The sequence below is a fragment of the Burkholderia sp. Bp8963 genome (genome assembly GCF_003854275.1).
In the GTDB taxonomy this organism is placed as follows: domain Bacteria; phylum Pseudomonadota; class Gammaproteobacteria; order Burkholderiales; family Burkholderiaceae; genus Burkholderia.
On sequence record NZ_QTQP01000019.1, the window covers coordinates 1 to 57,671 of the forward strand.

Here is a 57,671-nt window from a genome sequence, read left to right on the forward strand (position 1 = left end):
TCCGCGAACGCTAGTTGCTGCTCTTTGGAGTGCTTCGTTCTCGGCTGATCGGGCGACGTCGCGGCGCATTCAGTTCCCCGTCAAGCAATCAAGCACACTTGATTCCGGTTTATGCAGAGCATCCTTAACGGCCCTTGGCGCCAGTTAATCCTTGATCTATACGACCGCGCCTACCAAAAGGTATATCGAAACTGTTGAACGTCGGGGCACCATGTATCGACGTGGCACTCATCGACCGGCAGACTCAGTCGCAACGAAAATTTTCCATTATGAAAAAAAGAATCAACAAAACAACATTCCAAAATATCCATAAATAGGGATCGTTGCATTTACATGCACGGCCATCTATTATGGTAAAAGTACCTTCCCACATTTAACCCTTTCTGCCAGTCCTTCCCGATCAACCGCACTAGCGATACGATCGAGTTGAATTTCCGGGAGAATCTCCCATGGAGCTTCTGCACCTTGCGATTATCATTAGCACTATTATCGGAATTGCCAAAGGCATCCAACTATTCAACCGGCAATGCCGGCGCCGCTTCCGCTACAGTTTTTTCACTGCACAAGGATTCTGGCTTGCGTCCATCGGCATCAGTTTTCTTTGGTGGGGCTTTGTCGCGTGGGGCTCAGAATTTCTGCATCATGAACCGACGTCGGGTGGCCTGATTCTCATGACGATGGGACTTGCGGCGGTCATCTGCTTGATCTACAAAAACGTCCGGGACACGAACCTGCCGTATGGCGCGGCTGGATCGGCGCTCCAACTCGTACTGTTTTTTCCGGCGGGAATCTACATCTTCCCGTTTCTCGCAATGATCCTGCTGCTTCTGCTCTACGCGACATTTAAGGCCGGGCCAGCGTGGTTTATCAATCGTGAATGAACCCGACAGACCGAAACTGCAGCCTCGTTTCGCCTCAAAACCAGCAGTCTCCTCACCATCCGATCAAGGCCACCGCCAAATAGCCCTGCCGGGTCATCCACCCTGATCCAACTGTAGAAGATCAGCTTCCCACGTGGTGCAAAAGACGCTGCGCCACCGACCTTGTGCTGGATTTCCATATGCTCAAAATCCAGCCCCGCTGGTGCACTTGCCATCGGTCCACGGCGCGATAGTCATGGCCATCACGTCCTCTCGGCATCAACGCTCCAAGTCCGGCCTGGCGTCGTCTGAGCGATCTATTGCATCCGGCACGTTACGATCCGGCTGCTCGCGCCGCATGTCCTGCTCACGCCCCTGCACAGGCCGGTCTCGTTGCACGGGCATGGCCCCAACGAAGTACGCCATTTCAACGGCCATCGCACGATCCTCACGCGCACACGAGCTCGCCATCGCATGGGCCATCGCTCGCCAAGCTGTGAATACGCCGCCCTGCGCTACCCATCGAGCATCGCGCTGGGTGTCAGTGGGCAGCGGTTTCCAGTACCTCGGCGCTTCGCCCCGCGCGATCATATATGCGACGGCCGACTTCGGATAGCGCTGCGTCACGCCACGCGCACGCCGGGGCGTTGCATTGGCCTCGACACCGCGCTCACGCAGTTTCTGCGCAAAGCGCTCGCGCCAGCGCTGGAGATCCTTGTGGCGCGGATTCAGGCGACGAGCGTGCGGACCACGCACCTGCACGCTCAGATGCACGTGTGGGTGCGCTTCGTCCTCGTGCGCCGCAAAGACATATGCGCGGCCGTCGCCAAACTCGAGTGCCGCGAAGTCCCGCGCCGCATCGCGCACCGCCTGTCGGTCCGTTCCCGGCGGCATCGATAGCAGAATATTAAAGACCTCGCGTCGCGTGCTGGTCTCCGGGATGCCCCACCCGCCGAGTTGCCAGGCTTTCGTGAGATCGTGCAACGCATCCTTGCCGGCAATACGGTCGCCGTTCTGGTCTTCCAGTTCGATTCTGCCGTTACGGGAGATATAGCGCAGGTGCCGACGCACCGCACCCATGCCCTGCGCGCTGCCCGCTTTGTTGGTGATCTTGACCATGACCTCAGGGGTGCGCCTGAGCGTGCGGGCGAGCTGGGCACGCATGCGGGCGGCCTCGTCCCGAATACCGACACGGGAAAGCTGCGATGCGCGTGCATGCCGCAAGGGCTCCTGAAACAATCGATCGCCCCAATTCACGAGCATCGCGTCGATGTAGACTTTCGGATAAGGCATGTCAGCGGCTCCAACGATCGAGGTTTGCGCGAATGACGCCCGCCGTCGCACGCAGATGGTCATCAATCTGTCTTCGCATTTCTGCCCAATCGAGCGTCAGATCCCGACGCACGAGCGCCATCCCGTCGGCACGCACAACGTGAGCCAGCAAGCGGCGGATCTCGGCAAGCCGCTGATTAGATACGGACAGCGCATGCATCTCGTGCTCGCCCAACTGAGGCTCCCGTGTCAATTGCGCACGCACCAGCGACGCGATCCAGCGATTTCCGCTCAGACCCAACGCAGCAGCACGCTGTTCGACAGCGTTCAGTTCCGCGACGGTCAGTCGAATTTCGATGCGACTGCGCGGCTCCCCGACGACCGGCCTGGGCAAGCCCGAAGTGATCGCACCGGATTCCCCATGCGCATCGTCACGGATGGCGATCGCGACCAACTGGCGAACGCCCTCGCCGGAGGTCAAACCGCGGCGTGCGCACCAGTCGTCCCAGCGCAATCTGACTGGCCCGAGTTCGACACACAAACGCTCGCGCACCACCACGATTCACCTCAACGAGACGGGGAACTGGGTGATGGTTCGGCGGGCGCTCGGTCGATCTCTTGGGCCCACGTGCGTTCCGCAGCGGGACGCTTGCGACGCTCCCGGCCCGATGGCGCTTTCGGATCGAATATTTTCGGTGTCGGCACCGGAATGCCCTCTTGCTGGAACGCAACCAGCATGCGTTCAGCACGCTGCTGCACGCGGGCCACTGAGCGCTCACTGAAACCCTGCTCGCGCATGGCTGCCGCCAGCACGGCCAAATGCAATGTCCGTTCGATTTCCGAATCCTGCGCGTCACGCCGGCCATGTGGCTCCTGTTTCGTGACGTGCACAGCGTGCGAATCGGCGCAGCGGGCAATGCTATCCATCGAATTGTTGGGTTGTGGCGACGAGACGCAGGCTGTCCGGTCCCGCTGCACGACCTCCACCTGCCAGGTATTGCGATAACCGTCATTCTCCTCTTCGCCGATTACCCTTCCTTCATCATCCAGGATCGGCACCCGCGCGGTGACGAAGCGCTTGCCGAGATTTTCGAGCGTCACCTGCTGCCCGACTCCAGCATTCGCCTCACGCACCGCTCGCTCGAGATCCACACCCCACACCACCTGATCGGTTCCTGCCTCGTCGCGAAACACGACGTAATACGAGTCGCTGCGCGCCGGATTGTGTTGGTATGGGGCGCCACCGTGCTCACGCAGTTCGCCGGCATACCGTCGAGGGGCGTCGGTCTCGTCAATTGCGGCGCTCCCATTCGCTTCCGGGATAGGCGGTTCCGGTGCGGGCCCATGCACTGACGCGGATGGAGAAGTTCCGCTGACGGTCGCGCCTGCGTCGACGCGCGGCGCGCACGAGGCCCGAGCCCGATCGTCTGCGTGACCGCGTGCGCCTGCAGCATCGCTCGCCCTGACCTGCGCCGCGATCTCGATGCGATTATCCAGCCGTGCCTGCCGGGCATCCGCCAGACGGGCCAGGTCCGCGGCTTTCGGCTCGTAGCCATTCACCTCGATGCCGAGCAGCGTGCCCTGCAGCCACGCCTCGCTGCGAAATGCCTCGTGGCCCGATACGCGAATGCGCCGCCACGATTTCGCATGCACCATGTCAATCATCGACTCGACCACGTCCAGCCGGTTGTGCTCCGTGACGAGGTACGGCCCCAGATCCTCGAACGCAAGCTGATACGGCGCATCCTTCAGGAAATACTGATTGCCCGCGCGCAGATAGCGCTTGCGCACGCGTTCGGGCGGCTGGTCAAGCGGCGCACTTCCCCGGTCCACCTCGGCCGTTGTCCCGATCGGGGAGCGGGGATCGGCCTGCCGCGGTGTGGTGGCGTCGTCACGCATCGCCTGATCCCGCAATCTCGCCCGGGCCGCATCGAACTCGCGTCGGCGCTGGGCGGACACGGCGTCCATCGCGGCCGATTCCAGCCTGTCCCGACGAGCGTGCGACGGAGCCGAGCCGCCACTGCTGCCCAGCTCATCCTGTTCGATCACATTGACGGCCGGATCGGCCTCGTGAGCGGAAGTTCTCTGAGCCATGTCGCCACCTCGCATCCTCAAGTCCGGCTTTGCACGTGGGTACGACGCTGCCGTGCCCTATCGGTCAGGTGCCGAACCCGCTTCGCGCGATGCATCCTGCTGCCTGGATTTCTCCAGCTCAGCCGAGCGCGCCTCCCGGATACGTGTCCAGGATCTCGCCTGCAACTGGTCGAGCATTCCCTCCAGATTGGGGCTGAAATTCAGCTCACGTGCGGACTTCTTCAGCGAACCAACCGTGCGCTCCAGCTGGTCGCGCGCACGGTCCCACGGATAGACCTTTGCCAGCTGGCCGTCATAACCCACCTGCAACTCGGAACCGTTCAGTCGCGCGTTTTCGTCCATCCACTTCAGACGCTCGGACACAAACGTCATCTGATCCTTGCGGTGAAACACGACGCTGCGCGTCGAGACCTCCTGGATCAGGTAGTGTTCGGTGTTGAACACCTCACCGCGATACGGCCCGCCGCTCTCGCGTGGCGTGCCCATCCTCAGTGGCGAGCCGAAGCGGTGTTCCGCCAGCGCTCTGACCTCGCTCGGAACGTCACGCACGCCAAACAGGGGCTCGCCGACTGGCGGGCGCACCGACGCAGACCGCGGCGGATCAGCAACCGGCGGCGCCGCAGCCGGCGACACAGCGGGAGAATCCACCGATGGTTGCGCTGAGCCGGATGCATCGTCCGTTGCCGGCACATCCGGCGCGCCCGGTTTCGGTGTGCTGCGCTTCGAGGACCGGCGACCCGACATGCCGTCGTCGTCGGCCAGCAGCTTTTCATTGACGTTGCCCATTTTTCTGTCCTCCTCACGCTGATCCACCTCAATCACGGTCATGCCGGATACGGTGGAGACATCCGGTTGACTATCTGCCTTCACTACAGAACGGGCTACGGCGTGCAGGTGCTCGCCGACGGCATCAAAGCCCGATAACACCGCCATATCGCTGAAATCGTTCGGCACCTTTCCGTCAATACGCGCATCTGCGGCAAACCGTGGCCAGGCCAGTAACGCCTTCGCGCCTTGCGCGGCGCGCCGAGCCTGCGCCTCGCCATTGCCCAATTCGCCGAGTACCATCAGCTTTGCATCGGGATACCGTTCACGCAGGTTCTGCGCCACCAGACCCAGATTCCCGCTCGAGAGCGCCGCCACGGCGAACCAGTGCGTCGCGCGTGAGGCGGACAATGCCGTCGCCATGCCCTCAGCGATCAGGATCAGCGAAAATTCGTCGGCCGGAACCAGCATCGGCGGCGTCATCCAGTAGCCGCCCTTCTTCACGCCGCCGGCCAGAGACGATTTCCGCCCATGTTCGTCGATCAACTCCAGGGTCGAGATCGGTCCGCTCCAGACAGGCACGATCAGCACGCGCCCCGTCAGCGGCTCTTCCTCGCTGGCCGGTGTATAGCCAAGCAGCGCACGCAGCTCCAGTGCATCCAGCTCGCGTAGCGTACCCACCGGCTCAAGGTGCTTGCGCACGAGATACGGATGCGCTGGCCCGACCGGCCTCGCCCACTGCCAGATCGAGGTGGCCTCGCGGGCAACCGCCGCGTGGCGCGCCTGCCGCTGCGCTTCCTCGCGCGCTCGCTGCGCCAGCACCTCGGGAGACGGTGCGAGTGCGGCGCTCATTCGGTCCGGATAATTCGTTCGCGTCAGGTCAAAGCCATGCTGGCGCGCATGCCAGAACAGCGTGGCAAGCGTCTTGCTGCCCGACGCGCTGGCCGAGCGCCACGTGGTCCGGGCCGCGCGCTCGTTATAGTTGGCGGCCGTGCGGCTCCACGCGTCCCAGATTTCAAAGCCCTCGTCGCCGAAGCCCTGCTTGAGCGCGAACGCCATGTCGACCCAGGTCTCGTAGTCGTCAGCCGGAATCACGGCAAGCGCGGCACGCGCACGGTCCGCCTCATCCACGTAGGGTGTCGTCATTGCAGGGCTCCCGTGACTGGTGGACCACTTGCGGCAGCACGTCGCGGCGGCCGAACAAAATCAAGTTCCGCCACGTCAAGATCGTCCACGCTCAGGCGGCGTCTCGCCTGCACAACCTCGCTGGCCGGCACCCCCAGCAGCATGAAATGCCGTTCCACGTAGGCCACAGCTTCCGCCTCGCTGATGTCGGCAAGATTCGGCGGAAGCTCACGCGGATCCCACGCCTGCAGCACTTCCAGATACTCGGGCGGAAAATGGGTTAGCCCCACACCGTGCGGATCGACCTCCTCGGGATGCACATCGCGCAGCCGGCGCTCGACCACCGCGCAGAACTGGGGCAGGTCCATGACAGGCACGGATGGCGCGGCCACGACACGCGACGCAAACTCGGGATCGCGCCAATAGCAGATTTTGTCGGCCAGGATCGGCTTGGTGTTTTCGAGTACGATAATTTCCTTGTCGCGACCGAGTTCCTTCAGCTCCTGCGGCAGCAGCAGCGGTCGGCGCTGCTCCGATACGCTTTCGCTCGAGCCACCCCGGCCGCCGAAGAACGCATTGGAGCGGCTCACGCTGCGCGATTGGTCGGTGAACGTGCCGAGCATTTCCGAGTAGTCATTCGCATCCTTTTGCTCGCGCGGCGCGTAGAGGATTTGCATCGCGTGGTTCGTCATGAAGGTGCGCGCATCAGCGCGCCCGTAGACGGACTCGAGTTGCGCGATCGACTGGACGATCGACAGCAGGCGCAGGTTGTAGCCCGCCATATAGGCAACCGCGCGCGCGATGATGTGGATCTTCCCGATCGAAGTCATCTCGTCGAGCAGCACAAGGCACTGGAATTTCAGCGTCGGATCGGCTTCGGGCAACTGCTTGGTGTTCAGATTGACAAGCTGCGAGAACACGAGATTGACGAGCAGCGCCGCCTCCGTCAGATGGTCCGGCGTGATGCCGATATAAACCGACATGCGGCGTCGGCGCACATCGCGCAGATCGAAATCGTTCGCGCTCGTCGCTGCGTCGACGATCGGATTGGCCCAGATCGTGAGCGGCGCGTTGAACGTCGCGAGAATGCTCGCTAGCACCTTGTCGTCATTCGAGAGGAAACGGTTCAACGCGTCGACGCATTGCCCAGAGAGCAGGTCACGATGCTGGGTCAATGCGCGCTGCAGCCAGGTTTTGACGGGCATGCCATTGCCGGATGACTGCCTCAACACCTCGCCCATCGTGACCGGATAATCGGGAATGGATGTTCCCTCGCCGGCCCGGCGCGCATCACGCCATTCGCACAACAGCAGGACGATGCCGAGGAACAGGTTTCTCGCCTGGTCCTTCCAGAAATCGTCGTGGCCGCCTGGCGGATAGAGGGCGTAGCCGATCGCAAGGATGTCGCCCACCCGGAACACGCCATCCGAGATCGCCGACAGCGGGTTGTAGCGATGCGTGCGGCCGTCTTCGGCAAACGGGTTGAACAGGTACACATCCTGCCCGTGCGCTCGCCGGAAGCCCGCCGTGGCAGCATAGTTTTCTTGCTTGACGTCGAGCACCACGACCGAATCGGGGAAACTGAGCAGATTCGGAATCACGATGCCGACGCCTTTGCCCGAGCGGGCGGGCGCGGCCAGCAGCACGAACTGCTGACCGGCGAAGCGCAGGTAGCGCCCGCGCCATACGCCCACGACAATCGCGGGCGACGTATCGAGGTGCGTGTGCGTCGTCATAACAGCCCCGCCCGACGGATTTCCGCCTCGTTCGCAAAACGCGCGCTGCCATAGAGACGACGTCGGTTCGAGCTCGCCCATAGCGCATGCAGGCCAAAGACCGGGCCCCCAAAGGACAGGAGTACGCCCAAGAGCGCGGCACCCGCGAGCTTGCGCCCGACGCTCGGCATCGTCCCGTTCCGCCAGGCCAGCGCCGCGTCGAGCCAGCCCCACAGTCCCGCGTGCAGCGGATTGATCCGCAAGCTTGCATACAGGAAGAACGACGCGAGCCAGAGCGACGCTGCCAGTCCAGCCATCAGGCAAGCCAGCACGGCCAACGTCATTGCGGCCGTCCGAGTATGCTGAAGCAGAGGGGAAGACGGTTGCTTCATGACCGGTCCCTATACGAACGCAGTGCGCGCCTTGCGCACCGGATCGAACCACACTTGCGTCATGCTCCAACGCTTGCCAGTCTGCTCGCCCGCTGCATTAAAGACCGGGCGCGCGTCCATATGCGCCACGACATCGATGGTCAGGAACAGCAGGCGCTTGAGCGCGACATCGTCCCAGGCTGCGGCCTCGGGGTGTTCCTTCGCCATCAGCGCGAAGCGTTCGATCGCGACGCTCGCATTGGGCGCGTGGTAGCTCGTGATCGAACCCGCGTGCCCGGTCGTCAGGAGCTTCAGAAAGTCATAGGCCTCGGCACCGCGCAGCTCGGCGAGCAGCACCCGATCCGGACGCATGCGCATCGCGCTTGCGATCAGATCTGCGGGCGTCACGCGCGCCTGACCGTGCCCGCCCTTGCTGTATAACAAATGCACGCAGTTCTCGATGTGCCGCAGGAACAGTTCGCGGACATCCTCGATTGTCACGATCCGCTCGGTGGCTGGAATCGAGCGACATAGGGTTTTCATGAAACTGGTCTTGCCGGAACCCGTATTGCCGACGACCGCGATGTTAAGCCGCCCCGTGACCGCGCCCTTGAAAAAGGTGCCCCAGTCTCCGACTTCCAGGCACCGCACGAGCTTGCGGTCTTCAGCGCGCAACGCCGACAACCCTGCGTCGAGTCCATCCGGGCGTCGCCATACCGTATCGTCGAACAGTCCCTCGTCACGACATGCATCGAGGACCTTCTCTTGTGCGCACGGACGGCGGATCGTAACTGACACCGTTCGCGGCGGCACGACCGGCGGCACCACGATCTGGATGCGCGCATCGCCGGGCAGCAATGCCGATAGAACAGGATGCTGGGCCGATATTTCCTGATTGGTCAGCGTGGCCACCGCCACGGCGAACGACATCAGTCGGTCGAAATCAAGATCATGGCAATCGTGGCCGTGCCAGCCGAGTGCATTCTCGGTCAGCACACGCTGCGGCCGGTTGATCACCAGCTCCGTCACGTCGGGATCGTCGAGAAGCCGCGCAAACGGTCGCATCAGTTCGCGTACCGATGCGTCGTCGGGTAGCCGCGCCAGCACCGGGTCACGCAACGCATCCGACAGGTGTGCATGAGGCGTCATCGCGTGCCCTCCGGCTGCAGCGCATACACCGAACCAAAATCCAGATCACGCGCAATCACAATCGTGAACTCCGCGCCCTGGTTTTGCGTCAGCGTCGGCGGGATGTTGATCGTGCTGTCGAGAACGCGCGTGGCCATGTCGTTGCCCTGCTGCTGCGTGCTCTCGAACACCACCGGCCCGTTGGCGTTGCCGCCGCGCGTCGACAGATAGCCAATCGCGTCCTGGGTGATGCCGAGCAGCATCGCCGCACCGATACGCTGGCGCCAATGATTGTCCACATAGCCGTCGACGCCCATGCGGCCAAGCGCATCGGCCGCGGGCGAGTCGATCTCGACCGTGACACCGTGCGGCGTCTTGATACGGGCCGACAGCACGAACACCCGCTTCTGGCCCGGCGACAGATTCGAGCGATACTGGCTGCTGATCTGCGAGCCACGCTCGATCAGCACCACGCGGCCGTCGTCGGAATACACGCTCTTCGCCACCGTGCAGGTCGAGATGCCCGCCTCGGTCGAATCGAAGGCCGTATCGCCCACACAGTCGATCTTGGCCCCCTGCGCGAGCACCAGGCTCCGATTACCCAGCGTCCCGGCCTGCACGCGCGGTGTGACCGTTGGTGTTAGCGCCTGGGCGAGCGCGCCGCCCACCTGCCCCGGCCCTTGAGCGAATGTCCCCGCGCCGCTGGCTACGGCGGGTGCAAGCGATGACGCCGCGCCCGTCACCCCAACCGCCTCCGGTACGCCAGGCAGCCCACCCGCAGGCTCCTGTGCACCGCCCGTTGCGAGCAGCGGTGCATCGTAATAGCTGCGCGACGCCACAGCGCGCATGGTGCGAGCAGGTGCTGCGGCCACATCCGCGCCCGACGCTGGCGTGGGACGAACCGCGCCAGCACTCGCGGATAACGGGGCCGAAGCCGCACGACCCACCGACGACGCGGGCTGATCCGTGAAAACGCGGCCCTGGGAAGGCGTATCGGCCACCGAATCACGCCGTGCCTTCGCCTGGGCATCATGGCGCGCGAGAAAACCGTGCACGGTCCAGACGGCGCCGGCGCCGACAACCAGCACGATCACGATCGGTGTCAGCCACCAGGCGCGCGGGCGGGTACCACGGTATTGCCCCAGCGCTGGCATACCGCGATCCGCAGAACTGACCGATGCCCCCTCGTTCTGGTCGCGTCCAGGATGCAGGCCGGAGGCATCGTCGGGCTCGATCACATTGCGCGGGGTATCATCACTCATCGCCACGACTCCGCAAAATACGCTTCACCCCATTGACCGTCGTGCCGTCATGGGGCGGCACGCCGTCCATGTCGTACGCGTCGTTCCAGATTCCAACGACCTCGCCCGCGAGCCGAAGCACAAAACGCTTCGCGAGCTCGTGCACAACGATCGTGTCGCCTTCGATGTGTTTGTCGACCACACTTTCGGTGCCGTCGTCGGCCACGCGGAAAATCGCCGGCATGCGCCGGTTGTTCGGGATGCGCAGATAGGTAAAGCGCCCGTCGTCCCATGCCGCGCTCGGCGCGATGTCATCGGAGTTCGGCATGACCTGCATCGAGTACTGCACGTTGCGTACGGCAGGTGGCTGCGCCAAGCGCTTCGCGACCAGCGCGGCGTCCGAATCCGCGTGCACCTGTTTCGTCCGCTCGTCCGGATAGACGAAGCTCACGCGATACATCACGCGGGCATTGCCGAACTTCGCCTTGAGCGGCAGCACCACCAGATCGAAGCTGTAGCTGCGCCGGTCGGTGCGGATTTCGAGATTCGAGGCGTGCGCAGCAAGCTGCGGCTTCAGGTACACGTCGTGATCGCCCTTGTTCGCGACCACCTGCCAGCCGTCCCGGTCTCCGGGTGCCACGACCAGGATGTGCTCGTGCGGATCGAGCGCGATGTGTGTGGCAAAGCCGCGCTGCGCCTCGACGCGTACCACCTCGTCCGCGCGATAGATCACCTGGCGAACGCGCGAGTCGTCATGCCATCCGGGCAGATCGAACGCGTCGGCCATGCCCGAGAACAGCAGGCTCGCCAGCGCGATACCAAGGAGAAGCGCTTTCATGGTGTGCCTCCTACAGCTGCGGCGGACGCTGGCGGCGTATATTCCGCGTCCCGGCTATAGGCCGTGACCTTGAAGCCGAACGGGTTGGCAATCGCCACGCTCTCACGCGTGAACACGGGTGGCCGGTACGTATAGGCCAGCGTGATCACAAAGCGCTGGGTGGGCTCGGCATTGGCCTCGCCGTTCCTGAACGACGTGCGCTCGACATGCACGACCGCGTGGCCGGGTTCGTCGGGCGGCAGCGTGACCGAGACAATCCGCATGCGCCGCTCGATGCCCGGCCCCAACTGCCGGTCCAGCGCATCGGGGCCGCTATAGGTACCGCGATAATCGCGCGCAACGACCTCATCGCTCATGGCGAGCACGCTGTCGTAGTCCATCTGCAGCAGCCCCCAGTTGTAGCGCTCGCGGGCGCGCACGTAGGTCTCGACCCAGTGCTTGTCCTGGATCTCCTTCGTATGCACATGGCGGGCGTCGAGTACGTCGATCACCTGGGATTCGCCCGTCAGGCGATCGACCTCGATCGGCAAGGGCACCACGCGATAGAAGGGCACCATCACCGCAAGCGCCGTGGTGCTGAGCATGGTGACGCCGATCGCCGCATAGGCGACATGCCACGCACGTCGTTCGGAGCGCTCCTGCAGGTGAGTCAGCGACGCCTCGATGTCAAGCACGCGCCCATAGTCGTGCGACGCGCTCATGAACGGTCTCCGGCACCCAGGCACGCGCGCTCGGCCGGAGCACTTGGCGCATCAAGCGCAGGCGGCACGCGGTTGATCGGCATACGGTGCAGGCCGTCCGGCAATACGGGCAACGGCGGCCCGCTGCTGCACGCGCTCAGGCTCCAAGCGAGGCACCCAGCGAGGATCAGGGAAGTCGACACGGACATGGCGTGCTCCTCAGCGTCCGAACGACGCCGGCACCATCTGGTCCTGCAGCCGGTTGGTCTTGCCCGCCCGGCTCAGCACCAGTTCGCTCTGCTGCTCGGCCACAAGCTTGTCTTCGGTCTCGGCCAGCATCCGGAAAAGCTGCAGCTTGGTCATCTCGTTGCTGACCGCCGTGGTTTCGGTCTGGATACGCGCCTGCAATTCCGCGACACCCTTCGGATCCTGGGTCACGTCGATCTGCCGCATCAGGTACTGGATCTGGTCCAGTTCCTGCAGTTCGCTCTGGTACGCCTGCAGGCCGAATGCCTTGTCCTGATAGGGCTTGTTCAGTGCGCGCTGGCACACCTGCTGATCGATCCCGGTCTGGTCCTCGCAGTTGTAGATCTGGCTGGCCGAGCGCAACGCCTGCGCGCGGCCGGTCAGGCCCGCGTAGCCGCCCGTCTGGATCGCCGCATAGACGCTCTGCCAGTTCGACGGCAACGAGCTGGCGATAACCGGATTGTTCAGAAGCGCACCGAAGCCGCGCGTGCCGACCGTTGACTGATAGATCTGAATCTCCTGCTGCACTTGCTGCTTGAGCTGGCCGACCGTAGCAATCGCCTGCACGACGCTCTGCGCGTCATAGACCGGGATACCCTGTGCGTGAGCACCGGCGCACCATGCCGCCCACATCAATGCGGCACCCATCCGTCTGCTTCTTCCGCTCATGATCGTCACCTCCTCTTCAACTGACCTGTCGGCCCAGATTCGCGCGCGCGGCGCGCTGGTAAGCCGGCGCCGCACCGCCGCCCGATCCGCCAACTGAAGGCGTCCTGTCATGAATCTCGCCACCGGGACGTGGCCCCCGTCGGTTGCGGCTGGACGCCCGTCCGATCGCCGTTACAAGGCTTTGCGACGCGACGCCCGCCACGAATGCGCCAAAGCCGGACAACGTCGCGCCACCACACAGCCCTGCCGCGACGGCGGGCAACTGCCAGCCGACCATCGCGAGGAGCACGCCGGCCGCAAAGAGGCCAAACGCGGCGGGCACCGCTGCCGCGTCGTCTAAGGATGCGGAAATGGATTGCATCAAGGCCAACGCATTGCCGCCGGGTGAGCTGCCCGTCGCGTGAAACGACGCGAGATCGGCCGAAAATGCCGTGAGCGCGATACCGAGGAAGGCGGCAACGAGGACCTGCAGCAAGGCGTAATTGGCGATCTTCGCGGTCCACGCCTCGAAAAAGCGCGCGGTCGGGGCAAAAGCCGCGCAGGCTATAAAGATCGGCCCAAGCGCGAGCACGAGCTCGAGCAGCACCCGCGCCATCATGACCTCGAAGGCCAGGACAATCAGGAAGATCGCGCCGCCGAGCGCGGCAACCACGCCGCACAGGAAATCACCAACGGCGGCAGCCAGACCACTCGGGCTGATGCCCTCATGCGTCGCCCTAATGAAGTAGGCGTTCGCCACGAGATCGATCTGCTGGTCATAACAGTCGAGCGTCTGGTAGATGCTGGTCGCCGCTGCCTGCCCCGTCACGCTGACTCCGTTGACCGAGCCGCATCCTGGATTGCCGCCGCCCGTCGTGTCCGCTGCGTTCTGGATCGTCTGGGCAAGCCCCGACGTCGCGCCGTTGACAGCGGTCACGATCTGCTGCTGGTAGATGCCGGTGCTGAGCGCAAACGCGAGCGTGATTGCAACCTTGAGCCCTCGCCAAGCAAAGGCCGGCACCGCCTCGTGAGCTTCACCACGCACCACCGCCAGACCATAGGCAAGCACCCAGATCGTGACGGCGGTTGTCACGACAGGCACGATCGCCTCGGAAAGTGCCGACGACACGTTCGTGACATAGCTCGACATGCCGTTCTCGACGGTGCCGCCCAAGGCGGTAAAGAGGCCACTCATCGTGCACCTCCCGGCCCCGGCAATGGAGACTGACGCGCACTGATCTGGGCCGCCCGGCGCTTGGCAAGCTGGTCATGGAAGACGGGTAACCAGTCGTGAGGCGCGTCGCCGACTCGCGCACGGATCGTATCGAGCAGTTCCACGTTGTCGGTCGTGCCTGACAGCACGTCAAGCACGTCACCAAGACCCGCAAGATCGAGCCGGCCGATGGCCGAACGATGGCCCTGCTTGACGAGGAACAGGCGGCTGTTCTCGCCGAGGTTGCGCACGATATTGAATTCGGCCTCGGTCAGCTTGAAACCATGCACGTAGTCATCGTAGTCGGCACGCGGATTCGGCAGGAAGAAAAACGTCGCGCTTTGCTCGATCAACGCGCTCGCGATTTCACTGCGCAGCACATCGGCCGGTGACTGGGTATCGAAAATTCCGAGCCCGTTTTGCTTACGGATCGTCTTCTGCTTGTTCTTCGCAAAATCGGTGAACACTGGATCACCCAGGCGCTTCCAGAATTCGGTCATGACGTAGATGAAGCGGCGGCCGTCGATCAGGTTTTCGGTCCGATGCAGCAGATACATCGTGACGGGCGTCGACACCTCCGCGTCGTCGAGCAGCTCGGTATCATCGAAGCCGAACAGCGCCGCATCCGCCAGAACGATACGGTCGGTCGGGTTGTCGAGCACCCAGCCCAGACGCCCGCCTGCGCACCACTTGGCCAAGCGCGCATGCAGGCTGTTCTCGCCCACATTCGGCAGAAGCTGCCGGACCATCGACAGGCGCCGCAAAGGCTTGTCCATGCGCGCAACCTCACGCACCGCGCGCGAAATGTCGAGCTCATCGCGCGCGGAAAACGGCCCGCCGATGTCAACGAGCTTGCGCACGAGCCGCTCCCAGAAGTCGATCACCGACTCGCTCGGCGCCATCTGGAACGGATTTAACCCGGTCGGCTCACCACGGCGGAATACTGTATAGGTGCCGCCCATCGCGCGAATCGCGATCTCCGTGCCGCGGTCCTTGTCGAACAGCACCGCCGTGATGTCGTACTTCGTCGCCATCGCCAGCAAAAACAGTTCGAGTACTGTCTTGCCCGCGCCGGCCCGGCCGATGATCTGGGTGTTGGCAAGCGCCTTCTCGTCAAACGAGTCCTGCTTCTCCGGTGTCGCGTGGAAGTTCAGGTAGAGCGGCTGGCCGCTGGGGGTCTTGACGATCGTGATCGCCTCGCCCCACGGATTGCCTTCGCGCTTGCCGGTCGCGAAGTTGTGCAGGCTCGACAGGCCGCAGAAATTGCGCGACGTGAGCTTCACCTCGCGCGGCCGGTAGCGCCAGTTGCCCGGTAGCTGAGCAAACCAGGCCGCATCGGCAACGAGATCAATCAGTGCCGTCTGGAAGCCGGCATCGGCCAGTTGCGTGCGGGCTTTCGCAACGCTTTTGGACACCTCGTCCGGCGTGTCGCCGAGCACGGCGAGCGTGTAGTGGTATTCTCCAAGGACGAAATCGCCGTTGATCAGATCATCGAGCGCCCGATCGATCGCCTCGACCTGGGAGACTGCCACGTCCTCGCCTGCGATCAACTGGTTGCGCTGTCGCTCCAGCGCCTGCTTCGCAGTGGGCTTGTCGAGAATTGTGAAGCTCTGCGTTTCGATATACTCGAAGTCGCCGTACAACAGGCCATTGAGCATGCCCGGCTCGGTGTCTTCCGGGTAGTCCTTGATATCCAGCATTGCGGCGAAGCGGGTTGCCGCCGGCATGCGGATCTCGACCTTCTCGGCCCCGACGAAGATTCGCGCGCTCGGTAACGCTTCGCGAATCGCGCCGGCGGGCACCGGCTCACGCTCCCAGACCCCATTGACCAGATAGCCGAGCAGTTCCAATGCGCTCGAATAGCGGCGCGGGGTCGGCGTGAAAGGACTTTGCCGGGTATAGACGCCGAGTGCGACCGGATCGTAGGGCTTGAGACTCGATTCAACCTGAGCGGCCAGCTCCCCCATCACCTTCAGCGCGTCGAGCTGGTCGCGCCGGATATCATCGTGCGTGCGGCGTGCCGCTCGGCTGAAGACGCGACCGAGCCTGGTGCGCTTCGGCCGGTAGACCACCGTCAGGTACGGCTCGTTGGCCATCATCCGGTAGCCGGCAAAGCTCGCGTAGTAGCGTTTGGCCAGCTCCTCACAGAAGCGATTGCGGTACGGCGTCGAAAACTGATCCGATACCCGCCGGCGCAGGCGATGCGACCAAATCGAAACATGTCCGCCTGCGAGCCCGCGCACGAACTGGTTGAAGCCATCGTGCCGCGCGAGAATGTCGGCCGGATCCGCCGCCTCGAACGCGATGCCTGCGATTTTCCAGATCTGCAGGTAGTCGCCTTCGCGCGTTTTGATGACGTGGTCGGTAACGTGCGTCGAGTACGGGATGAAGCCCGCCAGCGGCACTTCCCGGTTGGCGACGCAAACCAGTTGCGGCTCGGCCGGCATGTCACGCCCTCCTCTTCAGGCGGATCGGCACGTAGGCGTGCGCGCCCCAGAAGCGGCGATTGCGCTGGCGCCGCGCCATGCGAATGCGTAGCGCGTACTGCGCAAGACGCTGGTCGTCGTACCGCGTATTCACCCGCATCGCGACGAACACGGGAATCATCAGCAAGAGCATCGAAACGCCCAGTGGCGGACTCGCGAGCAGCGCCCAGATGGCCGGAATCAGCATGCCACCGCCGATGGTCAGCAACGGCACGAGCGGCACGCCCCACAGCATCGCGGGACGCGTGCACCCCTTGAAGACGGGATCCTTGAGCGAATTCATGGTTCGGCGCTCCCGGATCAGCTCGTCGGAATCAGCATGCCGGCGATCACGGTCGCGCAGCCGACGAAGACTCCGCCGATGAACACGTTCGCGATGTCGCCGAAGCGGGCGTGCTGGAACATCATCCGGAAGCCCGCCCAGATGATGGCAATTGAGCAGATCACACCACCGACACCAAGCAGCGTCACCTGGATCGTGTTCAGCAGCGTACTCACCTGGGAAAGCTGCGCCCACGCCGGGGCCGCGAACATCAGAACCGAAGCAGCGATAGCGATTGCCCACGCCGCCTTCCGGTCAAGCATCAATCGTTCCGACCACGCACGGAATTTCCTATCCTTAAATCGTATTCCTAAATACATGATCGCCTCCTATTCTATCGATCGCACTCTGCTTTGAATAAAATGGTGGGTTAGAACACCACGGCACTGCCGTCCGGTTCGCGCGGCCGACCCGTCGTCGGTGATGTGGCAGTCACCCCGTCGCGCTCCGGTCCCAATGTCTGTCGAATCGCGGCTCGGGACTGCGGTGAGCGAGTCGGTATGGCGGGGCCGATCGGCACAACCGGGATCGGTGCGATCGCCGGCACCGTTGCCACCGTTGACGACGGCTCCATCGCCTTGTCCACGACGCGCTGTACGTAGCCCGTGCGGTAGCCGGTCGAAAAATCGCCGCTCGCATAGCACGACAGACTCGCGCGCAGCGCAGCCTGCACGTCAGACTGAGCGTTGGCCACGGTATGGAATTGCCTGCCTCGGGCCGCAGTGAAACAGCGTTGCAGAATCCCGGCACCTGCGGCCAGATTGCGACAGGGCTCGAATGCGTTCTCAGGCGTCAGGCCATAGGCTACCCAATTCGCGCGGTTCACCTGCGCGAGTCCGACACTGAAATTCCAGCCGAGCGCGTCCAGCGCGCGCGCGGTTGCCACGGCCTCGGCGGCACTCGACGGTTGCCGCAGCAGTCGGCCACGTACGACGCCGATCGCATAGGGATTGAATCCGGACTCGATGCGCACGATCGCCGCCATCGTGACTGGGGCGATCTGCGGCGCGCACTGTTGCGCAAGCGCCAAGAAGTCGAGCGGCATGATCAGTTCCCTCCGCCAAAGCGATCCCACTGCTGATTGATACGCTGCAGAACGTGCATGGCGGACTGCACAGGGCAATAGGGCACCTGCGTACTGCCTGCACCGTAAAATTCGGTGATCGTTGGCGCCTGTGCGCCGACGCCCCACCAGACACGCGTATAGCGCTGGTTGTCGATCACGACGTTGTTTGCGCCGCTTGCTCGACACGGCAGATCGCTCGGCTGCGGATCACGCCAGTCCAGCAAGTCCTCGCGGCAATCACCGCCGCTGGCCAGCGTGTTGGTTGTCGTCCCGCCTTGCGTGCCACCCGCACCAACATCGCATGTCGGAAAGGGATCACCGTGTCTTAACGCCGCCCACAACCTTTCGATCGGCGGCACGCATTCGGCATACTGCTCCGGCCCGCCCGGATTCGACAGACACAGCATGACCTGGCAACCCCAGTCGTCTGCCCGGGCCATTCCGGGCGCCATCAGCAGCATGCCGAGAACGGCGGCAAGCGGCACCAGACGGCACCCCGCCGTTTGCCGCCAGCCCGACGCCGACGCGCTGTTATGCATCGCACACCTCGGCCACACCTGACTGCGATGCCGATTCGCCCACGTGATCAAGGTGGCGAGCGAGCGTGTCGAAACACGCGCTCAGGGTGTGCCATTCGGTATGCACGGTTGAATCGACTCGAACCAGATCCGCAACTGATATTCCGCACGCTTGCGCCTGCGTGATGGCGTCGAGCCGAGGCAGGCGTAGATAGCCTGCCGACACTTGAGCATGTGGAACCAGCCATGTAGCCACGCTCGCTTCAATCCACTTGAGCTGTGCCTGTTGCCGGCGTGTCAGCTCGACGCAGTTGGGCACGATGCCGACAAAGCACAGCGATGGATTGAGCCGAGCACGTACACTACGCACCCCGTTGCTGCCATTGACGAATTCGGCCACCTGCCCAAGCGTGTCCGGCGACACCAGAATCGGACTCACCAATGCATCCACGAGTGCGGCCGCGCAAATGGCGCGTGGGTCGGGCCATGGCGGACTGTCGATCAGACCGACATCGAACGATGGCGCAACCTGCGAGAAGAGGTGTCGCAAGTTGGCGTAACAGCGCGCGCCGAGCGGATCATCGCGGCGCGCGATGCCCGCAATGGCATCCGCGGCGAGCACACCCATGCGCGGCGCAGCCGTATCAGGTAATGGGCTGCGTTGAATATCGTCCGATCCGCGCTTCATCCTGATCGCACACGGGCCTCGCGCGAGCGACATGGCACTGCATGCCGGCTCGGCCAAGTCGATCACCAACACCCGGTATCCGCGCACGAGGCGAAGATAATGGGCGAACTGGCACACCAGTGTCGTTCTGCCGGTACCACCATGGGCCGAAGCCACCAGAAGCGATTTCATGGCCGTCATTCCTCGGATGGGGCTCCGAGCATCGACGTCCCTGCGTGAAACAGTGAACTCGCGGCGCCAGGAAGGCTCACTGCAGGTTCAACGGGGAATCATGAAACCACGCCAGAAAGCGCAAAAGCCTGCGATTGCAGGCTTTTGCGTGAGCGTTGCGGCGCACCACGTGATCACACAGGCATCGATGCTGCGGGGCCGCTAACGCGTACTCGGTCGTGCTACGCACGTTGACCGGATCAGATTGTTGGCTTCACTGTAGGTCAGCCGTCGCGTCGAATCAAGTGTCGACATTCGTCAACAGGATGAACCGGAATCCTTGTCGGGCTGCGATGTTCCTGGCCGTTCCTAAAATCATTGGGTGCTCCATGTGCGCACGATCTTGACGATGACGGCGTCTTCGCGACGTGACTTCGGTTCACCCTGCCTTGGCGCGGGGTGAACCAAAAATCGCACGACATACGCTACGGGAACGTCACGGGTGACGCTCATCTTCTGCAAGAGTACGAGCAAGCGCAGAACGTGCCGCATGAAGTTCGAAATCGAAAAGGCGACCGGGATGGCGAGGAATCTTCAGCCGTCGGCACACCACTTCCCTGCCCGCGTGCCACAGGAAAACCATTCGCAAGATTTCCCGCTCCCGTGGCGCAAGCGTTCGCCACGCCCGTGTCACGCACTCGGCATCAACGCGATCGTACGCACCGCGGCTTGACTGCCCCCAATTGCGAAGACGCTCATCGAGCGACCACTGACGCTCATTACGCTTCACCGCCGCCTCCGTGCATTTCCGGCTCGCGCGCCTGGGAAGCGCGATAACGCGCGGGGTTTGCCAAGAACCGTTCGATATCGGCTGCCCGCCACCCGACCATCCGCCCGCCGAGCGGAATCGCGGGCGGAAAGGTTCCGTCCCGCATGCGCTTGTAGATCGTCGAGCGCGATAGGCCCGTGCGCTGCTCGACCTGCCGTCGGCGCAGGATCGTCAACGCTTCGTCACCATTCCATGACATGACTCGCCCTCCATACCCGGCACACACGTAGCCGGAACTCAGAGGCATTCAAGCAGCGAAAAAGATGCGTGGCCAAACCCGTCTTATCGACGGGACATCCCGTCGGGTCAGAGTGAGTTCGCGGCACAACCCGCAGGCAGCAGGGTCGTGGCCCGTCACACCCGGTCAATGGCTCGCCCTCGCGCTGACGCGACCTCGCCTTCGGTGGCCGACGCACGGCTCACCGAAAAGGCGGTGGGCTCATCTCAGGGGATTCTCACAGTCAGGAGGCGGCTTTACGTCACGACGCCGCGTTCAGCGGCGAAATGGGCGACGGGATCTGAGCGGCCATGAATCGCTCCAGGCGTTCCCACGCGGAGCAATACCGGTGCATCGGCACGGCCGCCAACTGTTCGTCGTGTAAGACCAGAATCTGCTCGATCATGGAGCGCTCGTGATCGAGCAACAGCCACGCGGCCCCGTGCTCTGCCCGTGCGATGCACGCTTCCAAGGCGGCCTCGGCCCGCTGGTACAGCGCCAGCGCCTCTCCCAACTCGCTCTCGCCACGCAGGTAAAACGCGAGATAGACCACCCGCAACAGACAACTGATCTGCGCTTCTCCCCCATGACCGGCCCGCACCACTGCCAGTGCCACGTGATTTTCGAGGGGGAGCGCATGGACTTTCTCGGTCGGTAAAGGCAGGAGTTCGACTGTCGTAAGCGGGTTGCGACCGGCGCGTCGGACTTTCGGCAAAACCATGGGCCATGAAGGGGCTGTGATGACGTCCAGACATGATAGCGCGAGCCTCACGTCAAGCCGAACGCATCTTCCCATCTGGAACCGCGCATGTGTCACGCCGTCAGTTCTTCGAAATTCACCCGGATCACCCGTTGTCCACGGCCCGTGACACGCGAATCCGTGGTCGCGTATTGTATCCATGCAGTCCCGCGGAAATGCATCGCTTCGCATCGTACACGGAACAATCACGGCTTACGCGGCCGCGGCCGGATGCCCAACCCGGCCGCTTTCTGCCTGAACGGCGGTTTGCCGCTCAAAACTTCATCCGTATCCCGGCGCCCACGCTGTTGCCTGAGGACACACGGGTAATCGTGTCGTAACGCCAGGCCGCATACACATCGGTCCGCTTCGAAAGCGGGTAGTCATAGCCCAGCGCGGCTGTCGACCAACGGACATGATCTCCTGCCGAGGGGCGTCGCTGCGTTCCGGCCCACGACACCAGTACGCTCCCGAGCCCCATTCGAACACTCATGCCGACCTGCACCGTGTCGTCCGTGACATGATTATTGTTGTCCACGCGTTCGTACTGCGCAAATAGCTTGATCGCGCGGAACCGATACGCACCACCGACCAACCAGGCAGTCTGTGTCGTCGCCCCGTTGAGAAACAAGGACGCCGTATGCAGACTCTGCACGGCGGCCGTCGCCGAAAACGGGCCCGCGAAGTACAGGACATTCGCGCTGTAGTTGGCCTGCCCCACATGACCGGCGACGCCGGCATTGCTGTAGAGCAGGCTTCCCGATAGGCCGCCTACCTCCGGCGTCTGGTACAGCACCGAGTCGTCAATCGCCGTGTCACTCTGTAGCGACGCGGCGCCCATGGCCGAGCCAAGGTAACTGTGCACGACGATCGGCGAGAAAACGAAGGAATTTCCGAACGGATTGAAGAGCAGGGTCGACACGAACAGCGGGGCAGTATTACGTCCGAGCGTCAGCTCGCCAAAATGACCACTCAGACCGACGAAGGCATTGCGCCCGAAAAACGACTCCCCGTTGAAGGAACCGACCTGACCGCCGTTCACGCGAAAGAAACTTTCCAGCGTGAACACGGCCTTCAAACCACCGCCCAGATCCTCGGAGCCGGACATTCCCCAATAGGACGTCGTCATGCCGCCCGACCCGACCTGCCAGGCATTGCCCGCTGCGCCAGCCGGATGCACCTCGCCCACAAAGGCATCGACGAGCCCGTAAAGCGATACCGATGATTGTGCGTGTGCCATCCCGGAGGCAATGCCTATTGCCAATGCCAACGTCAACCTCCATTTAGTATTCCAAAGAATTTTCTGCATTTCGTCTCCTTATCGTGAATATTTTTTTAACAGCGACGCCAGGTACCGCTTAATCCGGCCGCACCCGCGCCAGCGGTCGTCCGTGCTCCGCCAGCGCGATTGCCACGACGATCTCGTCCGGCGCGGGCGAATCCGCGACCGTCAGCGACACCGTGTCGAAGAGATCAAAGTTCCACATGTCCGCAGTCCCATGCAGCGGAATGTCGACGCACGCGCCGGGCGCCGCGCGCTTGGCAACCGACGGCATGATCGACGTCGCGCCGGGCAAGCCCGCACGCACTGCCTTGCCCAGCCGGGGATGCAGCAGCGCCGCGCCACACTCGAGCGGCACGGCCGTGCCCACGATCGCTGCCTTGCCGTAGCCCTGAATCACTGTCGGCATCACGTCCAGCGCCCACCTCGCACGCGCCGTCAATAGCGTTCCGAGCTCCGCACCGATGTCGTAGAGCGGCTCGAGTGCGGCGCCGTCCTGCAGGTCGTGAAGTCTCAGGACAGCCGCCGCGACCACCTGCCGGTGCAAAGGTTTGACTGACACACCGAGTTCCGCATGGCGTTCGACGAGATGAACGATGATCTTTTCAATCTGTGCGCTCATGACTGCGACTCCGCTTCGGCGCTCCGACGCTCCTTTGCTCGCCCCGGCGTCGGAAACGGCCCTCTCGCCGATTCATAGGCGCGCGCTGCGCGCAGCACCAGCGCGTCGGCACCATGTGGTCCAATGATCTGCAGCCCCGTCGGCATTCCGCCCGGTAACCCGCAAGGCACGCTCGCGGCCGGGAAACCGGTCTGATTGCACCAGGACGTCAGCGGTGGCGCGACGCGCAGCTCCTCTGGTAGGCCCGGCACGGGTGGCGGGCCGCAATGAAAGGTGGGGGTCACCAGCAGGTCGTAATGCTCGAAGAATTCGGTCATCGCGACGGTCAATGCGTGGCGCGCCCGCAGCGCATCGACGAAGGTCGATGTCGTCTCCCGTGCACCGCTCTGCGCCAGCGCCAGCACGTCCGGATCGAGTTGCGCTTGTGCGTCTTCGTCGAGTTGTTGGATCCGCTGAGCAAAAAACACCGACCATTGAATCGAATGCATGCGGCTCTTCAGATAGCCGTTAAGCGGCTCTACCTCCGTCTCGTCGACGTGCGCCCCCAGCGTTTCAATCAACCCGACGGCCTGCCTGACGCTGTTGGTAATAGCGGGGTCGACCCGCACGCCGGCCGGCGCCGGGCAGTACGCGACACGAAGCCCGGCAACGCCGTCGCCCAGTCCGACGCGCCAGTCTCGAAGGCAGGACGTGAGGGAGTCTGCCGTGCGCCGCGCTCGCGCGATCACGGTGAGCATCAGCGCCGCATCGCTCACGTTGCGGGCAATCGGTCCCAGTGTCGACAGGGACGGCCAGGTCCCTTCGGCGCCCGACGGCACCAGCCCGAACGACGGCTTGAAGCCCACCACGCCGCTCCAGCAAGCTGGAACACGGATTGAACCTCCACCGTCCGTTGCCAGCGACAGCGGCCCCATGCCGAGCGCGACGGCCACCGCCGAACCACCGCTACTGCCGCCCGATGTGACACGCCTGTCCCACGGATTTCGGGTAATACCCGTGAGCGGGCTGTCCGTCACGATCTTGTTGCCGAATTCCGACGTCGTGGTCTTGCCGAACAGGAGGGCACCGGCGCGCCGCAACCGCCCGACCGCGGGTGCATCGTCCTGCTCCAGACCAACCAAAGACGCCAGCGAGCCGTGCCGCGTCGGCAATCCCTGAACGGCCACCAGATCCTTGATCGAGACCGGTACACCGTCCAGCAACCCGCATGGCTCGTTTCGCCTCCAGCGCTGTTCCGACTTACGTGCGGCCGCCAGTGCGCCCTCTTCGTCGACGCAGCACAGACAGTTGAACTGTCGATTGAACTGCGTCACCTGATCCAGCACGGCAGCCATGACTTCGACCGGCGACAGCGCGCGACGCTGGAATGCCATAGTCAACTGACTGGCACTCGTCCATATTGCATCATCCATACGCATTCCTAATTAAATTGATAAAATTTCAACTCTCTCAGATTCCCCTCGTACCTCTATCCCTGACAAATCGGCTTGATGGGTCCCACCGAGTCTAGAAGAGCAAAGCTGTCGTCCGCTGATGCCCGGCCGATGCGCGTCAAACACTGCACGTGGCCGCCGTCCTGGCCCACGCCGGTTTTCCCGCGCGGCAAGGCAAGCGAAACGCCAGGCAGCGCCGCCTTGACCCGGTCGGCATCGACACTGCCCGCGATCCGGACCGCCTGCGCAAACAGGCGAATGCCCGAATAGGTGTTCTCGCCGTGCGGCATCACCACGGCATACGGCCCCAGCCGTGGATCGTGTGCATCCGCGTGACGTGCGGTATAACGGGCGAGAAAATCCCGGTTTTCGGGGCTGTCGATGCTCATGAAATACGAGGACACGCCGATGACGCCGGTCGAAGCCCCCGTGGTTGCAATCGACAGCGACTCGTGTGCAATATCGGTCACGAGTTGCGGCTTCATCGCGAACGACCGGTACTGCTTGACGAACGTCACGGGATCGTCGCCAATGCTGTGCCAGACAACCTGAGGCGACTGACCGGCGACCTGCTGAAGAACCGCCCCGTAGTCACGCGTCCCGAAAGGCAGCCAGTACACGCCGAGGAATCGCCCGCCGTGGCGCGTCACGGCTGCTTGCAGTTCGGGCACCAGCACCTTCCGGTTGCTGCCGATATCCGATACCACCGCGCAGACGTTGCGCCCGCCCTCGCGCATTAGCCACGCGACCAACGCATCCACCCGCTGGTTGGTGGCCAGACCGGTGGTGAAAAGCTGGGGATGGCAACGTCCCTCATCGAAATTTGGATAGACGATGAGCCGGCCCGCGACTCTCGCGGCCTGCAGCGCCGCTTCTCGCTCCGACGGCAACACCATGCCGGTGATCATCGCCACCTCGTCGCGCATGAAGAGCTGCTGCGCCTTCTGCAGTGTCACGGCCGTCGACATCTGCGTATCTTCGACGTGCAGTTCCAGTGGCCGGCCCAACAGTCCGCCCGCTGCGTTGATTTCGTCGACGGCCAGCGCCGCGCAGTTGCGGTTGGTTTCACCCACCCGCGTGAGCGGGCCGCTCAGCGGCGCGAGCAGTCCAATTTTGAGTGGCGTCGCAGCACGCACGAGCGACGGAGTGACAGACGCAGCCAGCGCGCTGGCCGCGCCCCAGAACATGGTTCGAGAAAAGTTGCGGCGAGTCAGGGTGGTTTTCATCGGAGTTCGTCCAGGTGGAAATTCGGTGCAGTGTCGCCGGCCGGCGACAGGTATTGGGCGAGCGGGTGTGTACCCATCTCGCCGCGTCGCGGCTCGACGGCCCCTGCGTGAACGAGTCGCCCATTCTTGAGTACGATGCACCGCTGTGCACTCTGCAGCACGAGATTGAGGTTCTGCTCGACCAGCAGCACGGCCAGTTGCGATCGGCGGCACAATGTAGGAATGACCTCGCCGATCAGTTCGACAAGATTCGGCTGCACGCCATCGGAGGGCTCGTCCAACAGCAGCAGCTTCGGTCGCCCGCACAAGGCACGCGCAATTGCCAGCACCTGCTGTTCGCCGCCCGAGAGCGTGCCGCCCTGCTGGGCAAGACGGGACTTCAGCACGGGAAAGTACTCGAACACTTCCTCCAGGATTGCTCCGCCGCCAGCAGCCTGCGTGCCCATCATGAGATTCTCACGCACGGTCAGTTTCGGGAAAATCCAGCGTCCCTGGGGAACCAGTCCGATGCCGCTGCGCGCGATCTGATGGGTGCGCAAGCCCGTGACGGGCTGCTCGAGAAAGCGTATTTGTCCATTTACGCGTGGCAGCAAGCCCATGATGGCCTTGACCAACGTCGTTTTGCCCGCGCCGTTGCATCCCAGCACCGCCACGACCTCGTTGGGCAGCACGTCGAGTTCGATCTGGTGAAGCACATCCACATCGCCATAGCCGCCGGATAATTGCTCAATTTGCAGCATGCGTCGCCCCCTGCCCCAGATAGATCCGCCGGATTTCCTCGTCCCGCGCGATATCGTCGTAAGCCCCCTGCCGCACGATCTGCCCGCGATGCATGACCCAGGTCTCGCATTGAAGCGCCTGCACAAAGCTCAGGTCGTGCTCGATGGCAAGCACCGCGCAGCGCTCACGCAGCCGGTGAATGAGACGCACCAGGCGCTGGGTGTCGTTAGCCGACAGTCCTGCGGCCGGCTCGTCCAGCAGCAGCAACGCGGGCTGGCACATCATCGCCATGCCGATTTCGAGCCACTGCCGTTCGCCGTGCGGCAAATTCATGGCTCTCAAATCCGCTTGGGACGACAGCCCGATTTCTTCGAGGACCGCATCAGGATCTGGCATCGGTGACGCCCGGTAAGACGCCACCCCCAGTCCCGCCACGACAAGGTTGTCCCGCACGCTCATCGCGAGGAAGGTGTTGGTCCCCTGAAATTTGCGCAACACGCCGCGCCGGCAAAACTGGTGCATCGGCCGGCCAGTTATCCGCTCGCCGGACAAATACAATTCCCCTGCCCCCGGCCGGATTGCGCCCGACAGCAAGCCAACCAATGTGCTCTTGCCAGCACCGTTCGGCCCGATCACACAGAGCAGGTCACGCGGCCCGATCGTCACGTCGACATCGTCGACCGCATGAATACCTCCAAATGCGCGTCGTAGCCGAATACCCTTCATGAGCGGCTCGTTCATCATCGCCCTCCTTCTGCATGGCGCGCGCGGTGCAAGGTCACCCGTGCCGTGCACATGCGAGCGAACCGGTGAACGTGTGCCGCCATACCGCGAATGCGCACACCGTTCGGCAGGAACAGGACGCAACCGAGGAATAGCGTTGCGAGTATCAGGGGCCACCACTCGGTACTGAAACTAGACACGGACTGTTTCAACAGCGTCAACGCAATGGCCACGAGCACGGGGCCGCCAAGCGTGCTCCTGCCACCTACGGCGACCCAGAGAATGACCTCGGTGGCCAGCACAGGCGAGAACACGTCTGGCGCCACGACACCCGAGCAGGCAGCCATCAGCGCTCCCGCGATGGCGGCGATCCCCGCCGATGCTACGAACACGCGCAACAAGTGCCACGATGTGTAGTACCCGCAGGCCTGCGCACGCCACTCGTTGGTCGCGATCGCGGAGAGGATCTTGCCGTATCGGCTGCGGCAGGTGAGCCACGTGATGAACAGGATCAGCAGGAGAACCGTCGTCACGGCGTACCAGGATTCCCTTGCACCGCTCAGGTCGAGCGTGTAGCCGGCAAGACGGAACGACAAACCCGGAATACCCAACATGCCGGTGTCGCCCCCGGTCACCGACTGCCAGCTAGTCGCCAGTTGCTGCGCAATGATCAGGATCGCCATGCTGATAATCGCGAAGAAGTGCAGCCTGACGCCCGCAAATAGCAGGAAGTACCCTAACACCGCCGCGACCGACGCCGCACATATCAGTCCGACAACCAGTCCGATGGCTGGCGTCTGCCCGAATTGCGTCGTAGCAACCGCGAAACCGTACGCACCCAGGCCAAAGAACGTGGTGTGTCCCAGCGTGAGGACACCGGCTCTGCCCCACAGCAAGTCGTAGCTGAGCCCGAGCAGCCCCATGATCAGCGCATCGCGCACTGTCGAGAGCGGATACGCTCCCAAGCAAAGCGGAAGGATCAATGCCGCCACTGCAATCGCGACCCACGTTGAGATCGGCGAAAAATCGTCGTGGCTGAGCGCGGGCTGGGATAGCATGAGGCGCATTTGAGCGAGATAGTGTCTGACCATGACTTAGCCTTTACCAAGAAGTTGATGGGCGGCGCTGAATCCGGGAACAAGACCTTGCGGCCTGAAACGGATCAGAACGATGGACAGGATCAACACCATGGCCGAGGCGAGCGAAGGATCGACACGGTAGCTGAGCAGCGTTTCCGCCGTGCCGACGAACGCACTACCGAGCAGGCTGCCGACGATCGAGCCGATGCCTCCCAGGACGATTACGAAAAATGCCTTGGCTAGATAGGCAACGCCGAGATGAGATTCCACGGAGACCATCGGGGCAACTAGCACGCCTGCCAGCGAGGCAAGCGCTGCGCCGCCACAAAAGGCCATTCGGTTCAGGCGCCGTGTATCGATGCCGACTGCCTCAGCCATCGCGGGGTGTTGAATGACTGCGCGCAGTTGCGTGCCAAAGCGCGTACGGGCGAAAATCAGCCAGCATCCCGCGGTCACGGTGAACGCCACGCCAATCACGAACAGTCGATACATCGGATAGCTGCCGCCGGGTACGGCAAGCGCTCCGTTGATTGGTGCATACACCAGCATCGGCTGCGTACCGAACACAAGCTCCAAAGCCTTTTGGACGATCAGGCTGACCGCGTAGGTCGCAAGCAACGTATCGAGGGGTCTTTCATAGAGCAGCCGGATGACAAGACGTTCCAGGCACCATCCGAGTATCGCGCCGACCACAGGCGCGACGAACAACGCGAACCAGAACGCCTGCGGTCCGCCTACCGACTGCGCAATCGCTAACGTATAGGCGCCGATCGTGACCCATTCGGCATGCGCGAGATTCACGATGTCCATCATGCCGAAAACAATGGCGAGCCCCAAAGCGATCAGCATTAAGAGGCAGACGTAACTCAATATATTTAGGATAACTACCATATAACCCTCACTAGCACACAGGAACCAAAGGGGCACGCCCCCCTCTCAACGTGGTACTGCAAACCCGCTCTCCGCAGCATCGACGTTCCGACTACCAGTGCAACGACCGATAGCCTCCGCCGACTCGACTCCCAGCATGGTTCGCACCTCAAAACTCACAACATATTGTTAATCATAGGACGAAATTTGTAGAATTCACAATTTATTGTGAATTTTAAGGCGAACGGTCCCCGATACTCGATTTGCCCAATCAAATCGAGTCTGCATGACCACGGAATCTTTTATCAAAGCACTCGGCAACGAGATCCGAACACGTCGCAAAAGAAAAAAGCTGACTCAGGTCGGTCTCGCTCTTCGTGCAAAGGTCCATCCCAATACTGTCTCGCTCATCGAGCGCGCCGAAACTGTTGCGGGACTCGATGCCTTGCTCGTTCTGGCAAACGCACTCGATACACCGCTGTCGCAAATAATCAAAGGCGCCGAAGATCGCATCAGCCTTCGCTGAGCCACTTTATTCCGGCGCTGCGCTTCCACGGAGCACTTGCGCTCTTGTAATGCTCCCCCGCAGCACAGCCTCAATTGCTGCGCCTGATGCACGTCCATAACATCCTCATCGGACTCCCTCAATTGAGCAGAAGCCAGCGGCCAAAGGCAGTTGGCCTCCACCGTCGCCTTCCATGGCGATAATTTATTATCATCAATCTACGAGCACATAGATCGCCTGTCAATGCGGGACGACACCGCGTTTACCCGGAATTCTGATGATCGTGGCAAGCAACCTCTCGCTTGACATGACCTACAATCACGCCTACCTTCTATTTATTATAATTAACTGGAGGCGACATGATCGACAATTTCTGCGAGCTGACGGCACGCGAACTCAGCACACTCTACGAAGCCGGCAGCGCGTCGCCGGTCGACGTCATGCACGGCGTACTCGAGCGCATCCAGTTGTTCGATCCCGCAGTCAACGCGTTCTGCCAGATTGCTGACACGGCACTTGATATGGCACGCGCATCGGAAGCCCGATGGCAGCGTGGTCTGCCGCTCAGCCCGCTCGACGGCGTCCCGATCAGCATCAAGGACAATGTTTCCATCGCCGGGGTGCCAACACGGCACGGCTCTCGCGCCACGACGCACGAAGCGGCCCAGCGAGACAGTCCTTGCGTTGCCAGATTGCGTGAAGCAGGCGCAATCTGCTTTGCCAAGACCACTCTGCCGGACTTCGCGCACAAAATCGTCACCGACAGTCCGCTCACCGGCACCACGCGAAATCCGTGGGATCTCACGCGGACACCCGGTGGGAGCAGCGGTGGCGCAGCGTCTGCAGTGGCGCTCGGGATGGGCCCCGCGGCCATCGGCACCGACGGCGGTGGATCCATTCGTATCCCCGCCGCATTCACGGGAATCTTCGGATTCAAACCCAGCTTCGGGCGCGTCCCGCATGCCCCACGCGGCCCATTCGGGTTGCTCAGTCATGCCGGGCCGATGACACGCTGTGTCGACGATGCAGCCCGTATCCTCACGATCATCAGCCGCCCGGACAGCCGTGATTGGTACGCCCTGCCGTTCGACGGCGGCGACTATGCACGCGGATTGCAATGCCAACCAGTCCCCGACGGCATCCGCATTGCCTGCAGCCCGACGCTCGGACTGCAGGTCCCCGTCGAATCGGAAATTCACGACGCTGTGATACGCGCCGCTGCGACCTTCCGCGAACTGGGCGCCCGGGTTGACGTTGCCGACCCGCCTGATATCGCCCGATGCAATGCCGTCCACACCACCCTCTGGCGCGCATTTTGCCGGCAGCTCGCGTCGGGCTTACCAAGCGGATTGGACGAGCTCGACCCATCGCTGCAGGCGTACGCTCAGGCAGGAGACGACGTATCGCGTGAGGCCTTGCTGGGCGCACTGATCGAACGAGGTGACCTGGGGGCCGCCGTCAATGCCTTTTTTGAGCAACATGACATCCTCATCTGCCCCGTGTATCCGCGCGTCGCCATGTCGCTCGGCGAACTAACGTCGAGCAACGAGCTGTTTCCTCATTTCACGGCATGGTGCAATCAGCTCGGGCTACCCGCCGCCAGTCTCTATGCCGGCATGACTGCGGCGCGCCTGCCCATCGGCATCCAGATTGTCGGCGGTCGCCACGCTGATGCATTGGTCTTGTGGACCAGTCATGTGCTCGAGCTCGCGTTCGGACGAGCGCCGTTTGCGGAAATGGTGCGCGCCCTATCCGCTTCCGTTGCCGGCGCAACACTCACCCGATAATGAGTCGGTCCAAGCGAGCCACGCCCGCTCGCTGCGACCGCGTGCCCAAGCCCCGGTTGCAGGATAGTCGCCAGCGGATTGAACAGCGATAGCGGGGCACTCGCGAGCCGACTGGACCCAAAATGCCGATAGATGTCCTGCGCTTGTGCGTCCTTCACATCGATCGCCAGACTCCTTCGGCATTCACGACGCGCCGCGGCCCGTGTTCAGATCCAGTTCGGAATCCAGTACCAGCTTCTGTTGCAATGCGGCGTGAACCTTGCGCAATTGCGCCTCAGCTTCCTCCATATGCGTCCCCATGAGTTGCTGGACCGCTTCGGCATCCCGGCGCCGCGCCGCCTCCAGAATCGCACGGTGCGCAGTGACGGTTCGCCGGCCAAACGCCTGGTAATCGGCTTGTGTCACGTTCCCGGCGACGATCACCAGTGAGTGAAGCATCTGATTGATGATCTGGCACAGGCAACGCAGAAACGCATTGGGATGCGCAGCCGCCAGCACGTCGTGGAAATGAATGTCCTCATGGCGCTGATCGAGCGCTTCCTCATGGTGCGCCACAAACGGCTCGCACACTGAAACGCTGCGTTCAAGTGCTGCAAAATCCGTATCGGTCAGATGGGCAACGGCACCTGCGGCCACCAGCGGTTCGAGTACGCGACGCACCGCGTAAATGTCCTCAAGCGACATGTTCTCGAAAAATAGATAGTTCTGAAGCGACTGGAATGCTCGGGCGATGGGCACGCGGGTAATCGTCGCCCCACCCTCGGGTCCCGTGCTCAGACTCACCAGCCCCTGCACCTCGAGTGCCTTGAGCGCATCGCGCATCGAGCCACGGCTGACGTTGAACATCTGCTGTAGCTCCGCCTCCTTGTTCAGGCGCTTCCCCGGTCGCAACTGCCCGTCGTTAATCCACCGCTTGATCTGCTCGGCGACCTGATCGCCGCGCTTGACCGCGCGGGACCCACGTTTGTCCGGCTGCACCTGCGGCATCTTTTCAGTTGTCTTCTTTCGCCCTGCCATATCCGTTACGTCCGTCGTTGGCCATTCATCGTTTCATCCCGGCGCCATTATCGGGCATCCACATCACACGCGGCCAGCAAACTGGCCCGTGCTGGCTACACCCTCCCCAGGTTCGGAGGTAGCAATGCCGACGGCGACACCCTACGCTCCAGTTCAAACGGCGCGTGCACGGCGTATCCAACGTTTCCGTGCAAGTCGATCATCCGGCGCAGGTGCGCGATGTTAGGGGAAATCCGTCATGTCCCAGTATGTGCAACCGTTGCGACAGCATCCGCGGCTCGCGTCCATCACCGCGCAGCTCGCCACCCACGGCCTACACCTCGATCGGCTCGCGGCTCGCATGCGCGCGCATGGCCCGAAAGCCGATCAGACCGGACATATCCCCGACGCAATCTGGGAACCGGATGACATCCGCGCACTAAACCTGAACCTCGTTCCTGCCACATATGGTGGCTGCCCCGATACTCAGTCGCTCGCGTCGCGCGTCGTGCTGATGGAGTACCTTGGTTACGCGGATGCTGGTCTTGCCCTGGCACTCCCGGGACCGGGTCTCGCGATGCCGCCGGTCCTTGCCCTCGCCAACAAGCAGCAACAGGCCCGTTTCTTCGAGCGATTTCACAGTCCAACGCCACGCTGGGGGGCATTTGCCATTACCGAACCCGACTGTGGATCCGATGCGACAGCCATGCGGACCACGGCACGCAAGACGGCGCACGGCTGGGTGCTGAACGGCACCAAGTGCTTCATTACGAACGGTGCCCGCGCCGACTGCGTAATCACGTTCGCCACGATCAGCCGACCCTCGGGCCGTTTCGGTATCCGTGCATTTCTCGTCGAGAGCAATACCCCTGGCTTCTCGGTCACCCGTATCGAACGTATGGCGGGCCTGCGGGTCAGCCAGCTTGCCGTGCTGGCCTACACCGACTGCGAGGTCCCGGACAGTGCGCTTCTGAGTCGCGGCGACGAAAGACCCCTCGACGACGCGTTCTCAGGCGCCCAGCAAGCGTGGGACTATTTCCGGCCACTGCTCTCCTCGATCATGATCGGCACATGTCGACGGGTACGCGACGACCTGGCCGCCTATTTCGACGCAGGCGGGCGACCCACCGACAGGCGTCAACGCACTGCCGATGTAGAGAAACGCCTTCTCGACATCGACCGGCAGATCACCGCTGCGCACCTGTTGTGCGACTACGCGGCCTGGAAAATCGATTGCGGCATCGCAACCTCCATGGACGCATCGATCACCAAGGCCTATGCCTCGCGCATCGCCGCTCGTGTCACCCACACGGCCCTTGAGCTTGTCGGCCTCGACGGTATCGCGACCTATCCCTCTCTCGAGCAGAGTTATCGCGACGCCAAGGCGTTCGACATCATGGAAGGCACCGGAGACCTGCAGCGGCTCATGATCGCCCGCGCCTTGCAGCGAGCGCGGTCTCTGCCATGGGAAATTCCTTCCGCTGAATCACTGCATCCCACGCCACCCCTCACATCCCGAGTCCTTTGATGTTCATACTGGAGATCGCTCATGGCCCCCAATCCCGCCCCGCAGCGCCCCGACGTTCCCGCCACCGTGAAGGCCTGCCTCCTATCTGTGCTCGGCAGCAACCTGAGCGCCGAGCTCGTCGTCGACGACACGAATCTGTTCGACGTCGGCGTTGATTCGATGAACATGACGGAGCTGCTGCTGCAGCTCGAGCAACGTTTCGGTTTCACGCTGGCTCCGGAGGAACTGTCGGCCGACCTCTTTCTTCGTTTCAGCAATCTGGTCGCGTTCGTCGAATCTCATGTCGCGTCCAACTGACCTCACGGGTATCGAGCCGCGCATCGTCGCGACAGCGCGCTACATCCCGTCCGCGCGCACCTCGCCAGACACATGTGTCGAACCGCACTCAGCCGTCCGGTGCGTGCGCGAAACTGTCATGCAGGCCGTCTATGCCGATACCCTCCGGTGGCGCGACAGTATCGCGCCACTCAGTGGCAACAGCCGCTTACTGTCCCAAGCCGGCTTCGCAACCACTGATCTCGTCGCCACCGAGTCCAGCCTGACGCTGTCGGACATGGCGCTCACCGCCGCCAGAACACTCATCGCAGCCTCGCCTCACGCAGAAGACGCTGTGGTGGATCAAATCATCGTGTGCGCCACCAGTTTCGAACACGACCTGGCGCTGTCCTGTGCTTGTCGTCTGCACAACGCCCTTGGATCGAATCGGCCTCCCTTCGCGATCGGGCAGCTTCATGGTGTATCGCTCGTGATGGCGTTGGAGACTGCCATGGCCATGATGGCCGCCGACACCCAATTGAGCACGATCCTGATCGCCGCGGCAGAGCGCTGGCGCGCGCCGTTTTCGCGCCGCGTCGGCGTGCTCACCGCGATGGGTGACGGAGCCGCTGCTTTGTTGATTGCACGGCGCCCCCGTCCAGGATGGCGCGTGCGCCATCTCACGATACGCACGCCATGCCCCCTTTTCTCGACTGCGATAGGAACCGAATACATCGACACAGCGACGCTCGCGAATGTCATTCACGAGACGTGCACGCGTGCTGAATTGCGACCCGCGGAAATCGACTGGATTGTGCCCGCTGCGATCAACGCAGCGCTGTCACACGAGGTCAACGCACGTTGCGGACTGCCGGCCGAACACGTCTGGAACGACGAAGACGCGCCCGGCTATCTCGGCGCCGCGGACATTCCCGCGCGTCTTGACGGCCTGCTTCGGTCGATCTCCCCCGCCAACAGACAGCGCGTGCTCGCCTGGTCGGCCGGCCTCCAAGGGCAGGCCGGCTGCGCCATCCTCGAATACTGCGGAGATGCGCCATGACTGCGTTGGTACAAGTGCCTTTGTTCTCGCTGTCCGACATCGAGTTCAGCCTGCCCGAGAGGACAGTCGATGTGCGTCGCTGGGCAGCGCGTTGCGACCTGCCGGATGCGCGCGCCCGTGCGCTGCTCGACAACGGCGTCGCGCAGTTCCACGACGCATGCGGTGAATCGCCGGTCGCGCTCGCCATTCGCGCCGTTTCCGCACTGCTGCGTCAAACCGGCACGACGCCCACGACGATCGACGCACTCGTATATACCCACACGATCCAGACCAGTGTGATCGCGCCGCCCGCCAGTACAGTCCAACAGATACAGTCCCACACGGGCCTGCATCGGGCATTGGCATTCTCGATTGCACAACAGCACTGTGTCTCGCCGATGGCGGCCATCCGCGTCTTGCTTGCACTCGCCACCCGGCACCCGCCCATCGAGCGAGCAATCATAGTCTGCTCCGATGTGATCGGCTCCGAATGCGATCGATTGCGTGCAATCCAGGACCTCGCCCTGCACAGCGACGGCGCCTGCGCAATGCTGCTCGAGCGGGACGGCCCTCGCAATGTCATTGCCGGTCTGCACCTGTACACAGATGGCCGCTTCTTCCGTGGCACCGACGACGACCTGCAGCCCGTGCCCGACGATCGCTACTACTGGTCCGCATTTTCCACTATGCGCACCGCCATTCGACAGGCCCGTATCACGGCCCGCGACGTCACTTCCGTGCTACCCCATCACGTCAATCTGCCCGGCTGGGCAAGACTGATGACGATGCTCGATGTCCCTCAGGAACGGCTTTTCACCGCGAATTTCGGACCCATCGGTCACGTCTTTGGCGCCGACCCGTTCATCAATTTCCACACCTGCCCCGATCGGGACGCCGGCGGTTGGTCCCTATTGTTCTCGTGTGGCCTGTCCGGCTGCTTCGGTGCCATGGTGATACGGCACTGACTGTCCGGCCGATCCCCTTCAACGCTCATCCTCACCCGATATCGCCATGAAAAACATCCTGGACCTTGTTCATGCCGCCACCCATCGGACTCCGGACGCTGAGGCTCTGGTATATGGGTCGGTGCGCCTCACCTATCAAGACCTGGTAAGCCGCACGCACGCCCTCGCGCGCATGCTGTCCTCGCTCGGCATCGTGCCTGGCGCGCGTATCGCGATCTTTCTGGACAAGCGGATAGAAACCGTCGTGTCAATGCTCGGCAGCGCCGCGGCCGGACAGGTGTTCGTCCCAGTCAATCCACTGCTCAAGCCCGACCAGGTTGCGCACGTTCTGCGCGACTGCGGTGCCGACTGCCTGATCACGACCGCGCTACGAGCACGCATGCTCGACGAAAATGGGCTGACAGGCGTTGCCCACACAATCATCGTGGACGATCCTGGTACGGCAGGCCAGCATCTGCGCAGCACGACGAACGTCCATAGCTGGCACGGGATCATGAGCACCGGCGAAGACAAAGGCATCGACGTGCATGGGCTGCACTCTCCGGCAGTTTCAGGTATCGATACAGATCTGGCCGCCATCCTCTACACGTCAGGCTCAACGGGCTTGCCCAAAGGTGTGATGCTCAGTCATCGCAACCTGCTCGAGGGGGCCTGGAGTGTCGCGCACTATCTTCGACACGTCGCCTCTGATCGTATCCTCGCCGTGCTGCCGCTCAGTTTTGATGCGGGCCTCAGCCAGCTTACCTCCGCTTGGTCAGTAGGCGCCACTGCCGTTCTCATCAACTATCTGAGCGCAAAAGACGTCATCGATGCGTGTGAGCGCGAACGCATCACGGCCATTACGGGCGTGCCGCCGCTATGGATGCAACTCGCCCGCGCCACGTGGCCCGAAGCGGCACGCCGAACACTGCGCTATTTCGCCAATACCGGTGGGCGGCTCCCGGTCCCGGTCCTGCAGCAACTGCGCGCACTGTTCCCGCAGGCATTGCCGTACTTGATGTATGGCCTGACCGAAGCCTTTCGCTCGACGTTCCTCGATCCCTCAGAGGTGGATCGCCGACCCGATTCGATCGGAAAAGCCGTGCCGAACGCCCGAATCCTCGTGGTACGTGCCGACGGCTCGCCGTGTGCGCCGGGAGAGACCGGCGAACTGGTGCATGTCGGGGCCTGCGTCACATCGGGTTACTGGAACGATGCCGCAAAAACAGCACTGCGCTATCGGCCGTCTCCCGAGGTCAGACCGGGCGGCGCGCCGCGGGACCTCGCCGTCTGGTCCGGCGATCTCGTACGGCGCGACGAGGAAGGATTTCTCTACTTCGTCGCACGCAACGATGCCCAAATCAAGAGTTCCGGGTATCGGATCAGTCCAGAAGAGATAGAGGAAACCGTGCACGGCAGCAATCTCGTTACGGAAGCGGTCGCCGTCGGCGTCCCGGATGACGCACTCGGCGAAGCGATCGTCCTGCTGGTCGTGCCCGCTCACGATTCGTTCGATTCTCAAACGCTACTGGCGTGGTGCACGCAGCAATTGCCGCGATACATGGTGCCGCATCACATCGTCGTGCGTCAGGCTATTCCACGTAACCCCAACGGGAAGTTCGACCGGGCTGCATTACGCGCCGCGTTCTGCAGTGCCGAAGCCGGACTCGAAGCGAGGCACCCATGAACCATCCGTTCAGTGAGCACAACGGCGCACTGGTAGTCGGCGGTGTCGATATCAACCGCCTCGCCGATCGAGCCGGACGCACGCCGTTCTTCGCCTATGACCGTGCGGTAATCGATGCTCGCGTACGCGTACTGCGCGAGGCGCTGCCGTTCGGCGTCCAGTTGCACTACTCGATCAAGGCCAACCCGATGCCCGCTGTCGTGCACCACCTCGCGGCACGGGTCGACGGGTTCGATGTGGCATCCGCGACCGAAATGGCGCTTGCCTTGGACACCGGAATGCCTGCCGACCGAATCGGCTTTGCGGGTCCGGGCAAGGATAGCGACGAGTTGCGTCGCGCTGTTGCAAGTGGCGTCAACATCCACGTCGAGTCTGTCACCCAACTGCAACTCGTCACGGCCCTGGGCTGGCAACTCGGTGTACAGCCCAACGTCGCGATTCGCATCAACCCGGACTTCCATGTGAATCACAGCGGCATGCGCATGGGCGGCGGATCAGCCCCGTTCGGCGTCGACGTCGAGCAAGTTCCCGCATTGCTGCGCGAACTCCACACACGCGACGTGGCCCTCGCGGGCTTTCATGTGTTCTGGGGGTCACAATGCCTGCACGCCCCAACCGTTATCCAGGCTCAGCGACAAAGCGCGGACATCGTGATGAAACTGGCTGCCGGCCTGCAAACGCCCCCGCGGTTCGTCAATCTGGGAGGTGGCTTCGGGATTCCCTATTTCGCGGGCGAAACGGTGCTTGATCTGGCTACCGTCGCCGAGGCCATGCGCGGCTGGCTGCCGCAATTCACGGAAAATCTGCCGGGGACCCAGATCATCATCGAACTGGGCCGATATCTGGTTGGAGAAGCGGGCATCTACGTATGCCGCGTCATCGACCGCAAGATATCCCGCGGAAAAACGTACCTCGTCACCGACGGCGGCCTGCACCATCATCTAGCCGCCTCGGGGAATTTCGGGCAAGTTCTGCGCCGTAACTTTCCCGTGGTGCTCGGCAATCGCTTAAGCGAAGCACCACAGGAGCGCAGCCACGTTGTCGGGTGTCTGTGCACACCACTCGACCGGATCGCAGACGACGTATCGCTTCCCGAAGCCCGCATCGGCGATCTCGTGGTCGTCCTGCAATCCGGCGCATACGGACGCTCGGCCAGTCCCAACGACTTCCTCGGTCACCCAGACGCGATCGAGATGCTCATCTGACAGCGCTTACTTTAGTGGAGGATCATGATGCACGCCTCTGAATCCCCCCAGCCGGACCCCGTGCCCACGTCGTGGGCATTGACCGACGATCAACGCAACCTCTGTGCTGCGAGCCAGCGCTTCGCTTGCGAGCGATTGGTCTCCTTGCTGTCGCAATCGCCTTCGGCAACGGTGTGGCAGGAAACCGTCAAGCAGGCCGCGGCACTCGATCTCGGGACGATGATCCTGCCCACGCAGTTGGGTGGCATGGCGATCAATCGCCACGACCTGTCTCTCATCATTGAGACACTCGCCGCCGGCCCCCTCGAGCTGGCGGCCGAGCTAACCCTAAGCGCGCCGGCGCTGATGACAATGTGCGCGCATCACGCGCTCGACTGGCTTCCCGCACGCAATATTCAGGACTATTTCGACGGCACAACGTCGATTGCCTTGAGCGTGCCGGATACCGACACCGCCTCGCTATGGCGGCTGCGCTCACAAGCACATACAAGCGGACTGACGCTATGGATCGACGCCAGTTGCCAGAAGCTCGTCCTCATCGAGCAGCCAACCGGTTCAAAGCCTTCACCATACACGTGCATCGCGCGGCTCGGCGCCCTCTGCCTTGAGCAGTTCAGTCTCGACGAGGCGCGAGCCGCTCCACCGCTTGCCACGCTCGAACTGCCCGACCGCCACGGCAATCCGCCCGTGCAGACGTGGCTCACGGAAGCCGGCCTCTACCTGTGTGCACTGCTAATCGGTGCGATGCAGCATAGCGTTCAATTCGCGCTCGACTACGGAACAACCCGACAAGCGTTCAGAAAACCGTTGGTCACGCATCAGCTCGTCGCTACACGACTGGCCGATATGCTGATCACCACCCACAGCAGCCACCTGTTTCTGCGATCCGTGGCAAACGCCCATCCAGCGGCCCCCGCATCGCTCATTCGTCAACTCATTCGGCACGTCGCCGCCGAATCCGTTGATCTCAGCCGCGAACTCGTCCAGTTCTGCGGCGGGCACGGCTATGTCGAAGGGTTTCCGCCGGCCGTGCGCTTCCAGACAAATCACTGGTTTGCGTGGCTGCTCATGCGAATCGACGCGGCGCTCGCGCCGTTCACGGCATCCGCGCAGCCGCAACGGCCGGACGGAGGCCATGCATGAGTGATTGCATCTCCACAAAACGCCCACGCCTACACGCGATGAACGAAACTTCAACCAGATACTGGCTGCGCGAACCGAATCACGACGACGTCCAGGATATCGCTGCCTGGCTCGCACAATCGGATATCAACCGATGGTTCGATTTCGGGCTCGGTCGACAGAGCTTGCCGGCACTCGCCGTGCACGCGATGCTGCACGCTGGGCGACATCGAATACGCGTCTTCGGCCCGGCCGGATACCGGACTCCAAGTGGTCTGGTCGCGGTGAGCGACGTCACGCACCGCTTCGCGACGGGGTCGTTCTGGGTACTGCGGGACAGGCATAGGCCTGCATACCCCAACATGACGTACGACGCTTCAAAGCACCTCCTTCGCGAAGCATTTGAATGCGATCGACTATCCTGCATCACGGCATGGGCGCTCCAGTGCAATGCCCCGTCCCAGCGCCTGCTTGCAAAACTCGGCTTTCGACTGATCGGGCTGCAGCGCGAGTGTCATCTCATCGAGGGTATGCGGGATGGCCGGCTTCTCTATGATTTGTTGCCGGACGACCTCGCCGTCGCGCCCAATACGCGGTGAACGCACCCGTGATCACGGCACTCGCCACCTACGTGCCGCCCGCGATCTCGCTGGACCGTTGGCGCAATATCGAAACCACGCTCAGCGCGGCGACACCGTCCGGCTGGGACGCGTGGGTCCGGTCATGGGGTCCGGAATTCGGCGCATTGGAACAAGTAGCTGTGGCGGCCACCGACTGCCATGCCGCCAGACAAGCAAAAGAATCTGGAGCATATCGGGTACCCGTCGAGCGAGAAGCCGATCAATCCGGGCTTGCAGCCCGGGTGGCGCAGACGATCTGCGAAGCGCGACGTTCAGACAGCGCACCCATCGACATCGTGATGTTCTGTCACAGCAGTCTCAATGAGCACGTCTCGACGACGACTGCAGGACGCCTGTGCGCGGTGGTCGGCACACCCTGCTTTCCCTTCTCCGTGTCCCAACAACAGGGCGCGTCGTTGTTTACCGCGCTGCAACTGGCCAGGGATCTCTTGATCGCGGAACCCGATATCCACGCCATCCTGATCGTTGCTGCGGAAAAATGGTGCCCGCCGTTTTCGCGCTGGATCGGTCACCACATGCTGCACGGTGACGCGGCCGGTGCCCTGCTGGTGGAGCGGCACACGGACACCGCCTGCGGACTCCAGGTGATCGACACGGCGACCCATGCGCTTCACCCATTTTCAGTTCAGCGCCCATACGCAGGTGCGGCGCTCGGGCTGTGTTGGGCACCGGCGCTACTGGCGATGGTTGATGACATGTTGGCGCGACAAGGTCTTCTTCCGGTCGATCTTTCAGCCGTGGTCGGACAGGACATCGATTTTCAATTGCACGACCTGCTATCTCGGCACCTCGGTTTCCAACCAACCGGACGCCATTGCCACGCGTACCTGGGCGCCACCGACTCCATCGTCCAACTGGCCGACAGGCTCCGCACAAGCGAACTGCTCCCGCACAGCCGACTGCTCCTGTGGGGAATCGGGCTCGGTGGCTATGTCGGCTGCGCGCTGCTCGCGCCCCGAGGCAAACCGTTGCTGCATCACGACATCGACACGCGTGTTGCGTCGTCATGACCATGCGATTCGGCATTGCGCATGTCGCCTACTACCTGCCCGATCGTATCAACGACGTTCGGCACTGGGGCCAGAAAACGGGACAGTCGGACGCGACCATGACGCGCCTCGAGCAAGCGGGTGTGCGACGTTTCCACGAAGCGGCAGGACAGACTGCGTTGTCGCTCGCGGCCAACGCAATAGAGACGCTGCTCGCCACTGCGACACTCGCACCCGACACGATCAATTGCCTCGTCTATGTCCACACGCTGCAAGGCAGCATCGCACCGCCACCGCTCTCCTTGCCGAAGCTCCTGTGCGAGCGGTTTGGCTTCGTGAACGCCGAGGCATTTTCGTTTGCCCAGCAACACTGCGCATCCTCACTCGGTGCCCTACGCGTCATTCGTGCAATGTTGATCGCCCGCCCTGCCATCAATAGGGTGTTGCTGGTCGGGGCCGATGTCATGCCGATCGACGCCGAACGACGAATCGGTGCGGCCGGGCTCCTGAGTGACGGTGCTTGCGCCGCGCTGATCGAACGCGATGCCGAAGTCAACCGCGTGCTCGCATTGGCAAGCCACTCAAGCGGAAACGGCTGGCGGGGGATGCTCGGAGAAGTAGAACCACGCTTTGCCGCCCAGTATTTTCTCGCAGCCCGGCGGCTGATCAAGCAGGCCGCCGACGAAGCACACGTGCCCTTGGCCGAGATCCAGCGCATTCTGCCGTCCCATCTAGATCTACCGGCATGGCACCGCATCATCAAATCCCTCGGGCTTGCGCCGACGTGCCTGTTTGCCAACAACTTTACCCGCATCGCACATGTCACCGTGAGCGATCCCTTCATCAATCTCGCCGATTGCGACGGCCTGATACCCGGCAAACCATTCCTGCTTTATGCACAAGGGGTGGGCGGATTTTCGGTGGCTGCCCTGCTGATGCGCTAGCCACGCATATCAATCGGGATTCGACGCCACTTCACGCACTCTGCCTGCGCAAGCACCACTCCTCGCGACAAAAGGTTCTTGCCATCAAAATCACTGGATCTCCCAATCAATAAATCCAGTATCAAACTATTACAATTAAACGGCTGGACTCCGTCACACAACAATTAAAATGATAACCTCGTGATTATGATGTGTTTCAGAGGCCCGACCGAAATGCGATCCATATCAGGCATCCCGTCTCCTCCTGGCATCATGTACTCCGCGTGTCATCCGGCAGGAGCGAGGTGGTGACGGTGCCCGCTCCCTTCCGATACCGCACGACTGGTTTATCATCGAAACCGCTACGCTCAAACAGGGAATTGGCGGTTCACTTGTTTCCTTTTCTCCTGCCATTCTCAAAGTCCACCAGCCTCCGGTCACTTTCCAACTTGTTTGGCAGCGTCGCACACTCGTTAGGCTTTCCTTGCTACGCGATCAGCAGAATATCCAGATCTCGCTCGCGCTCTACACCAAGAATATGCGTCGAAGTGATCTGCGCGCATTATCCCAATAATTGGGTAGAACATTACCAGCGGCATGACTACGGACTGATTGACCCTGTGCACCGCGCAGCTTTCAACTGTGCCTCACCTTATCGTTGGGGGGACATTTCCGGCTTGAACGACGTCGAGCGGCGTGTGCTTGGAGAAGCCCGCGATGCAGGATTGACGCATGGGCTCAGCGTGCCGATTCACGAGCCGGACGGCAACGTTCTGCTCTTCAACTTCTCCGGTCCGCGATCTCGCGTCAATGACCTCCGGAACGCACGGCTGGCCCATTTGACCGGCTCGCTCTTTCATTTCGAACTTCAGCGCCTCACTGCGATCCCCCAGCGTGAGCCGCCCCTTCGCCTTTCTTCCCGCCAACGGGAATGCCTTTTCTGGGTCGGCCAGGGGAAAACATCGTCGGAGATCAGCATCATCATGGGAATATCGCACCACACGGTTGACTACCACATTGCTGAAGCCATGAAGAGCCTGAACGTCAATAGTCGCACGCAGGCTGCTGTGTACGCCGCCGTGTACGGACTGATCCAGCACTGACTACGGCGCCAGCCAGTCGCCTCCCAAGCGTCGCCGCTACGAATCGTCTACTCGATCGCGGAGAGCGCCGGCCTACCCGTTTCCGTAAATTCGAACGTCTCAGATGCTGAATCGAGTTGCCTTGCGCCATTGCGCGCGGGCTTCGCCTGCTGCCAGGGTGTTGGCGTGCAATGCACCCATTGTCCCTCCCAAAGTAACCAGTTCCTCCCGTAGCGTCACGTTGCTAACGTGGCACTCTTCAATACACGAGGGGAACGCTCATGTTCGACATTGTCGCCGGCAGGCTGAATGATCTGCCATTCGAGATCCGCCACGAATTGGGTGCGTACCGGCATGAGGTGTTCGTGCGGCGACTTGGCTGGTCATTACCAAGCGCCAAGGAAAACACCACCGTCGAATGGGATCAATTCGATGGGGGAGACACAGTCCAGGTCGTTGCGCTCGACGTCCAGCGGCAGATTTGCGGTAGTGCTCGGCTGATATCCACCGTTGGCCGATATCCGCTTCAGTATTTGCTCCCAAAATCAGTCGATCTCGCACTACCAACTTCGCCAACGGTATGGGAACTCTCTCGGTTCGCAGGATCCATCGCCCATGGCCCATCAGCAAATGTGACGTCTGGCATGCAGTTATTTCCCTACGTACTCGCCATCGCGACGGTACTGGGTGCAACACGCATCATCGGCGTGGTTACACGAGCCATCGCACGGCTATATCGCCGGTTTGGTCTTGACATTCACTCTATCGGGCCCGACCATGGGACGTCCGCATTTCCGTTTCTAGTCTGCACAATTGAACTCACATCCCTGACGTTCACTGAACTCGGCTACGATCGCAACGAATTGCTGAATACGGTCATGTGGTTCGGGGCGCACGCATCAAAAACGCCACCCATGAGGGCGGACACAAAGACAATCCTGTCACCCAGTGCCCAGCATGTTTCGCGATTTCCCGTGTAATATGCCCGAACCCGAAGACACGAACAGGAGGCGGCCTCAAATCTGAAGTGCAACACTCTCGCCATCCGGTAATGTCCGCGAATGGCAAAGAGAACGTACCAACAACTGCAACCTGAAGAACGTATGCGAATCGATTTCTGGCGGGAGGAAGGCTTGAGCTTGCGGGCGATCGCCCGCAAGCTCAAGCGCGCGCCATCGACGCTCAGTCGCGAGTTGGCCCGCAATACTCAAACCAACGGTTTGTACTGCCCGCGCGTCGCGCAGGCATCTTGCGACGCGCGCCGACAGGCTGGACGGCCAGATCCGAAGCTCGCGCCAGATTCGATCCTTTGGGGCCTCGTGCGTCGCTTGCTTTGCGAACGTCAGTGGTCGCCGCAGGAAATCGCCGGTACTCTGAAGCGTGTCTTTCCCGACGACCCGAGCCTGCACGTGTCCCACGAAACGATTTACAACGCCATCTACGCCCAGCCTCGCGGCGAGTTGCGCCGCGAACTGATTGCCTGCCTGCGCCAGCACCGCAACAAACGCCTGCCGCGATCGCGCGGCACTGATCGGCGCGCGACGATTCCCGATATGATCAGCATCCACGTGCGTCCGCCCGAGATCGACGATCGCCTCATGCCGGGCCACTGGGAGGGCGACCTTATCAAGGGTGCCGAGAACAAATCGTCGGTGGCCGTGTTGGTCGAACGCATGAGCCGCGCCGTTCTGCTGGCGAAGATGCCCGACGCGACGGCCGCTTCGGCGCTGGCCGCGTTCACAACCAAGCTGCAATCGCTCGTCGAACCTCTGCGCCAGACGCTGACCTACGATCAAGGTCGCGAGATGGCGCGACACGCCGAACTGAGCGCCGCAACCAATGTGCGCGTCTATTTCTGCGATCCGCACAGCCCTTGGCAACGCGGCACCTGCGAAAACACCAACGGCCTGCTGCGACAGTACCTGCCAAAAGGCACTGATCTGTCCATCTACTCTCAAGATGACCTCGACGCCATTGCCGACAAACTCAACACCCGACCGCGCGCCACACTGAACTGGCGCACCCCTCTGGAAATCCTTGCCCAAGTCCTGGCTAACCCCACAGACCGGCTTCCCGTTCAGTAACCCGCGAGGTGTTGCACTTCGCCCTTGAAACCGCCGGACATTCTCAGCGAATTATTTTTGCACTACTGATGTCTTACTGATCACGGGAATCGTTTCCCCAACACGACCGGTCGATGATGGCGCATGTCCGCATCCTTCACCCAGTCCGGCCTGATTGCAGACGCATATGCCTGGCTGCTACGCGAGGCTTCACCGTTTGTCTGCGCGCTCAATCCCAGGCGCTCATCGATCGCATGCGCAACGGTCGAAGACTTTGGAAGGCGGTGACGATCACAATCTGCCCAGAACGCGACCATGGTGTCAAACAACACTGACAGTATCGCCGTCACGTAGGGCAATCTAACGGTCACGCCATTTCGCTGCGGGTCGCCTTCGATTCCATTGGGGAGATCGTCCGTCATATCAGTTGGCGTATTGATCCGCAGCGCGTCGAGTTCGCGCTGCAAGCGATCTTCGACGCAATAGTGCGCGACCGCTGAATTCGCCAGCACCTTCCTGAGTTCGGACAGCTTCCGATCTCTCAATTGAATGCATCTCGTGAGCCGACGGATTTCAGCTTCGGCCCGCTGTAGGCGTGCTTGCATAGCGTCGCAATCACACGACGGCGCCGAGCAAGTTTCTTCGACACTCGATTGCCATTCATCCATGGTGTGCCTCGCCGTGCACGCAGCGCATAGAACGCCACAAGAACCCCAACCAGAATGCGCGAGCCCCATCGTCCCGCGATATCTAGCGACATATTCCGTGAGATCGAATCGCAAGCACTCGGGACTCAAGAAACAGCAAGATGCCGACCCGGAACTTGCGCATACGTTATTTTGTTTCTCTCGGACCCAATGTCAACTATGAAACTTAGCAGGGTCGACCCAATTCGCAATCGCTAGATCGACCAACTCCCGATTCTTCCACAGCGTCTTGATAGCTCACGCATATCGACGTAACTTCAGTTCCCTTCGCTACAAGCCATCAGACATGCAACGCGGGATCTATCGATTAACTCGCTTAATATGCTCCTGATAGCTTTCCCACAGTTGCAATATCATGATATACCCCTTAATTAATTTCGCTTCGTTACAAGCCCACCCCAATTATCCGGCTTGGTTTTGGCTAACTGGTGCTCAATCACTTCGGGATTTTGATCCAGTCCTTCGTGCAGGATGGTACGAGCCATCGCACGAAAACCGCGGCCGGTTATCTCCGGTCACGTGTCATATCCAAGACGACGCAGTGATGCTTTGATTGCTGCTTCGCTCATCGGTCGGACGACGGAACGAACCCTGTGAAACACACAACGTCCACGCCCACGTAGGCCGTACACCCGCATTTTTCCGACACGGCGTTTCAGCTCGCCCGGCGATGTGCTACCCTGCACTTATCGTGTAACACATGAGAGCAACGCCATGAGCGAAGCAACCTTTACCTTCCGGGTCGATGAGACCCTCAAAGCCGAGTTTGCCACGGCCGCGAAGGCCCACGACCGCACCGGCGCGCAGCTCCTGCGCGACTTCATGCGCGACTACGTCAAGCAACAGCAGGAAGCGGCGGAACATGACGCCTGGCTGCGAGCCAAGGTCGAACGGTCGCGGGCCTCGGCCAACGCCGGTAATCTGGTGCCGGCCGCCGAAGTCGAGGCCAGGTTTGCAGCGCGTCGAACTGCAACACGTCGTCGGCTTGACGTGTCGAAGTGATGGAGTTGTTTTGGACGCCAGAGGCGATACAGGACCGCGAGGACATTTACGACTACATCGAGGCAGACAATCCAGCGGCCGCGCTGGACCTTGATGAGCTGTTCGAGGAAACAGCCGCGCTGCTGGTCGACCATCCGAATCTAGGCCGGCTTGGTCGCGTGCCCGGCACGCGCGAGCTGGTCACGCATCAGAATTATCTATTGATCTACGACGTGACCGGTGACCTGGTGCGCGTGCTGAACGTCGTACATGCGGCCCGGCAATGGCCCCCAGTACGGGGGTAACAATGCATTACCGTGAGGCACCGGCGCTGGCGCCCGACGCCGCGGCTGCCGAACCGCTGTTGGATGACGCCTTCCAGTCGGGTGCGTCGATCTGAATGCGGCCATAGTTCAAGTTGTTCAGCGCGCCTTGTGTGGCGCTCATCTTCGGCACGACGCCGTTGTCCGGCCGTACGGCATTTTCAGCCCCTGCCTCTTTCTCCGCGCTGTATGCCGCGCGATTCACGGTCTCGACGATTGTGCCGCCGCCACTGCCCGCCAAGAATCCGAGCCCGACTCCCGTGAGTGCGCCTTGAACAATGCCGCTTGCGGCACTCTCGCCTGTGCTACCCGGAGCGCATCCGGCCATCGTTGCCGCAACTACTGCCGGAATGATTGTCCTTGTAACCACGATATTCGCCCCTGGCCTCAGTATGTTTGTTCAAGGAAAATATAAGTAATGCATCCATCGTCGCCGGGAAGTGCTCTGAAGTTTATCTTCAAACCATTCTTCTTGTACACCATCCCTTGCCCGTACGAAGATTTTTCGATCTCATCGCTTCGGAGTGTGCCCCTCACCTTCTCAAGAGAAACGCATAACTTTGCAGGATTTATTTTCAGACTGGAATAGACTGCCACCAACCTTTCGAATGAGTACCTCTTAACATAATTAAACCGACATCCTCCGTCTCCAACCGAGGGTTCGCCCAAGCAATCTGGGATTGAGGAGTAAACAAATCTCCTTTAATACTCATCCTTATCAGTCTGCGGAGGTGGCAGAGCACACACAGATAACCCGGCAACATTATGAATGAGCTCGCCTCCTGAAAACTTAACTCCCAGCGCGTCTGCATAGGATTTTTCATTTACCAAATCATTCTCATCAGTGATCGTCTTCATTGCCAGCGTCAGATCATCTCGATCCGAGAATACTGATATTGCCGACGTCTCTGCAAAGCATTTTTCCGCGAAGGCATCAATCGCCAAAATCGAACCAGAATAAGCCAATATCATCACTATGATTTTTCTCATCATCACGTCCACTTGCGAGTTCCCTGAAGATAACTCATGAAGTGCAGTCTTTCCTGTATTTGTTAGTGCATCCCTGCAATTTACTGAATATGCCGGGTTCGTCGGAACCATGCTGCACAGAATATTGCGATCTTGCGGCGCATCTTCCTGAACCTTCTCAAGCCTGCGCAACGATGCCAGCTTACGTACACGCTCCGGCGTTGCACACCTGCGCGGCATCCACTCGTTCGATGCCACCCCATCGCACGGCACGGCAAGCATCGCCACTGCCACATCCCTCGCCCCAACACAAGCCCACCCACACCTGATAACAATTCGAGAATTCGTTGGTTCCCTTGAAAGTGCGCGGTCCGTATCGTTCAGCGATTCGTCAGACCAATCGACTACGGGGGTAACCACCACATGACATCGTTCAAGCGCCTCACCCTTCTCGCGCTGCCGGCCGCGCTCGCGGCCACCGGCGCGTACGCGCAGAGCAGCGTCACGCTATACGGCATCGTCGACGCGGGCATTGCGTACGTGCGCAACGCGCAGGACGCGAGCGGCGGCAATGCGAAGAACCTCGTCAAGTTCAGCAGCGGCAACCTGTCGGGCAGCCGCTGGGGACTGCGCGGCACGGAGGATCTCGGCGGCGGCCTCGCTGCGCTGTTCCAGCTCGAGAACGGCTTCAACGTCGGCACCGGCGCGCTCGGCCAGGGCGGACGCGAGTTCGGCCGCAAGGCGATCGTTGGCCTCACGCACAGCACATGGGGCACCGTGACGCTCGGCCGCCAGTACGATCCCGTCGTCGATCTCGTGCAGGGCCTCACCGCGGACAACTACTTCGGCGGCGTGTTCGCGACGCCCGGCGACCTCGACAACTACGACAACAGCCTGCGCGTGTCGAACTCGGTGAAATACACGAGCCCGCTGATCTCCGGCTTCCAGTTCGAAGCGCTGTACGGCCTGGGCGGCGTCGCGGGCGCGACGGGCAGCGGCCGCACGTACAGCTTCGGCCTGAGCTACGCGAACGGCCCGCTGTCGCTCGGCGCAGGCTACTTCTTCACGAACGGCGGCACGACGACGGCAAACGGCGTGCGCACGTGGACGAGCAGCTCCGACACGCTGTTCAACACCGTCATCAACCAGGGCTTCGCGAGCGCGAAGTCGATTCAGATCGTGCGCGTCGGCGGCCAGTACGTGCTCGGGCCGGCGACCTTCGGTCTCGCGTATTCGAACACGCAGTACGGTGCGGACACGCTGTCGGCGTTCAGCCAGACCGCGAAGTTCAACAACGGCTCGGCCTTCCTGAACTGGCAGTTCTCGCCGGCATTGCGCGCAGGCGTCGGCTACAACTACACGTCGCTGACGGGCCCGGCTTCCGCGCATTACAACCAGGTCAACGTTGGCGGCGATTACGCACTGTCGAAACGCACCGACGTCTATGCGCTGTTCGGCTATCAGAAGGCGAGCGGCCGCACGCTCAATTCGAGCGGCGCGATCGTGAAGGCCGCCGCGTCGGTCGGGTCGTACGGCGTGAACTCCGGCACGGACACGCAGCAACTCGCGATCGTCGGGATCCGGCACAAGTTCTGATCGCGGGTTCACGCAGCTTCGCGGCGCGCCCCCCGCGTTGCATACGGGCAGGCCCGCGGAGTATTCCGCGCCGCCTGCCCGCTCAGTTCGAATCCGCGAGATACGGCGTCGTGAAGATACGCGGCGGGAACGGCTGCACGCCGCTCTGCGGCGTGAAGCTGTAGCGCAGATAGATGGCCGCCACCCATTCGCGATACTGGTACGCGTTGCCGAACGACGCAGTCGCGCCGACCGCGAGCTGCGACGCAACCTGATACTCGCCGCGCGCGGCGAGCGAATACGCAACACCGGTCTTGCTGCGCGCGGGGTAGACGGCCCCCGGGTCGAGCTGCGCAGTCGGGAAGTTTTTGATATTCGTCACCGCATCGGCCTGCATGTCAGGATCGAGCGGGAAATAAGGCGCCTCGTTCTGCCGGTAATGCTGCACGCCGATCGAGCCGGTCAGATCGTAGGTGAACGCGCCAGCGCGGCCCGCATACTCGATCGGGATGTTCAGGATCACGTATTGCTGCGGGCTGAAATAGCCGCCCTGCCCGTACGTGAAATACGACTGATTCTGGCTGAAGCGCATCCACGTTGCATTCACGCCGACGGTAAGGGTCTGGTCGGCATCGCGAAACAGACGCGTATACGCGCCACCGCCGCCCTTGCCCGAAAAGTTGCGCTCGACGTGGTGGCCGTCGTAGTAATCGAATGAGCCGGCGACATAGAGGCCGCTCGTGCCGTCGTCCCAGCCCAGCGCGCCGCGCACCCCGCTACGCGTCACCCCGCCCCACTTGAGCCCCGAGCCCGAGTCGCGCGCGCCCGCGAACGACAGCAGGCTGTCGGTCACCGCGCGTCGCGTGACGGCCAGCGAATAGGATGCCCTGTCGGTCATCGCGCCGTCATAGCGCACGCCGCCGACCACGTTCTGGTACGGGAATCCGATCGGCGTTGCGCCGATGTCGGCCTTCAATTGCTTGCCTTCGTAGCCGACGGACAGGCCGACGCCACTCGCCGACTGCGAGCCCGGCGCGCCGTTCAAGCTCGCGGGCGTCAGCCCGGCGCCGTAACGGGCGCGTGTCGGCACGTCGGTGGCCGCCGGAGTGCCGGCGTCGAGCATGACGGGCGTCGCCGTCACGACCACGTGGCCATTGCCGGCCTTGATGCGGCCCTCGATCGGCGTCTCGATATCGGTCAGGCCCGACAGCCCGTCTTCGCCCGTGCGATTCCGGAACACGAGCCCGCCAGTCACCGTGCTCGCCTGATCGCGGTTCACCTGCGCGAGTTCGGCAGCAACGCCGAGCGTCTGCGCATTGGCGTCCGCATTCGCGCCGCGCTGCACGGGCCCGGCTGCGGCATAGCTCTGCGCGTAGCCCGCCGGCGGTTGCGGGATGTAGGGCTGCTGCGCGTAAGCTTGGCCATAACCGTCCGACGGATACGGTTGCTGCGGATACGAAGGTTGCGCACGCATCTGTCGCCCATAGCCCGGTTGACGAGCCATCGGCTGCGCATAGGCCGGTTGCTGATCATCTGCCTGCCATTCATAGGCCTGCCCGTATGCGGGCGGACGACCGGTCGGCTGCATATCGGATGAATTCGCGGACGAACTCTGGTACGAATTCGGGCCGCCACGCGCAACCCGGCTCGACCTTGCAGACCGCGCACGCGTTGCCGGAGCCAGTGCCGCCGAAGGCTGCGCAGCTCGCGCAGCGGGCGACATCGGCCACGGCGTCGACACGTACCCCGAATCGCCGCCGCCTGCTTCATCGCCCGGCACCACATACCCGGCAGGCGGCACCATCTGTTGCGCATCGGCTGCGGCCGGCAGATACCGTGCATATCGCCGCCCCGTCGCGGGGCCGCCCGCCTCCGCCGCACCGCCGGCCGCCTGGCCGTAACCGCTGGAATCGCTGAAATCACCGTCCGCCGCCAGCGCGGCCCCATACGGCACTGGCGCGCGCGATTGCGGCGCGACGGCGGGTGTCATGTAAGTCGCGGGTGGCGCAGGCGGCATCGAGTAAGGCACGATCGGAGCGGAAGAAGACGAAGAAGACGGGTTGGACCAAGAAGGCGTGCCCGGCAGCGGCACCATAGCGCCCGCATCGCCGGCGGAACGCACTGCATCGACCGAGGTCTTGCCTTCAAACGGATTGGTACCAGGCAACGGGTTCGCGCCGATCCGCTGCATCGCGGCTTCCCAGCCGCGCGGCACGTTCGAGCGCGCACTAGCGGTGCTGCGCACAGGCGGCGTGTTGCCAGCCACCAGCGAACGCTGCAGATACTGCGCGGCGAGCGACAACTGCCCCTCCGCGCGATACAGCCGGCCGATCGCCGCAAGCAGCGCCGGATCGTCCGGCGAGATCCTCAGCGCAGTGGCCGCGAACGCCTCGCCGTCGCGCCACGCCTTCGCGCCGCTCGCCGCGTAGATCGCGGCGATCAGCAAACCCGGATCGTCCGGCCGGCGGGCCAGCGCGATCCGATAGCACGTCAGCGCGTTCGCGGAGTCTCCGGCCGACGCATACAGGCGCGCGAGCGCGGCCTGCAGCTCCGGGCTGTCGGGCATCGCGGCGAGCCACGGCGCGATGACGGCATAGCCGCCGGCCAGGTCGCCACGCTGGCGCACCGCGTCGGCCTGACGCACGACGATCTCGAGGTTCAGCGCGTCGAAATCGCTTCGCTGCTGCGGCGTCAGCTGCATCGCGGCGAGGCGGCGCATCGCGTCGCCAAGCAGCGAATCCTGACGGCCGGCCAGCAGGATGCGCGCGTATTGCAGCAGCAAGCCCGCGTTGCCGGGCTCGCGGGCCAGCGCGCGTTGCACGAGCCCGAGCGCGCGCGACGTGTCGCCCGCCGCCAGATAGCCAGCGGACAACTGCACCGCCAGCGCTGGCGCTTCCTGCCCGATCGCTTCCGTTTCGCGCAACACGCCAATCGCCTGGGCGCGTTGACCATGCTGCGCCATCCGCGTCGCGAGCGCGACCTGCTGGCCGACCCAGAGTCGGTGTTGCAACGTCGTCATCGCGGCCGTGCGCTGCTCGGCGGGAACGCGTTCGAGCCGCTGCAGCCCGATCGACCAGTCATGCGTCTGCTCGGCGAGCAGCGCGCTCGCATAGAGCGCGTCGGGCATGTCGGGATGCTCGGCAAGCAGCCCGTCCATCATGCTGCGTGCCGAAGCGATCGCGCCCTGCCGCACGTACACGCGTGCCAGGTCGAGCCGCAGCCAAGGATCGTTCGGGGTGCCCGCGAGCGCATCCTCGAACAGGCTGCGCGCGGTGCCAAGGTCGCCGCGCGCGTCTGCCTCCCGCGCCTGCGCGGCCTCGGCGGTGCGGCGCAGCCGATCGAAGCCGCCAGCCTTGGCCTGCTGTTCGGCCGTCAATTGCTGCGCGAATTGCAACGCCTCGTCGCCGCGCCCCTGCGCGGCCAGCGCGCCGACGAGCCCGCGCAGCGCATCCGGGTGGTCCGACTGGCGACGCAGCGCCATCCGGTAGGCCTGCTCCGCACCACGCGGATCGCGGTTTGCGAGCAGCGCGTCGCCGAGCATCACCTGCGCGGTGACGTTCGACGGGTCCGCGAGGATCGCGCGCTCGAACAACGCCTTCGCTTTCGCGAAGTCGCCGTTGCTTTGCGCGCCGAGCGCCTCGCTCGTGTAGGTCCAGTACGTCGCGCTGTCGAGCGCCGAGCGCCAGCGCGCCGCATTCCCGCCCCGCGACGCGCGTTCGAGATCGCTGCGTGCCTGCGCAAAGCGCTCCTGCTTCAGTTCGACGATGCCGAGGCCGCCAAGCGCGTCGGTATTACCCGGCGACTTCTCCAGTATCGCGTTGAAGCGCGCGCGCGCCGTGTCGAGATCGCCGCGGTCGAGCGCGGCGAAGCCGTCCGCGATCTCGCGGCCGCGCACCTCGTTCGCCGCGTCCTGCTGACCGCGCTCGCGATCTGCCTCATCCTGCCGCACCATGCTGTCGTAGCGCGCCTTCACCGGAGGATCGTCGGGCACCACCTTCAGGTACGCAACGTAGCGCGCCTGATCCGACGGCCGTGCGGCGAGCCAGAGCAGCGCCTGCCGCCAGCTCTGCCGTGCCTGTGCGCCGACCTTGCCGTCAGCGGCCAGCTGCTCGAGCCGCGCGATACCGTCGCGGCGCGTCGCGTCGCGATAGGTCAGGTGCTGCGCATAGGCGAGCGCGTAGCGCGGATCCTCGGGATTGTCCCGCGCGAGCTGCTCGAGGCCGCGCCGGGCTTCGTTCCATCCGCTGGGCGTCGCCGCAAGCGCCTGGTAATACTCGAGCCGCAGCGCGGGCGACGACGGCGCGCCTTGCAGCGCCCGCTGATATTGCTGCGCGGCCGACGCGCTTTGCCCCATCTTCGCGAGGCGCCGCGCATCGTTGATCTCGTCGTTGCGCGGGCTCGACTCACCGAGGCGCTGGCCCAGCTCGTCGATCTGCGGAAAGCCCGGTGCCGTCTGGCGCAACTGCTCCAGATAACGTTTCGCACCCGCGTTGTCCTTGCGATCGGCGAGCACCATGCCCATCCCGAACAGCGCGTCCGGCTGGTTCGGATCGAGGCCCAGCACCTTCTTCCAGGCCTGGCCCGCGAGATCGCCGCGACCGTGCGCCTGCCAGTACTTGCCCTGGTCGATCAGCACCTTGAGCGGATCGGACCCCGCGGCGGCGGCCGGGTGCGGCAGCGCGAGCGCGAACAGCAGACTCGCGACGAGTGCATGCATGCCGCTTCCTGCGACACTGCGTGCCCTGCCGGCTACGCGCTTGCGTGACAGTCGAGCGCGCATGTCACTCCTTCAGCCGGCGCGCCGCCCGCGCGCGCAGCAAACGATAGAAAACCGCCGCCAGCACGAGCGCCGCCAGCACGCCCCCCAGCACGAGCGCCAGCGGGTGTGCCGACAGGATCCAGCGCAGGTATTCGATCGGCGGCAGCGCGCCGACGTGATACGGCGCGCCGTTCGACGTCACGCTGACCGTGCGGCCGTGAATCACGACCATCCCGCCCTGGATCGACGCCAGCATGTCGTCGTCGAGCAGCGCGCTGCCGAGGTCGTCGTCGGATTGGCCCGGCGCGCTGATCAGCGCAACCGCGCTGCGCGAACTGCGCAGCGGCGATTCGAAGCCGGCGATCAGCGCGCTGGCCTCGTCCGTGACGACGGACAGGCTCGCGCGCACGTGCGTCGGCTCGGCGCCCTGCGCGCCACGCCACCAGTCCTCGACCTTGAACACCAGATCGGTGAGCGCGAAGGTGCGGCCGGCGCCGTCGCCGGAGAACGGCATCTGCTTGTCCCAGCGCTTCAGAAGCGGCTGCGTGTCGGGCGCGCCGAGGATCAGCAGGTCCTTGGCGGCGAACGCGTCGACGCCTGCCGCATCCGTCACGCTCACCCCCGTCACCGGATAGCCGGTCGATGCGCCCATGCGGCCCATCACCAGCAGGTACAGGCTGTAGACCGACGGCGTCGGCTCGGCGGGGAGCACGACCGCCGTGTCCGACAAATCGGCCAGGCGCGTAAACGGGAAGCCGCTGTTCGCGAACGCCGCGAGATCGGGCAGCGTCATGTAATGCGGAAACGACGACACGTCGATCGTCGAATCCGGATCGATCGCGCCTTGCACGTTCTGCAGCAGCCGCCCCGTGCATTCGCCGGTATCCGGGATGTCGTAGAAGAAGTTCAGCCGCAGTTGCGCGCGCGGCGTGAGCATCAGCGGCGGCACATGGACGGTCACGCGATCGCTGCCGGTATTGTCGGTGCGGCCAGGCGACAGGTAGCGGCCGAGGCTCCACCAGGACGTGTCTCGCGCCGGGATCGGCAACTCCTTCAGGAACGTGTCGCCGACACTCAGATTGAGCGACGAGCGATCGACGCGCGGGCGCACCGTGTATCGATAGCGCAGGTCGATCGGCGCACCGCGCGTGTTCCACATAAACAGGTCGGGCGGCACGCGAAGGTTGATCCGCACCGCGCCCGCATCGTAGCCGGACACGGCGAGCGCGCGCTCGCCGACCAGCTCGCCGAAGCGCACCGGGCGAGACGACGACAGCCAGTTCGGCGCGTCGTACGGCACGCGCGGCGCGACGTTCGCGAGCCCGGTCACCGCGGCCCGCGTGCCAGCGAGCGCGGTGTTGCCCAGTGCCAGCGCGCTGGCGGCGGTCTTCAGTTCGGCGGGCGTCCGGCCGAGCACGAGCAGGATCTGGCCTTGCGCGGGCGCCTGCCGCTCCACCACGGCCAGCGCCGGACCATCGATGGCCGGCAGCACGACGCCGTCCGGATGATCGTCGGCGGTCGCGAACAGCACCGCGTTGCCGGACGGCGGCAGGCTGCCGGTGCGGGCCGGGAACAGCGCACCGCGGTAGGCCGCCAGCGCGCCGAACCACGACGCGGCGATGCCCGCCGCCTCGAGCGTCTCGCGCGGGGGCCGGCCCGCGAACACGAACGGCAGCTCGAGCCGCCGCGCGTCCCGCCGATCGAAGAATGGCGCGGGCAGCGCGCCGAGATCCGGGCGGGCATGCAGCGACGCATAAGTGAGATCGATCCGGCTCGCATTGCTCACGGTCGCCCACAGCGCCGAGTTGGCCGGATCCTCGCAGCGGCGCGTGTAATGCCCGATCAGCTGAAGGTTCAGATGGTTGTATTCGGTGATGAAGCGCGGATCGATCGGCACGTCGCGCGACAAGGTCATCCCTGCTTGCGCTTGCGGCAACGGCAGCGTCGCGGCCACCTCGCCATTGACGAGCACCTTGAGCTGGGACAGATCCGGCAACAGCGCGGGCGAATAGCTGTAGACGAGATGCAGCACGGCACCGGTGACGACCTCGTCGTCGCGAACCGCGAATGCGACGCCGTTCTGGCCGTCCGTGCCGCGCAACTGGAGCGGATCGCGCGCACCGAGATCGGCGAGCGTCAGCGCCTGGCGACGGCCGCCGGGCATCAGCGTGCCGGGGTTGGCCGTGGTCGGCGTACTCACCGCAAGCACGCGTTGCCCGCCGGCGGCCGGCGCCTTTTCCGCGAGCAGCGGCAGCCGCTCGGCGGCCGGGCCGAAGGCCGCGGCCGGCGACGGCGGCGGCACGTCGCCCGACGACGTCGCACCATCCGCCGAGCGCACGACGCCCGGCGACGCCGCTTCGGTTCCGCTTGCCCGCGCGACCTCGGCTACGCCGCCCTGCACGCTCGTCCACAGCGCAAACGTCAG

At 63.1% G+C, this 57,671-nt stretch carries 53 protein-coding genes (1 of these 53 running past the window's edge); 19 read left to right on the plus strand and 34 right to left on the minus strand.

The genetic code is table 11. From position 1 onward, the window contains the following. The first annotated feature begins 449 nt into the window (after window positions 1–449). Complete coding sequence (locus DID96_RS17560; protein WP_124600554.1) at window positions 450–881, plus strand: hypothetical protein; 432 nt, start codon at window positions 450–452, stop codon at window positions 879–881. 258 nt (window positions 882–1,139) lie between these two features. Here DID96_RS17560 and DID96_RS17565 read toward each other — a convergent pair whose 3' ends face one another. The 28 genes from DID96_RS17565 to DID96_RS17710 all read right to left on the minus strand — a co-directional run bounded on the left by DID96_RS17565 (window position 1,140) and on the right by DID96_RS17710 (window position 29,187). Next, window positions 1,140–2,153 carry a relaxase/mobilization nuclease domain-containing protein gene (locus tag DID96_RS17565; RefSeq protein ID WP_124600555.1) on the minus strand — a complete coding sequence of 338 codons (1,014 nt, stop codon included), beginning with the start codon at window positions 2,151–2,153 and terminating at the stop codon, window positions 1,140–1,142. A gap of 1 nt (window position 2,154) precedes the next feature. Beyond that, on the minus strand, window positions 2,155–2,691 hold the full coding sequence (locus tag DID96_RS17570; protein WP_124600556.1) for a plasmid stabilization protein: 537 nt from the start codon (window positions 2,689–2,691) through the stop codon (window positions 2,155–2,157). A gap of 8 nt (window positions 2,692–2,699) precedes the next feature. Continuing rightward, window positions 2,700–4,226: an LPD7 domain-containing protein gene (locus DID96_RS17575; protein WP_124600557.1), complete on the minus strand. Its 1,527-nt coding sequence runs from the start codon at window positions 4,224–4,226 to the stop codon at window positions 2,700–2,702. Between the two features lie 57 nt (window positions 4,227–4,283). After that, window positions 4,284–6,137, minus strand: a complete 1,854-nt coding sequence (locus DID96_RS17580; protein ID WP_124600558.1) for a PriCT-2 domain-containing protein — start codon at window positions 6,135–6,137, stop codon at window positions 4,284–4,286. After that, window positions 6,134–7,852: a type IV secretory system conjugative DNA transfer family protein gene (locus DID96_RS17585; RefSeq protein ID WP_124600559.1), complete on the minus strand. Its 1,719-nt coding sequence runs from the start codon at window positions 7,850–7,852 to the stop codon at window positions 6,134–6,136. Before DID96_RS17585 ends, DID96_RS17580 begins: the two co-directional genes overlap by 4 nt. Beyond that, window positions 7,849–8,223 (minus strand): hypothetical protein, encoded by a 375-nt coding sequence (locus DID96_RS17590; protein ID WP_124600560.1) that lies wholly within the window; start codon window positions 8,221–8,223, stop codon window positions 7,849–7,851. The genes DID96_RS17585 and DID96_RS17590 overlap by 4 nt, the downstream gene beginning before the upstream one ends. Window positions 8,224–8,232: 9 nt before the next feature. Beyond that, complete coding sequence (virB11, locus tag DID96_RS17595) at window positions 8,233–9,351, minus strand: P-type DNA transfer ATPase VirB11 (RefSeq protein ID WP_124600561.1); 1,119 nt, start codon at window positions 9,349–9,351, stop codon at window positions 8,233–8,235. Further along, window positions 9,348–10,592 (minus strand): type IV secretion system protein VirB10, encoded by a 1,245-nt coding sequence (gene virB10 / locus DID96_RS17600; RefSeq protein WP_124600562.1) that lies wholly within the window; start codon window positions 10,590–10,592, stop codon window positions 9,348–9,350. The genes virB11 and virB10 overlap by 4 nt, the downstream gene beginning before the upstream one ends. Next, complete coding sequence (locus DID96_RS17605; protein WP_124600563.1) at window positions 10,585–11,409, minus strand: TrbG/VirB9 family P-type conjugative transfer protein; 825 nt, start codon at window positions 11,407–11,409, stop codon at window positions 10,585–10,587. The genes virB10 and DID96_RS17605 overlap by 8 nt, the downstream gene beginning before the upstream one ends. After that, complete coding sequence (locus tag DID96_RS17610; RefSeq protein ID WP_124600564.1) at window positions 11,406–12,110, minus strand: virB8 family protein; 705 nt, start codon at window positions 12,108–12,110, stop codon at window positions 11,406–11,408. Before DID96_RS17610 ends, DID96_RS17605 begins: the two co-directional genes overlap by 4 nt. A gap of 198 nt (window positions 12,111–12,308) precedes the next feature. Beyond that, window positions 12,309–13,004 carry a P-type DNA transfer protein VirB5 gene (virB5, locus tag DID96_RS17620; RefSeq protein WP_124600566.1) on the minus strand — a complete coding sequence of 232 codons (696 nt, stop codon included), beginning with the start codon at window positions 13,002–13,004 and terminating at the stop codon, window positions 12,309–12,311. A gap of 16 nt (window positions 13,005–13,020) precedes the next feature. Next, window positions 13,021–14,178, minus strand: coding sequence for a type IV secretion system protein (locus tag DID96_RS17625; protein WP_124600567.1), 1,158 nt, complete (start codon window positions 14,176–14,178; stop codon window positions 13,021–13,023). Further along, window positions 14,175–16,643, minus strand: coding sequence for a VirB4 family type IV secretion/conjugal transfer ATPase (locus DID96_RS17630; RefSeq protein WP_124600568.1), 2,469 nt, complete (start codon window positions 16,641–16,643; stop codon window positions 14,175–14,177). The genes DID96_RS17625 and DID96_RS17630 overlap by 4 nt, the downstream gene beginning before the upstream one ends. Window position 16,644: 1 nt before the next feature. Next, window positions 16,645–16,965, minus strand: coding sequence for a type IV secretion system protein VirB3 (locus DID96_RS17635; protein WP_124600569.1), 321 nt, complete (start codon window positions 16,963–16,965; stop codon window positions 16,645–16,647). Window positions 16,966–16,982: 17 nt separating this feature from the next. Next, on the minus strand, window positions 16,983–17,267 hold the full coding sequence (locus DID96_RS17640) for a TrbC/VirB2 family protein (RefSeq protein ID WP_409333786.1): 285 nt from the start codon (window positions 17,265–17,267) through the stop codon (window positions 16,983–16,985). A gap of 107 nt (window positions 17,268–17,374) precedes the next feature. Continuing rightward, on the minus strand, window positions 17,375–18,052 hold the full coding sequence (locus DID96_RS17645) for a lytic transglycosylase domain-containing protein (RefSeq protein ID WP_409333787.1): 678 nt from the start codon (window positions 18,050–18,052) through the stop codon (window positions 17,375–17,377). After that, entirely contained in the window at window positions 18,052–18,609 is a 558-nt protein-coding gene (locus DID96_RS17650) for a hypothetical protein (protein WP_221624587.1), read from the minus strand. The genes DID96_RS17645 and DID96_RS17650 overlap by 1 nt, the downstream gene beginning before the upstream one ends. Next, window positions 18,602–19,447, minus strand: coding sequence for a ParA family protein (locus tag DID96_RS17655; protein WP_185732284.1), 846 nt, complete (start codon window positions 19,445–19,447; stop codon window positions 18,602–18,604). The genes DID96_RS17650 and DID96_RS17655 overlap by 8 nt, the downstream gene beginning before the upstream one ends. A 758-nt stretch (window positions 19,448–20,205) precedes the next feature. Beyond that, on the minus strand, window positions 20,206–20,454 hold the full coding sequence (locus DID96_RS17665; RefSeq protein WP_124600574.1) for an AlpA family transcriptional regulator: 249 nt from the start codon (window positions 20,452–20,454) through the stop codon (window positions 20,206–20,208). Window positions 20,455–20,734: 280 nt separating this feature from the next. Next, the gene (locus DID96_RS17670; protein WP_409333784.1) at window positions 20,735–21,088 is read right to left on the minus strand and encodes a hypothetical protein; all 354 of its coding nucleotides are present in this window, start codon (window positions 21,086–21,088) and stop codon (window positions 20,735–20,737) included. Window positions 21,089–21,485: 397 nt separating this feature from the next. Next, a complete protein-coding gene (locus DID96_RS17675) occupies window positions 21,486–22,520 on the minus strand; it encodes a porin (protein ID WP_124600576.1) in 1,035 nt (344 codons plus the stop codon). A gap of 49 nt (window positions 22,521–22,569) precedes the next feature. After that, window positions 22,570–23,115 carry an amino acid synthesis family protein gene (locus DID96_RS17680; protein WP_124600577.1) on the minus strand — a complete coding sequence of 182 codons (546 nt, stop codon included), beginning with the start codon at window positions 23,113–23,115 and terminating at the stop codon, window positions 22,570–22,572. After that, window positions 23,112–24,527, minus strand: coding sequence for an amidase family protein (locus tag DID96_RS17685; RefSeq protein ID WP_124600578.1), 1,416 nt, complete (start codon window positions 24,525–24,527; stop codon window positions 23,112–23,114). Before DID96_RS17685 ends, DID96_RS17680 begins: the two co-directional genes overlap by 4 nt. 56 nt (window positions 24,528–24,583) lie before the next feature. Beyond that, window positions 24,584–25,762 carry an ABC transporter substrate-binding protein gene (locus tag DID96_RS17690; RefSeq protein ID WP_124600666.1) on the minus strand — a complete coding sequence of 393 codons (1,179 nt, stop codon included), beginning with the start codon at window positions 25,760–25,762 and terminating at the stop codon, window positions 24,584–24,586. A gap of 8 nt (window positions 25,763–25,770) precedes the next feature. Then, window positions 25,771–26,514 carry an ABC transporter ATP-binding protein gene (locus DID96_RS17695; RefSeq protein WP_124600579.1) on the minus strand — a complete coding sequence of 248 codons (744 nt, stop codon included), beginning with the start codon at window positions 26,512–26,514 and terminating at the stop codon, window positions 25,771–25,773. Beyond that, complete coding sequence (locus DID96_RS17700) at window positions 26,501–27,235, minus strand: ABC transporter ATP-binding protein (RefSeq protein ID WP_124600580.1); 735 nt, start codon at window positions 27,233–27,235, stop codon at window positions 26,501–26,503. The genes DID96_RS17695 and DID96_RS17700 overlap by 14 nt, the downstream gene beginning before the upstream one ends. Continuing rightward, window positions 27,235–28,308 carry a branched-chain amino acid ABC transporter permease gene (locus DID96_RS17705; RefSeq protein ID WP_124600581.1) on the minus strand — a complete coding sequence of 358 codons (1,074 nt, stop codon included), beginning with the start codon at window positions 28,306–28,308 and terminating at the stop codon, window positions 27,235–27,237. Before DID96_RS17705 ends, DID96_RS17700 begins: the two co-directional genes overlap by 1 nt. A 3-nt stretch (window positions 28,309–28,311) precedes the next feature. Further along, window positions 28,312–29,187 (minus strand): branched-chain amino acid ABC transporter permease, encoded by an 876-nt coding sequence (locus DID96_RS17710; RefSeq protein ID WP_124600582.1) that lies wholly within the window; start codon window positions 29,185–29,187, stop codon window positions 28,312–28,314. Between the two features lie 265 nt (window positions 29,188–29,452). Between DID96_RS17710 and DID96_RS17715 the strand changes: the two genes are divergently transcribed. Both DID96_RS17715 and DID96_RS17720 read left to right on the plus strand, forming a co-directional pair. Beyond that, a complete protein-coding gene (locus DID96_RS17715) occupies window positions 29,453–29,692 on the plus strand; it encodes a helix-turn-helix domain-containing protein (RefSeq protein WP_124600583.1) in 240 nt (79 codons plus the stop codon). A gap of 338 nt (window positions 29,693–30,030) precedes the next feature. After that, window positions 30,031–31,458, plus strand: a complete 1,428-nt coding sequence (locus tag DID96_RS17720) for an amidase family protein (protein WP_124600584.1) — start codon at window positions 30,031–30,033, stop codon at window positions 31,456–31,458. A gap of 183 nt (window positions 31,459–31,641) precedes the next feature. Here the strand turns inward: DID96_RS17720 and DID96_RS17725 are convergent, their stop codons facing one another. Then, window positions 31,642–32,475 carry a FadR/GntR family transcriptional regulator gene (locus DID96_RS17725; protein ID WP_124600585.1) on the minus strand — a complete coding sequence of 278 codons (834 nt, stop codon included), beginning with the start codon at window positions 32,473–32,475 and terminating at the stop codon, window positions 31,642–31,644. 238 nt (window positions 32,476–32,713) lie between these two features. On the opposite strand from DID96_RS17725, the gene DID96_RS17730 reads away from it, so the two are divergent. From DID96_RS17730 to DID96_RS17790, 13 genes are all read left to right on the plus strand, one after another. Then, entirely contained in the window at window positions 32,714–33,982 is a 1,269-nt protein-coding gene (locus tag DID96_RS17730) for an acyl-CoA dehydrogenase family protein (protein WP_124600586.1), read from the plus strand. Window positions 33,983–34,003: 21 nt separating this feature from the next. After that, window positions 34,004–34,279, plus strand: coding sequence for an acyl carrier protein (locus tag DID96_RS17735; RefSeq protein ID WP_124600587.1), 276 nt, complete (start codon window positions 34,004–34,006; stop codon window positions 34,277–34,279). A gap of 118 nt (window positions 34,280–34,397) precedes the next feature. Beyond that, window positions 34,398–35,297, plus strand: coding sequence for a 3-oxoacyl-[acyl-carrier-protein] synthase III C-terminal domain-containing protein (locus DID96_RS17740; protein WP_260463927.1), 900 nt, complete (start codon window positions 34,398–34,400; stop codon window positions 35,295–35,297). After that, window positions 35,294–36,241, plus strand: a complete 948-nt coding sequence (locus DID96_RS17745; protein WP_124600589.1) for a 3-oxoacyl-ACP synthase — start codon at window positions 35,294–35,296, stop codon at window positions 36,239–36,241. Before DID96_RS17740 ends, DID96_RS17745 begins: the two co-directional genes overlap by 4 nt. A 46-nt stretch (window positions 36,242–36,287) precedes the next feature. Beyond that, entirely contained in the window at window positions 36,288–37,907 is a 1,620-nt protein-coding gene (locus DID96_RS17750) for an acyl-CoA ligase (AMP-forming), exosortase A system-associated (protein WP_124600590.1), read from the plus strand. Next, entirely contained in the window at window positions 37,904–39,112 is a 1,209-nt protein-coding gene (locus tag DID96_RS17755) for a pyridoxal-dependent decarboxylase, exosortase A system-associated (protein ID WP_124600591.1), read from the plus strand. The genes DID96_RS17750 and DID96_RS17755 overlap by 4 nt, the downstream gene beginning before the upstream one ends. Before the next feature lie 24 nt (window positions 39,113–39,136). After that, entirely contained in the window at window positions 39,137–40,255 is a 1,119-nt protein-coding gene (locus tag DID96_RS17760) for an acyl-CoA dehydrogenase family protein (RefSeq protein ID WP_124600592.1), read from the plus strand. Continuing rightward, window positions 40,252–40,833: a GNAT family N-acetyltransferase gene (locus DID96_RS17765; protein ID WP_124600593.1), complete on the plus strand. Its 582-nt coding sequence runs from the start codon at window positions 40,252–40,254 to the stop codon at window positions 40,831–40,833. The genes DID96_RS17760 and DID96_RS17765 overlap by 4 nt, the downstream gene beginning before the upstream one ends. 8 nt (window positions 40,834–40,841) lie before the next feature. Continuing rightward, complete coding sequence (locus DID96_RS17770; protein WP_260463928.1) at window positions 40,842–41,885, plus strand: 3-oxoacyl-ACP synthase; 1,044 nt, start codon at window positions 40,842–40,844, stop codon at window positions 41,883–41,885. Continuing rightward, entirely contained in the window at window positions 41,882–42,808 is a 927-nt protein-coding gene (locus tag DID96_RS17775) for a 3-oxoacyl-ACP synthase (RefSeq protein WP_185732285.1), read from the plus strand. Before DID96_RS17770 ends, DID96_RS17775 begins: the two co-directional genes overlap by 4 nt. Before the next feature lie 293 nt (window positions 42,809–43,101). Continuing rightward, a complete protein-coding gene (locus DID96_RS17780; RefSeq protein WP_260463935.1) occupies window positions 43,102–43,890 on the plus strand; it encodes an autoinducer binding domain-containing protein in 789 nt (262 codons plus the stop codon). 260 nt (window positions 43,891–44,150) lie between these two features. Further along, complete coding sequence (locus tag DID96_RS17785) at window positions 44,151–44,849, plus strand: acyl-homoserine-lactone synthase (RefSeq protein ID WP_124600595.1); 699 nt, start codon at window positions 44,151–44,153, stop codon at window positions 44,847–44,849. A gap of 81 nt (window positions 44,850–44,930) precedes the next feature. Continuing rightward, entirely contained in the window at window positions 44,931–45,953 is a 1,023-nt protein-coding gene (locus DID96_RS17790) for an IS30 family transposase (RefSeq protein ID WP_124600596.1), read from the plus strand. Window positions 45,954–46,033: 80 nt separating this feature from the next. Here the strand turns inward: DID96_RS17790 and DID96_RS17795 are convergent, their stop codons facing one another. After that, complete coding sequence (locus DID96_RS17795) at window positions 46,034–46,600, minus strand: hypothetical protein (protein ID WP_124600597.1); 567 nt, start codon at window positions 46,598–46,600, stop codon at window positions 46,034–46,036. A gap of 753 nt (window positions 46,601–47,353) precedes the next feature. Here DID96_RS17795 and DID96_RS17805 point away from each other — a divergent pair. Together DID96_RS17805 and DID96_RS17810 are read left to right on the plus strand one after the other, a co-directional pair. Continuing rightward, window positions 47,354–47,641, plus strand: coding sequence for a CopG family ribbon-helix-helix protein (locus DID96_RS17805; RefSeq protein ID WP_124600598.1), 288 nt, complete (start codon window positions 47,354–47,356; stop codon window positions 47,639–47,641). Continuing rightward, a complete protein-coding gene (locus DID96_RS17810; RefSeq protein WP_124600599.1) occupies window positions 47,641–47,925 on the plus strand; it encodes a type II toxin-antitoxin system RelE/ParE family toxin in 285 nt (94 codons plus the stop codon). Before DID96_RS17805 ends, DID96_RS17810 begins: the two co-directional genes overlap by 1 nt. A 7-nt stretch (window positions 47,926–47,932) precedes the next feature. On the opposite strand, the gene DID96_RS17815 is transcribed toward DID96_RS17810, so the two are convergent. Further along, a complete protein-coding gene (locus DID96_RS17815; RefSeq protein ID WP_124600600.1) occupies window positions 47,933–48,184 on the minus strand; it encodes a hypothetical protein in 252 nt (83 codons plus the stop codon). Between the two features lie 461 nt (window positions 48,185–48,645). Continuing rightward, window positions 48,646–49,200 (minus strand): hypothetical protein, encoded by a 555-nt coding sequence (locus tag DID96_RS17820; protein WP_124600601.1) that lies wholly within the window; start codon window positions 49,198–49,200, stop codon window positions 48,646–48,648. A gap of 135 nt (window positions 49,201–49,335) precedes the next feature. Between DID96_RS17820 and DID96_RS17825 the strand changes: the two genes are divergently transcribed. Further along, the gene (locus tag DID96_RS17825) at window positions 49,336–50,508 is read left to right on the plus strand and encodes a porin (protein ID WP_124600602.1); all 1,173 of its coding nucleotides are present in this window, start codon (window positions 49,336–49,338) and stop codon (window positions 50,506–50,508) included. A gap of 82 nt (window positions 50,509–50,590) precedes the next feature. Here DID96_RS17825 and DID96_RS17830 read toward each other — a convergent pair whose 3' ends face one another. Both DID96_RS17830 and bcsB read right to left on the minus strand, forming a co-directional pair. Then, window positions 50,591–55,204, minus strand: coding sequence for a cellulose synthase subunit BcsC-related outer membrane protein (locus tag DID96_RS17830; protein ID WP_124600603.1), 4,614 nt, complete (start codon window positions 55,202–55,204; stop codon window positions 50,591–50,593). A 64-nt stretch (window positions 55,205–55,268) separates the two neighbouring features. Beyond that, window positions 55,269–57,671 carry the 3' portion of a cellulose biosynthesis cyclic di-GMP-binding regulatory protein BcsB gene (bcsB, locus tag DID96_RS17835; RefSeq protein ID WP_124600604.1) on the minus strand. The gene runs 129 nt beyond the window's last position, so the window shows 2,403 of its 2,532 coding nt (coding positions 130–2,532); its start codon lies beyond the right edge, outside the window; it ends in the stop codon at window positions 55,269–55,271.

Excerpts from the sequence above, each read along its gene's own strand:
- DID96_RS17560 (WP_124600554.1), top strand. The coding sequence starts at position 450 with ATGGAGCTTCTGCACCTTGCGATTATCATTAGCACTATTATCGGAATT.
- DID96_RS17565 (WP_124600555.1), bottom strand. The coding sequence starts at position 2,153 with ATGCCTTATCCGAAAGTCTACATCGACGCGATGCTCGTGAATTGGGGC.
- DID96_RS17575 (WP_124600557.1), bottom strand. The coding sequence starts at position 4,226 with ATGGCTCAGAGAACTTCCGCTCACGAGGCCGATCCGGCCGTCAATGTG.
- DID96_RS17580 (WP_124600558.1), bottom strand. The coding sequence starts at position 6,137 with ATGACGACACCCTACGTGGATGAGGCGGACCGTGCGCGTGCCGCGCTT.
- DID96_RS17585 (WP_124600559.1), bottom strand. The coding sequence starts at position 7,852 with ATGACGACGCACACGCACCTCGATACGTCGCCCGCGATTGTCGTGGGC.
- DID96_RS17590 (WP_124600560.1), bottom strand. The coding sequence starts at position 8,223 with ATGAAGCAACCGTCTTCCCCTCTGCTTCAGCATACTCGGACGGCCGCA.
- virB11 (WP_124600561.1), bottom strand. The coding sequence starts at position 9,351 with ATGACGCCTCATGCACACCTGTCGGATGCGTTGCGTGACCCGGTGCTG.
- virB10 (WP_124600562.1), bottom strand. The coding sequence starts at position 10,592 with ATGAGTGATGATACCCCGCGCAATGTGATCGAGCCCGACGATGCCTCC.
- DID96_RS17605 (WP_124600563.1), bottom strand. The coding sequence starts at position 11,409 with ATGAAAGCGCTTCTCCTTGGTATCGCGCTGGCGAGCCTGCTGTTCTCG.
- DID96_RS17610 (WP_124600564.1), bottom strand. The coding sequence starts at position 12,110 with ATGAGCGCGTCGCACGACTATGGGCGCGTGCTTGACATCGAGGCGTCG.
- virB5 (WP_124600566.1), bottom strand. The coding sequence starts at position 13,004 with ATGAGCGGAAGAAGCAGACGGATGGGTGCCGCATTGATGTGGGCGGCA.
- DID96_RS17625 (WP_124600567.1), bottom strand. The coding sequence starts at position 14,178 with ATGAGTGGCCTCTTTACCGCCTTGGGCGGCACCGTCGAGAACGGCATG.
- DID96_RS17630 (WP_124600568.1), bottom strand. The coding sequence starts at position 16,643 with ATGCCGGCCGAGCCGCAACTGGTTTGCGTCGCCAACCGGGAAGTGCCG.
- DID96_RS17635 (WP_124600569.1), bottom strand. The coding sequence starts at position 16,965 with ATGAATTCGCTCAAGGATCCCGTCTTCAAGGGGTGCACGCGTCCCGCG.
- DID96_RS17640 (WP_409333786.1), bottom strand. The coding sequence starts at position 17,267 with ATGCTTGACCGGAAGGCGGCGTGGGCAATCGCTATCGCTGCTTCGGTT.
- DID96_RS17650 (WP_221624587.1), bottom strand. The coding sequence starts at position 18,609 with ATGCATAACAGCGCGTCGGCGTCGGGCTGGCGGCAAACGGCGGGGTGC.
- DID96_RS17655 (WP_185732284.1), bottom strand. The coding sequence starts at position 19,447 with ATGAAATCGCTTCTGGTGGCTTCGGCCCATGGTGGTACCGGCAGAACG.
- DID96_RS17665 (WP_124600574.1), bottom strand. The coding sequence starts at position 20,454 with ATGTCATGGAATGGTGACGAAGCGTTGACGATCCTGCGCCGACGGCAG.
- DID96_RS17675 (WP_124600576.1), bottom strand. The coding sequence starts at position 22,520 with ATGCAGAAAATTCTTTGGAATACTAAATGGAGGTTGACGTTGGCATTG.
- DID96_RS17680 (WP_124600577.1), bottom strand. The coding sequence starts at position 23,115 with ATGAGCGCACAGATTGAAAAGATCATCGTTCATCTCGTCGAACGCCAT.
- DID96_RS17685 (WP_124600578.1), bottom strand. The coding sequence starts at position 24,527 with ATGGATGATGCAATATGGACGAGTGCCAGTCAGTTGACTATGGCATTC.
- DID96_RS17695 (WP_124600579.1), bottom strand. The coding sequence starts at position 26,514 with ATGCTGCAAATTGAGCAATTATCCGGCGGCTATGGCGATGTGGATGTG.
- DID96_RS17700 (WP_124600580.1), bottom strand. The coding sequence starts at position 27,235 with ATGAACGAGCCGCTCATGAAGGGTATTCGGCTACGACGCGCATTTGGA.
- DID96_RS17705 (WP_124600581.1), bottom strand. The coding sequence starts at position 28,308 with ATGGTCAGACACTATCTCGCTCAAATGCGCCTCATGCTATCCCAGCCC.
- DID96_RS17710 (WP_124600582.1), bottom strand. The coding sequence starts at position 29,187 with ATGGTAGTTATCCTAAATATATTGAGTTACGTCTGCCTCTTAATGCTG.
- DID96_RS17715 (WP_124600583.1), top strand. The coding sequence starts at position 29,453 with ATGACCACGGAATCTTTTATCAAAGCACTCGGCAACGAGATCCGAACA.
- DID96_RS17720 (WP_124600584.1), top strand. The coding sequence starts at position 30,031 with ATGATCGACAATTTCTGCGAGCTGACGGCACGCGAACTCAGCACACTC.
- DID96_RS17725 (WP_124600585.1), bottom strand. The coding sequence starts at position 32,475 with ATGGCAGGGCGAAAGAAGACAACTGAAAAGATGCCGCAGGTGCAGCCG.
- DID96_RS17730 (WP_124600586.1), top strand. The coding sequence starts at position 32,714 with ATGTCCCAGTATGTGCAACCGTTGCGACAGCATCCGCGGCTCGCGTCC.
- DID96_RS17735 (WP_124600587.1), top strand. The coding sequence starts at position 34,004 with ATGGCCCCCAATCCCGCCCCGCAGCGCCCCGACGTTCCCGCCACCGTG.
- DID96_RS17740 (WP_260463927.1), top strand. The coding sequence starts at position 34,398 with ATGCAGGCCGTCTATGCCGATACCCTCCGGTGGCGCGACAGTATCGCG.
- DID96_RS17745 (WP_124600589.1), top strand. The coding sequence starts at position 35,294 with ATGACTGCGTTGGTACAAGTGCCTTTGTTCTCGCTGTCCGACATCGAG.
- DID96_RS17750 (WP_124600590.1), top strand. The coding sequence starts at position 36,288 with ATGAAAAACATCCTGGACCTTGTTCATGCCGCCACCCATCGGACTCCG.
- DID96_RS17755 (WP_124600591.1), top strand. The coding sequence starts at position 37,904 with ATGAACCATCCGTTCAGTGAGCACAACGGCGCACTGGTAGTCGGCGGT.
- DID96_RS17760 (WP_124600592.1), top strand. The coding sequence starts at position 39,137 with ATGATGCACGCCTCTGAATCCCCCCAGCCGGACCCCGTGCCCACGTCG.
- DID96_RS17765 (WP_124600593.1), top strand. The coding sequence starts at position 40,252 with ATGAGTGATTGCATCTCCACAAAACGCCCACGCCTACACGCGATGAAC.
- DID96_RS17775 (WP_185732285.1), top strand. The coding sequence starts at position 41,882 with ATGACCATGCGATTCGGCATTGCGCATGTCGCCTACTACCTGCCCGAT.
- DID96_RS17785 (WP_124600595.1), top strand. The coding sequence starts at position 44,151 with ATGTTCGACATTGTCGCCGGCAGGCTGAATGATCTGCCATTCGAGATC.
- DID96_RS17790 (WP_124600596.1), top strand. The coding sequence starts at position 44,931 with ATGGCAAAGAGAACGTACCAACAACTGCAACCTGAAGAACGTATGCGA.
- DID96_RS17795 (WP_124600597.1), bottom strand. The coding sequence starts at position 46,600 with ATGGATGAATGGCAATCGAGTGTCGAAGAAACTTGCTCGGCGCCGTCG.
- DID96_RS17805 (WP_124600598.1), top strand. The coding sequence starts at position 47,354 with ATGAGCGAAGCAACCTTTACCTTCCGGGTCGATGAGACCCTCAAAGCC.
- DID96_RS17810 (WP_124600599.1), top strand. The coding sequence starts at position 47,641 with ATGGAGTTGTTTTGGACGCCAGAGGCGATACAGGACCGCGAGGACATT.
- DID96_RS17825 (WP_124600602.1), top strand. The coding sequence starts at position 49,336 with ATGACATCGTTCAAGCGCCTCACCCTTCTCGCGCTGCCGGCCGCGCTC.
- DID96_RS17830 (WP_124600603.1), bottom strand. The coding sequence starts at position 55,204 with ATGCATGCACTCGTCGCGAGTCTGCTGTTCGCGCTCGCGCTGCCGCAC.